The 56,671-nt window shown below is 67.6% G+C and carries 48 protein-coding genes (1 of these 48 cut by a window edge); 21 read left to right on the forward strand and 27 right to left on the reverse strand.

Annotated elements, in window-relative coordinates; all coding sequences use genetic code 11:
* From PLC66_RS11025 to PLC66_RS11090, 14 genes are all read right to left on the reverse strand, one after another.
* On the reverse strand, window positions 1-332 hold a 332-nt coding region (locus PLC66_RS11025; RefSeq protein ID WP_503012192.1), incomplete at its 3' end, for a CRISPR-associated endonuclease Cas1.
* Between the two features lie 9 nt (window positions 333-341).
* Window positions 342-896 carry a PIN domain-containing protein gene (locus tag PLC66_RS11030; protein ID WP_503012193.1) on the reverse strand — a complete coding sequence of 185 codons (555 nt, stop codon included), beginning with the start codon at window positions 894-896 and terminating at the stop codon, window positions 342-344.
* On the reverse strand, window positions 826-1,149 hold the full coding sequence (locus PLC66_RS11035) for a type II toxin-antitoxin system prevent-host-death family antitoxin (protein ID WP_324540304.1): 324 nt from the start codon (window positions 1,147-1,149) through the stop codon (window positions 826-828). The genes PLC66_RS11030 and PLC66_RS11035 overlap by 71 nt, the downstream gene beginning before the upstream one ends.
* 43 nt (window positions 1,150-1,192) lie before the next feature.
* Complete coding sequence (gene cas6e / locus PLC66_RS11040) at window positions 1,193-1,906, reverse strand: type I-E CRISPR-associated protein Cas6/Cse3/CasE (protein WP_324540306.1); 714 nt, start codon at window positions 1,904-1,906, stop codon at window positions 1,193-1,195.
* A 2-nt stretch (window positions 1,907-1,908) separates the two neighbouring features.
* Window positions 1,909-2,667 carry a type I-E CRISPR-associated protein Cas5/CasD gene (gene cas5e, locus PLC66_RS11045; RefSeq protein WP_324540308.1) on the reverse strand — a complete coding sequence of 253 codons (759 nt, stop codon included), beginning with the start codon at window positions 2,665-2,667 and terminating at the stop codon, window positions 1,909-1,911.
* Between the two features lie 4 nt (window positions 2,668-2,671).
* Window positions 2,672-3,736 (reverse strand): type I-E CRISPR-associated protein Cas7/Cse4/CasC, encoded by a 1,065-nt coding sequence (gene cas7e / locus PLC66_RS11050; RefSeq protein WP_324540310.1) that lies wholly within the window; start codon window positions 3,734-3,736, stop codon window positions 2,672-2,674.
* A 54-nt stretch (window positions 3,737-3,790) separates the two neighbouring features.
* The gene (casB, locus tag PLC66_RS11055) at window positions 3,791-4,300 is read right to left on the reverse strand and encodes a type I-E CRISPR-associated protein Cse2/CasB (protein ID WP_324540312.1); all 510 of its coding nucleotides are present in this window, start codon (window positions 4,298-4,300) and stop codon (window positions 3,791-3,793) included.
* Between the two features lie 9 nt (window positions 4,301-4,309).
* Complete coding sequence (gene casA / locus PLC66_RS11060) at window positions 4,310-5,935, reverse strand: type I-E CRISPR-associated protein Cse1/CasA (RefSeq protein ID WP_324540314.1); 1,626 nt, start codon at window positions 5,933-5,935, stop codon at window positions 4,310-4,312.
* Complete coding sequence (gene cas3 / locus PLC66_RS11065; RefSeq protein ID WP_324540316.1) at window positions 5,932-8,706, reverse strand: CRISPR-associated helicase Cas3'; 2,775 nt, start codon at window positions 8,704-8,706, stop codon at window positions 5,932-5,934. Before cas3 ends, casA begins: the two co-directional genes overlap by 4 nt.
* Window positions 8,706-9,755: a helix-turn-helix transcriptional regulator gene (locus PLC66_RS11070; RefSeq protein WP_324540318.1), complete on the reverse strand. Its 1,050-nt coding sequence runs from the start codon at window positions 9,753-9,755 to the stop codon at window positions 8,706-8,708. Before PLC66_RS11070 ends, cas3 begins: the two co-directional genes overlap by 1 nt.
* Window positions 9,756-9,931: 176 nt before the next feature.
* Complete coding sequence (locus PLC66_RS11075) at window positions 9,932-13,159, reverse strand: efflux RND transporter permease subunit (protein WP_324540320.1); 3,228 nt, start codon at window positions 13,157-13,159, stop codon at window positions 9,932-9,934.
* A complete protein-coding gene (locus PLC66_RS11080; protein WP_503012194.1) occupies window positions 13,146-14,465 on the reverse strand; it encodes an efflux RND transporter periplasmic adaptor subunit in 1,320 nt (439 codons plus the stop codon). Before PLC66_RS11080 ends, PLC66_RS11075 begins: the two co-directional genes overlap by 14 nt.
* Window positions 14,466-14,734: 269 nt before the next feature.
* Window positions 14,735-15,997 (reverse strand): TolC family protein, encoded by a 1,263-nt coding sequence (locus PLC66_RS11085; RefSeq protein ID WP_324540322.1) that lies wholly within the window; start codon window positions 15,995-15,997, stop codon window positions 14,735-14,737.
* A 22-nt stretch (window positions 15,998-16,019) separates the two neighbouring features.
* Window positions 16,020-16,496, reverse strand: coding sequence for a copper-binding protein (locus PLC66_RS11090; RefSeq protein WP_324540324.1), 477 nt, complete (start codon window positions 16,494-16,496; stop codon window positions 16,020-16,022).
* Window positions 16,497-16,715: 219 nt separating this feature from the next.
* Here PLC66_RS11090 and PLC66_RS11095 point away from each other — a divergent pair, with 219 nt between their 5' ends.
* Genes PLC66_RS11095 through PLC66_RS11105 form a run of 3 tightly spaced genes read left to right on the forward strand, consistent with a single transcriptional unit; the run spans window position 16,716 to window position 19,326 of the window.
* The gene (locus PLC66_RS11095; protein WP_324540326.1) at window positions 16,716-17,396 is read left to right on the forward strand and encodes a heavy metal response regulator transcription factor; all 681 of its coding nucleotides are present in this window, start codon (window positions 16,716-16,718) and stop codon (window positions 17,394-17,396) included.
* Window positions 17,393-18,862, forward strand: a complete 1,470-nt coding sequence (locus tag PLC66_RS11100) for a heavy metal sensor histidine kinase (protein WP_324540328.1) — start codon at window positions 17,393-17,395, stop codon at window positions 18,860-18,862. The genes PLC66_RS11095 and PLC66_RS11100 overlap by 4 nt, the downstream gene beginning before the upstream one ends.
* Window positions 18,859-19,326, forward strand: a complete 468-nt coding sequence (locus PLC66_RS11105) for a DUF411 domain-containing protein (RefSeq protein WP_324540330.1) — start codon at window positions 18,859-18,861, stop codon at window positions 19,324-19,326. Before PLC66_RS11100 ends, PLC66_RS11105 begins: the two co-directional genes overlap by 4 nt.
* A 29-nt stretch (window positions 19,327-19,355) precedes the next feature.
* On the opposite strand, the gene PLC66_RS11110 is transcribed toward PLC66_RS11105, so the two are convergent.
* Window positions 19,356-20,402: an RNA methyltransferase gene (locus PLC66_RS11110; RefSeq protein ID WP_324540332.1), complete on the reverse strand. Its 1,047-nt coding sequence runs from the start codon at window positions 20,400-20,402 to the stop codon at window positions 19,356-19,358.
* A 149-nt stretch (window positions 20,403-20,551) separates the two neighbouring features.
* On the opposite strand from PLC66_RS11110, the gene PLC66_RS11115 reads away from it, so the two are divergent.
* Genes PLC66_RS11115 through PLC66_RS11125 form a run of 3 tightly spaced genes read left to right on the forward strand, consistent with a single transcriptional unit; the run spans window position 20,552 to window position 24,000 of the window.
* Window positions 20,552-21,403 carry an AAA family ATPase gene (locus PLC66_RS11115; protein ID WP_324540334.1) on the forward strand — a complete coding sequence of 284 codons (852 nt, stop codon included), beginning with the start codon at window positions 20,552-20,554 and terminating at the stop codon, window positions 21,401-21,403.
* 13 nt (window positions 21,404-21,416) lie between these two features.
* Window positions 21,417-22,790, forward strand: a complete 1,374-nt coding sequence (locus tag PLC66_RS11120; protein ID WP_324540336.1) for an EAL and HDOD domain-containing protein — start codon at window positions 21,417-21,419, stop codon at window positions 22,788-22,790.
* Window positions 22,791-22,821: 31 nt separating this feature from the next.
* Window positions 22,822-24,000 carry a vWA domain-containing protein gene (locus PLC66_RS11125; RefSeq protein ID WP_324540338.1) on the forward strand — a complete coding sequence of 393 codons (1,179 nt, stop codon included), beginning with the start codon at window positions 22,822-22,824 and terminating at the stop codon, window positions 23,998-24,000.
* Between the two features lie 112 nt (window positions 24,001-24,112).
* Here PLC66_RS11125 and PLC66_RS11130 read toward each other — a convergent pair whose 3' ends face one another.
* Entirely contained in the window at window positions 24,113-24,616 is a 504-nt protein-coding gene (locus tag PLC66_RS11130; RefSeq protein WP_324540339.1) for a MarR family winged helix-turn-helix transcriptional regulator, read from the reverse strand.
* 181 nt (window positions 24,617-24,797) lie between these two features.
* On the opposite strand from PLC66_RS11130, the gene PLC66_RS11135 reads away from it, so the two are divergent.
* A complete protein-coding gene (locus PLC66_RS11135; protein ID WP_324540340.1) occupies window positions 24,798-26,297 on the forward strand; it encodes a chloride channel protein in 1,500 nt (499 codons plus the stop codon).
* A gap of 4 nt (window positions 26,298-26,301) precedes the next feature.
* Here the strand turns inward: PLC66_RS11135 and PLC66_RS11140 are convergent, their stop codons facing one another.
* The 8 genes from PLC66_RS11140 to greB form a co-directional block, all read right to left on the reverse strand.
* Window positions 26,302-27,252 carry a branched-chain amino acid ABC transporter permease gene (locus PLC66_RS11140; protein ID WP_324540341.1) on the reverse strand — a complete coding sequence of 317 codons (951 nt, stop codon included), beginning with the start codon at window positions 27,250-27,252 and terminating at the stop codon, window positions 26,302-26,304.
* 24 nt (window positions 27,253-27,276) lie between these two features.
* On the reverse strand, window positions 27,277-28,158 hold the full coding sequence (locus tag PLC66_RS11145; RefSeq protein ID WP_324540343.1) for a branched-chain amino acid ABC transporter permease: 882 nt from the start codon (window positions 28,156-28,158) through the stop codon (window positions 27,277-27,279).
* A gap of 69 nt (window positions 28,159-28,227) precedes the next feature.
* Window positions 28,228-29,442: an ABC transporter substrate-binding protein gene (locus tag PLC66_RS11150; RefSeq protein ID WP_324540345.1), complete on the reverse strand. Its 1,215-nt coding sequence runs from the start codon at window positions 29,440-29,442 to the stop codon at window positions 28,228-28,230.
* A gap of 60 nt (window positions 29,443-29,502) precedes the next feature.
* Complete coding sequence (locus PLC66_RS11155) at window positions 29,503-30,225, reverse strand: ABC transporter ATP-binding protein (RefSeq protein WP_324540347.1); 723 nt, start codon at window positions 30,223-30,225, stop codon at window positions 29,503-29,505.
* 18 nt (window positions 30,226-30,243) lie between these two features.
* A complete protein-coding gene (locus tag PLC66_RS11160; protein WP_324540349.1) occupies window positions 30,244-31,011 on the reverse strand; it encodes an ABC transporter ATP-binding protein in 768 nt (255 codons plus the stop codon).
* Window positions 31,012-31,338: 327 nt separating this feature from the next.
* Entirely contained in the window at window positions 31,339-33,276 is a 1,938-nt protein-coding gene (gene htpG / locus PLC66_RS11165; protein WP_324540351.1) for a molecular chaperone HtpG, read from the reverse strand.
* A gap of 91 nt (window positions 33,277-33,367) precedes the next feature.
* Window positions 33,368-34,999, reverse strand: coding sequence for a methyl-accepting chemotaxis protein (locus PLC66_RS11170; RefSeq protein ID WP_324540353.1), 1,632 nt, complete (start codon window positions 34,997-34,999; stop codon window positions 33,368-33,370).
* Between the two features lie 155 nt (window positions 35,000-35,154).
* The gene (gene greB, locus PLC66_RS11175; RefSeq protein ID WP_324540355.1) at window positions 35,155-35,718 is read right to left on the reverse strand and encodes a transcription elongation factor GreB; all 564 of its coding nucleotides are present in this window, start codon (window positions 35,716-35,718) and stop codon (window positions 35,155-35,157) included.
* 185 nt (window positions 35,719-35,903) lie between these two features.
* Here greB and PLC66_RS11180 point away from each other — a divergent pair, with 185 nt between their 5' ends.
* From PLC66_RS11180 to PLC66_RS11190, 3 genes are all read left to right on the forward strand, one after another.
* Window positions 35,904-36,116 (forward strand): YdcH family protein, encoded by a 213-nt coding sequence (locus PLC66_RS11180; protein ID WP_416164157.1) that lies wholly within the window; start codon window positions 35,904-35,906, stop codon window positions 36,114-36,116.
* A gap of 106 nt (window positions 36,117-36,222) precedes the next feature.
* A complete protein-coding gene (locus PLC66_RS11185; RefSeq protein WP_324540357.1) occupies window positions 36,223-37,017 on the forward strand; it encodes an alpha/beta fold hydrolase in 795 nt (264 codons plus the stop codon).
* Between the two features lie 56 nt (window positions 37,018-37,073).
* Window positions 37,074-37,886, forward strand: a complete 813-nt coding sequence (locus PLC66_RS11190) for a DUF2189 domain-containing protein (RefSeq protein WP_324540359.1) — start codon at window positions 37,074-37,076, stop codon at window positions 37,884-37,886.
* A gap of 45 nt (window positions 37,887-37,931) precedes the next feature.
* On the opposite strand, the gene PLC66_RS11195 is transcribed toward PLC66_RS11190, so the two are convergent.
* Window positions 37,932-38,783, reverse strand: coding sequence for an endonuclease/exonuclease/phosphatase family protein (locus PLC66_RS11195; protein ID WP_324540361.1), 852 nt, complete (start codon window positions 38,781-38,783; stop codon window positions 37,932-37,934).
* A gap of 205 nt (window positions 38,784-38,988) precedes the next feature.
* Here PLC66_RS11195 and PLC66_RS11200 point away from each other — a divergent pair, with 205 nt between their 5' ends.
* From PLC66_RS11200 to PLC66_RS11220, 5 genes are all read left to right on the forward strand, one after another.
* Window positions 38,989-39,990 carry a cation diffusion facilitator family transporter gene (locus tag PLC66_RS11200; protein WP_324540363.1) on the forward strand — a complete coding sequence of 334 codons (1,002 nt, stop codon included), beginning with the start codon at window positions 38,989-38,991 and terminating at the stop codon, window positions 39,988-39,990.
* 30 nt (window positions 39,991-40,020) lie between these two features.
* Window positions 40,021-40,902 (forward strand): HDOD domain-containing protein, encoded by an 882-nt coding sequence (locus tag PLC66_RS11205; RefSeq protein ID WP_324540365.1) that lies wholly within the window; start codon window positions 40,021-40,023, stop codon window positions 40,900-40,902.
* A 186-nt stretch (window positions 40,903-41,088) separates the two neighbouring features.
* Window positions 41,089-43,962: an adenosylcobalamin-dependent ribonucleoside-diphosphate reductase gene (locus tag PLC66_RS11210; protein WP_324540367.1), complete on the forward strand. Its 2,874-nt coding sequence runs from the start codon at window positions 41,089-41,091 to the stop codon at window positions 43,960-43,962.
* A 75-nt stretch (window positions 43,963-44,037) separates the two neighbouring features.
* Window positions 44,038-44,328 carry a hypothetical protein gene (locus tag PLC66_RS11215; protein ID WP_324540369.1) on the forward strand — a complete coding sequence of 97 codons (291 nt, stop codon included), beginning with the start codon at window positions 44,038-44,040 and terminating at the stop codon, window positions 44,326-44,328.
* A gap of 16 nt (window positions 44,329-44,344) precedes the next feature.
* A complete protein-coding gene (locus PLC66_RS11220) occupies window positions 44,345-45,196 on the forward strand; it encodes a sel1 repeat family protein (protein WP_324540371.1) in 852 nt (283 codons plus the stop codon).
* Window positions 45,197-45,224: 28 nt separating this feature from the next.
* On the opposite strand, the gene PLC66_RS11225 is transcribed toward PLC66_RS11220, so the two are convergent.
* On the reverse strand, window positions 45,225-45,608 hold the full coding sequence (locus PLC66_RS11225) for a hypothetical protein (RefSeq protein ID WP_324540373.1): 384 nt from the start codon (window positions 45,606-45,608) through the stop codon (window positions 45,225-45,227).
* Window positions 45,609-45,793: 185 nt separating this feature from the next.
* On the opposite strand from PLC66_RS11225, the gene PLC66_RS11230 reads away from it, so the two are divergent.
* The 6 genes from PLC66_RS11230 to PLC66_RS11255 all read left to right on the forward strand — a co-directional run bounded on the left by PLC66_RS11230 (window position 45,794) and on the right by PLC66_RS11255 (window position 56,322).
* Window positions 45,794-47,380, forward strand: coding sequence for an ABC transporter ATP-binding protein (locus PLC66_RS11230; protein ID WP_324540375.1), 1,587 nt, complete (start codon window positions 45,794-45,796; stop codon window positions 47,378-47,380).
* Window positions 47,373-48,437: an ABC transporter permease gene (locus PLC66_RS11235; protein ID WP_324540377.1), complete on the forward strand. Its 1,065-nt coding sequence runs from the start codon at window positions 47,373-47,375 to the stop codon at window positions 48,435-48,437. The genes PLC66_RS11230 and PLC66_RS11235 overlap by 8 nt, the downstream gene beginning before the upstream one ends.
* Window positions 48,438-48,449: 12 nt before the next feature.
* Complete coding sequence (locus tag PLC66_RS11240; protein ID WP_324540379.1) at window positions 48,450-49,382, forward strand: ABC transporter permease; 933 nt, start codon at window positions 48,450-48,452, stop codon at window positions 49,380-49,382.
* A 151-nt stretch (window positions 49,383-49,533) separates the two neighbouring features.
* The gene (locus tag PLC66_RS11245; protein ID WP_324540381.1) at window positions 49,534-52,254 is read left to right on the forward strand and encodes an EAL domain-containing protein; all 2,721 of its coding nucleotides are present in this window, start codon (window positions 49,534-49,536) and stop codon (window positions 52,252-52,254) included.
* A complete protein-coding gene (locus PLC66_RS11250; protein WP_324540383.1) occupies window positions 52,251-55,091 on the forward strand; it encodes a PAS domain S-box protein in 2,841 nt (946 codons plus the stop codon). Before PLC66_RS11245 ends, PLC66_RS11250 begins: the two co-directional genes overlap by 4 nt.
* Before the next feature lie 37 nt (window positions 55,092-55,128).
* On the forward strand, window positions 55,129-56,322 hold the full coding sequence (locus tag PLC66_RS11255; RefSeq protein WP_324540385.1) for a response regulator: 1,194 nt from the start codon (window positions 55,129-55,131) through the stop codon (window positions 56,320-56,322).
* Between the two features lie 4 nt (window positions 56,323-56,326).
* Here PLC66_RS11255 and PLC66_RS11260 read toward each other — a convergent pair whose 3' ends face one another.
* Window positions 56,327-56,671 carry the 3' portion of a glutathione S-transferase family protein gene (locus PLC66_RS11260; protein ID WP_324540387.1) on the reverse strand. It continues 276 nt past the right edge of the window, so 345 of the gene's 621 nt are visible here — the last part of the coding sequence; its start codon lies beyond the right edge, outside the window — the gene reads right to left on this strand; the stop codon is at window positions 56,327-56,329.

Raw genomic sequence — 56,671 nt, forward strand, 5'->3', positions numbered from 1 at the left:
AGTGCCAGGCGAGCCTGATAGAGCAATCGGTCGGCGCGAGCCCCGCCCGGCTGACCGGCCGAATACAGGCGAACACCCGCCTCGCCCACCCATACCAGCAAGGTACCCACGCGCGCTGCGAGCGCCGCTGCCATGTGCGAAACGCGCGTCCCCGGTTCGAGCATGATGCAGGCCACACCGCCGACCGGGATATGGGTGAGCACCGGCCTCACCCGAAACCCCTGCTGATCCACCACTACGAAGGCACCATCGACAACATCGATCTCGCCTTTCTCGACGAAGACGATCGACATGCGTTCCTTGATCGGAATGGGCTTGAGCGGCGGTAGCATGGAAATGTCTCAGACCTCCCCGGCGGCATCGAGCGCAGCTCGAATTGCCGCTTCGCTCAGGTAATGCCCGCCGTCACGCATCTGGTGGACCAATGGGCGGATCTCCTTCAGAAGCCCACGGCGCTTCGCGAGGACCAAGATGCCGAGCGTCCCGAGGACCTTCAACCCGATTGCACGCGCATGGGCTACTGCCGCGCGATCATCCACGAGAAGGCCAGCACCGATCTCACGCGCGCGTGCGATCGCACTGGCTTCTCCTGGATCGAGCAACCCAGCGTCGAGACCTTCGGCATCTGGACAGCAACGGATGTGGCCAGCGGCGAGGGAAGCCGCGATCCGCTGCGCATCCGGGCGCTCCGGTTGTGCAAGACACTCGTCCAGCACCGTGGCCGTGACCTGCACATCTGCAAAAAGGCGAGGCAGCAAATCCAGCAAGCACAAGCGCCCAAGCGCAATAAGTGGTCCAGCGTCGGCGACTACGATCGACGCGCGTTCACTCGAAATCGGCAAGCTCCCGCTCCAGTTCGGCCGCAGTGGTTCGGATGACCGGAATACCGTAGGCACCAAGCAAATCAATCATCTCGCTCACCGAGCGCCCCGCCATACGCGCCGCTCGACTCAACGAGATACGCTCCTCGTCAAACAGGTGAATGGCCAGCGCGACACCCACACCCTCTCTCAGCAAGGCGTCGTCGAAGGGCACGGCAACGAAGACCGGCGTGCCGTGCTTGGTGACGACCGACAGCTTGCCGGCCTCCGCGCCCCGGATCAGCTCACCGGTGCGCTCGCGAAGGTCTCGTACGGTAAAGGTTTCCATGGCGGTGCTCGGGTTGATTTGTGCTATCAAATGATAGAACAAATCACATCACAGGACGAACGAGCAACAAGCCACAACCAAACGCCTTGGCGCGCCCGATGCCGTTTGCAAGCGCGCTTGCGAACCGCTCCGCGTCGGTCACGACCAGCTCGCCCGACAGGTCGACCGTGCTGAAACGCAACTGACCAAACTTGCCGCCATGTTGCTCGTAGGCCGCCACTGAGACTGTCGATTTTTCGAGTTCGAATCCGTACTGTTCGGCACGGCTAGTGAGCCAGTCGGTGCATGCGGCATGAGCCAGGTCGTAAAGCGGTGGAGGCGGGTCTGGCTGGCCATCGGCCGTGGTCCGGTCCGGCTTCCATGCTTTCCAGTTGGGCAGGTCGCGAGCCGCAAGCAAGCGTTTCTTCGCATCCATGACAACATCGTGACGCACTGCGCCCTTGTCGCCCATGCGCGAAACCACCGGGTTGGCGCGCAATTCGAAACTCAGCCGCGCGCCGTTTGGCACCTGCGGCCGATACTCGCGGCACTGAATCTGCCACGCGTCTGAGTCAGGCTGGGGTTCGCGCTGCGACACGACGTAGAAGCGGGGCAGGCCATCGGCATCGCACCGACGGAACAGAAAGTCCCGATCCGTTCCCGCTGGCGAGGGGAAGAAGCGCCACAACCATTGGTGTTCGCCATAGGCGCCGCTCAACCGCTCGTGCGCGGCCCTGCGCTCGAAGCCGGGGCGAGGGGTGATCAAGCTGAAATACACGTTCAGGCCTCCTTGCGGATCAGCGCCACATGCTCGCTGCGATCGCCGAACTGCCACCCCTTGCGACGAAGCGGGCGATCCTTGCGAGTCACGGTAAGGTCGGGCGCAAGGCCGACGGCAATGCCTTGTCCCCATGCGATGCGCTCGATCGGAGGCGGCAGTTCAAGCGATTTACTGCGCGCTACGCCGTTGAGCCTGGTGATTGCTTCAATCAAGCGCTCCAGGTAGGTGTCGAAAGCCTGGTCCGCGCTGTCCGCCTCGATGATCTGCGGATGCAGCGGGGCGCCGGGTGGGCATGCCTTGCGCCCGAGGTATAGGACGAAGCGTGGCGTGCGCAGTGCATCGGCGAGCATTTCCAGCGGATAGGGGCTGCCCTCGCTTGCCTGAATGGCGATCAGAAAACCGGCATCCTGCCGATAGTCACGGATGGACAGGATGGTGTTGAGGTCGTGCCGGGGAAAGGCCAGTTCGTCGCGCCGCGAGGCATGCGGGCGCTTCTTCAGGCTGGCCTGACTGGGCACCTGGGCGGTGTGATAGTCGCGCAGCAGCTTGCCGGAAGATTGCACCCCTACCGCGTAGCCGTAGGCATCCCGCAGCCTGGCGTGGGCGGCATCATCCTCTCGCCGCAGGCCGAGCGCCGCGCCCAGCAACCCGACCAGAGCGGAGATGCCCGGATAATCGTGGCTCGGCCGGTATTCTCCAACCGCGGTATCACCCCACGCCGATAGCGGCGCCTGGAGTTGAAAGACGAGTAGTGACATGGCTTCACTCCTGGGTGAAGCGGATCAGCTCATCCAGACTACCCTCGCCGGTTTCCGCGTTGATCGCGTAGCGTGCATCCGCGCAGGCACCGTACACCTTGTCGAAGTTGGCGCGACGCGCCTCGATGGCTTTCACCGCCTTCTCCAGCATGTCCTCGCCCTCGAAGGGTTTGACCGGCTTGAGAAAGGCCTGGGCGAGCGAGCGCGGTTGCTGATCGCCCTTCTCGGCGAGCACGTAGCTGGCGTAGGCGCGCGACGCGTGGCTGTTCTGCATGCCGGTGGGGCTGACCTTGGTGACGGCATGGACGAAGGCCTGGAGCGCTTTGTCCGCCAGCGTCTTGTCGCCGCCGAGGTTGTCCACGAGCAAGGCGCGGTCGATGCAGATGTAGAGATAGAACAGACCGGCGCCGTAGCTGCGCTCGCCAATGTGTGCAGCACCCTTGTCGGTGAGACCATTGTTGAGATCGTCGACCGCGCTGAAGTAGTCGTCCTCGACCGCGCTCTTGTGCACGGTGATGGCGTGTGCGACCTGGATGGCCGCCTCCATGTTGAAGGCCGGGCTGTCTGCGAGCATGCGACCGAACATGGCGATGTCCGCCGCCTTGCGGGGGGTGCGCAGCAGCTTGAGTTCTTCCTCGGTCGGCCCGGCGTTACGGGTCGCGCAAGTCTGCGCGAGTTGCTCGACGGCCTCGACTTCTTCGGGGCTGAAGTGCGCGAGCTGCTCGATCTGCAGGTCCTCGTCCTTTTCTGCCTTTTTTTCGGACTTCAGCTTGCCGAACTTGCCGACGATCTGGCGCGCCCACTCACGGGCGTTCTTATCGGACACGCCCGCCGCGATCAGCACATCGTGCACGCGCTTGCCCATATCCTTGGTGCGGGTGCCGACATGGCCGGCCAACGCGGTCTCGAAGATGTCCGACGTCCGCCACGCGCGCTTCTGGCTCTGCGACGAGATACGCAGTCGCAGCGCATCGCCCATCAGGGCCGTCTTGGGGCGGCCGGTGTCGTCGCGATTGAGGTTGGAGGGCGGGTAGCTGGTCAGCACGTGCAGTTGAACAAAACGGGACATGGGGTGTTCTCCTTGAGCGGAAATGGTGAGGGAGTCGTGACCGAATCTGGGGAGTCAGTCGGCGCTGCGGGCGGGCCAGTCATAGGCGTAGGCCCATCGCTTCTTGCGGTCGTCACCCCAGAACAGGATGTCGTCGGCCAGTGCAATCACGTCCACGCGGTGCTCCATGATTGGCAGCACGCGCCGCAAACCCGCGAACAGGCTGTCGACATCGGGCGACTCCAGCAGACGCGTAAAGCGCAACTCGCTGACCAGCGGCCTATCCTCGCCGGGCGCCTTGTAGCTCATTGCCTTGGCGGGTGATCCCGGTTGATCCTGGGTGACATGCGCGAGCAGGCCGACAATGGCGGCGAGGCGGTCGTCGCGCGCGGAGACGCTGTCCGCGTTCCATCCGGCTGCCTGAAAGCGACGGTACAGGCGCTGATAGGGCGCACTCAGGGCGACGGCGGTGACAGTGGGTGCGCGGCGCAGGATTGCGCGGCTGGCGCGGTCGTCTTCGAGCTTCTGCCACCAGTTGAGCAGAATCGTGCCGTAGGCGTTGTCGCGTGAGAATCGGTCGGACATGGGATCTCCTCAGACGTCTGCCGTCGCGGGTTTGCCGCGGCTGGCTGCGGGTTTGTCGGCGGCAGGCAGGCGCAGCACTTCGCGCATTTTCTTGCCGTTCAGGCTGTTCACCAGTTGCCGCTGGGCTTCGGCCACGCGCCGTGGCTTCTGTCGCTCGATGGGGCCAGCGCCGACGAAGGTGGTGTCGAACAAGTCCAGGGCGGCGCTGCGCAGGGCGTGGTGCCAGGCTTGCCGCCTTTCCAGCGTATCGGGGTCGGCACTTTCGTCCTGCCGGACTGTCTCGATGCACTGCCGGAGTTGTGTGTAGAACGCCGTTTCCGTTCGCTGCCAGAATTCGGCGTCGATGGCGCTGAAGTCACCGCGCGCATCGCCGCCGAACCACGCGGCCTTGACCGCACTGCGCAGGTAGAACACCGACTGCTGCGCGCCCGCGAGCCACGTTTCCACGGTGGCTGACACGGACTTCAACGCTTCCTTGCTAGCGCATTCGCCCAATCCGTACAGGGGCAGACTGGATTCGTACCAGCAACGCGCCTTCATGTTGTCCATGTCGTAGCCAAAGGCCCACAGGCGCAACGCGCCGCCCAGTTGGCGGCGGCGCCACTCCAGAGCGTGGGTGACGATGCGGGCCGGCCGTTGCTTGTTCTTGGCGTCCGCCTGGCCCAGCACCCACGCCAGCCAGTGCCGGTATCCCATGCCACCCGGCTGCGGGTGCAGCGGTAGCCACTCGCCCTTGACCTCGTAGTAGGGAGAAAGCGGGTGATCCCAGGCACCCTTGTAATTGAGTCCGTAGTTCTTGGCGGTGAACTGGCGTATCAGCGTGTCGGACTCACGTCCGCACATATCACAAGCGCCGTGCGCGACGTTGTCGAGGTCGAGGCGAATCCGGCGCGGTGTCGCCCAGAAGGTGTGGTCCGGGTGCACCTGCGCCGGGGCGAGTTCGCCGCCCGGTTGAAGGCTCGCGACATCGGTCAGCCAAGGAAAGCGGAACTGAGCGCCTTTGCGGTTTGCATCACCGCAACGTTCGAGATGCTGAGGGCGTTCAATCACGTTGAGCCACATGTCCGGCCACAGACTGGTAGGGGACTGGTGCAGCAACAGGGTCGTCAGCGGCCCGCCGCCACGTAACCCAGTGCGGTAGCCAACGCCACCGGCAGGTGCATTGGTCTGCAGCGTGAAGAGCGCTGCGGCGGCGCAGTCCGGGCATATGCCATCGAGCCGCCCTCGCTTGACGAAATGGTCGCTGTTGTTGCGCAGCGCGTTCTCGCCCGGCGATTCGATCAACAGTGCTGAAACCGGGTTGAGTGCCGATGCCTCCGCAGCCAAAGTCGCGTCCTGCATGAAGCGCGGGCCGTCACCATCCAGTTCGAACGCTTCGGCAACGGGGGCGAACCAGTTGCGCAAAGCCTGTGCATCAGGCGGGGAAGTGAGGAACTGCCTCCAATCAGTTCGGCTCTCTATTGGCGCCGTCGTCTGCAGCAGACCGATGGCGAACTGCATCAGCGCACCATTGAAATCCGCGCGGTCGGCATCGAATGCAACGATGTCGGGATCCGAAAGCTGCGTCGGTGCAATCCAGTCACGTGAGCCGTCCGCGCGGCGCACGGGCATCCAATGGACTTCGATGAGGTTCATTCCTGCTCCTGTTCGAAACGTTCGGCGTCTTTTATCTGCTCCAGCCCACGGACATGGTCATAGCGCCAGCGCAGTGGCCTCGAAGGCTTGTTTTCCTGTTCCATCGACAAGGTTGTGCCCGTCCAGCCTTCGGCGGTTTCCTGCAGCGCCAGCACGACCGACCATTTCCCCTTGTCTGGCAGCAGCGCTTCTGCGTCCTTTATCAATTGTTCCTTGGCGCCATCTGCTTCCGGCACGCGCTGCGCAATCAGCCGTTCGGCGACTTTCACGCTGCTGTAGGCCCAGGCGTGGCACAGGTTCTCATGCTCAGCCCAGGGCCGCAGCCGGTCGCCATCCCAGCGGGCCAGCAAGACGGTCATGCTCGCCTCGCCGAGGCGGGTGGGTGTCTTGGCTTCGCTCCACCAGTCGATGCCGCCGCGTATGTATCCGTCAGCGCGCTTGATGGTGTTCTGCTGCGCGACGCTGAGGTCGCTGAAGTAGGCGCCGTCGGCCTGGTTGGCGTTGGCCTGCAGGCCGGCAGGCAGCTCGACGTCTTCGCCAAACACGCCTTCGATGAGAGCGCGGGCATCCCGAGGCATGGCGATGCGGGCTTGCTGAAGCGCTCTGGCGGTCAACCACAGGCGACCGTGGTGGGGATAGACGGCAGCAGCCCTGGGGAAGGCCTGCTTGTACCAGTTTGCGGCGGGGGATTCGCTCCAGGCCGGGCCGAGCACCCACAGGCAGGGTTGGCCGCGCTGGTCGGCAGCCTGTGGGTCGGTGAGCCGTGCGCCATCCCTGTCTCGCGGGTGGCGTTGCAGTCGGCCGGCGCGTTGGATCAGGCGGTCTATGGGGGCGAGATCGGAGATCACCATGTCCCAATCCGCATCCAGCGATTGTTCGGCGACTTGCGAAGCGATCACCAGCCGGCCGGCGCGCTGAGCGGAGATACTCGATTTTCCGAAGTGCGTGAGAATGCGCTCCTCAGTGGCGAGGCGGTCCTGAAGGGCGAAGCGGGCGTGGAACACAATGAGGTGATCCGCGTCGAGTTCGTCCGCGAAGTGCGCGTGGGCGGCGAGGACGTCGGAGACCGTGTTGCGCATCCAACACACGCATTTGCCTTGGGCGAGCGCCTGGCGGATGGCACTCAGCACTTCGTGCTCGTCGGCGACGTAGCGAATGGCCACATCCCGGCACACCGCCTCGCGCGCAACGATGGGCTCGAGTACGGCATTCGTTTGCCCCTCATGCCAGGACGTTACCAGCGGAAAGTCTGGCGAAGAGGCGCGGGGCAAAACGTCGGCGGCGCGCCCGCGTGCAAAGGCATCGAACAAGCCATGCTTCATGTGTTCGGGCAGGGTTGCCGACAGGAGCATCACGCTGCCACCGGCCAGCGCGTGGAAAGTCAGTACGGTTTCGAGCACACGCTGCATGTAGGCATCGCAGGCGTGCACCTCGTCGACGATCAGCACCTTGCGGAACAAACCCAGCAGACGCAGGGACTGGTGTTTGCTGTAAAGGGTGGCGAGCAAGACCTGATCGATGGTGCCGACGCCAGCCGGGGCAAGCAGCGCACGCTTGGCGTGATCGGCGAGCCACGCATTGCAGCGTGCCGTGGCAGTGTCGTCTTGCTGTGCCGTGTCGTCTTCCTCCTGCCCGACTGGCAGGACGGAATCGGCGAAGGCCTCGACCAGAGCACGCTGTCCGTGTGCCAGCACGAGGCTGGGATTGCCTTCGAACAGCTTGCGATAGACCTCCGCGATACGCCCGTACATCGCGTTCGCCGTGGCCATGGTCGGCAGGGCGATGAAGAAGCCGTCAGCGCAGCCGCTAGTCATCAGCCTGTGAGCGAGCATGGCGGCCGCTTCGGTTTTGCCGGCACCGGTGACATCCTCCAGCAGATGGATCTGCGGTACGGATGCGAGGGGCGTGTCGATCGCCCACGCCTGCAGGGGGGAAGGCTTAGCGATCTCGGCGAACAGTTCGGCGAAGCTGCGTTCGCGACATTGCACCGGCAACACGCCGACCGCTTCCAGTGCCGTTTCTGCGTGCTCTTGCGCTTCCTGCCAGTATTCCCGGAGTGGAATCGCCTCCGCACGGTAGGGGAAGAACAAAGTGTTCGAACCAATCCAGTCTGCAAGCACGGTGACTCCTGCGCACCACCACGCAAGATCGCGACTCCGCTCTTCAAACCCCTCATTCCCGAGTGCTCCATGCGCGTTCTTGATTCCGTCCAGCGGGAAGAGAGCGCGAAGCTCCTCCAGAAAGCCCTCGATCGATAAGGTGTCCTCCGGGCAAAAATGGTGTCGCCAGTGCCCCCGAGAGTCAGGGGGTAACCCATGGTGCCCTGTGCAGGCCCGCACCCACCAACCGATACCCTCAAGCACATCTTCGCTGTCGGGCCCAAACCAACATTGATCGACCGCGCGGCCATTGAGGTGCTGATCCCAGACCAGCCAGCCCAGGGTGTCATGGCGGACGCTATACGGCTTGCCGGGGTCGACCTCGCGCGCCCGTAGAGCCTTCACCAGATCAGCGCGCTGCCCCTGAAACGACTCAGCGAACTTGCCAAGGTCGTGCGTGGCGAGGATGAATGCGAACCACGAGTAAAGCGGTTGATCGGCACCCAAGCCGAGCGCTCTGGCGAAGAAGGCGCGCAACGCGGGCGAGCGCTTGAGAAAGGTGACGCCCACGGCAGCCACATCGAGACAGTGATAGGGCAGAAGGTGATACCCGTCACTGTCCGTTCCCGATGGCTGCGCTTTGCCCCAATAGCCGAAATGAGGAGCTGACATCAATTCTCGTCCTGACCGATTCCTTCACGCATTCTCGACGGACCAAGGCTCACAGGATGAGCCTGCACCGCAAGCTCCGAAAAACGCCTCGCCATGCAGACGACCTCTTCCGCCACCCGCTGCTGCAGGCCCTCCGGCCCCAGCACCTCGCAATGCCGCCCGTGCTTGAGCACATCCATCATCAGCTCCCGGTGGTCCGAGAATGGAACCTCGAGTATGTAGCTGCCGTCGGGCTCGAATGCGCCGCGCTGGTCCGGGTGCCAATGCTCACTGGCGACCCAACGCGCACGCTCTGGCGAGAAGCGCAGCCTTGCGGTCTGCACCGCGCCGCCTGCGAAGATGCCGTAGCCCGGGCCGAGGACGCTGTCGAGCGTCTTGTTGGGCACATCCTTTGCACTGCGCTCCAGCAGTTCGACACGACGCACGCTATCCACTGCAAAGTTGCGCAGGCCGCCGCGCAGATGGCACCAGGCGTCCAGGTACCAGTTCTCGCGGTAGTGAACCAGCCGCTGCGGCGAGATTTCGCGCTCGCTCTCCTCGTCCCTGCCACGGGCGTAGTAGCGGATGCGCAGGCGCTTGCGGCCGAGCAAGGCAGCGCCGATGTTTTCGAAATGGGTGAGTTTCATCACGCGCTTGCCGATCCCGACGATGAGCACGCGGCGGCGGATCTCGTCTGCTGGGTTGTCGGCGGCGCCAAGCAGCTTGTTGAGCCGTTGGATCAGGGGTTCGACATGCGGCGCGAGCAAGCCGCCAGGGTCTAGGTTTGCGAGGAGGTGCTGCATGGTGAGCAGCGCGTGAATCTCCTTGTCGGAGAACCACATACCGGGAAGTTCGATCTGCGCCCCGGTCGTTTGCGACGGGTCGATACGGTAGCCCGCCGCGTCCCGATCCCAGACGATCGGGGTATTCATGCTGTCGCGCAGGAACGCGAGGTCACGCTTCAGCGTCGCGGGCGAGACGCCCAGTTCATCGAGCAACGTGAGGCGCGAAACGATCTTCGAACGGGAGAAGAGACTTCGAATCCTTACAAGGCGATCGGCGGGACTCACGGGCGACTCCACGAAGCATGACAAGGCATATTCCGATGGAGTCTATCGGCTAACCATGACGCATGCACTCGACAGGAGCCGTCGAGGCCTTTGGCATGAAAAGCTCGCGGCTGGCGCCGCTCCCACCATGGAGCCAAGCGCGGCGGGGATTCTGCTGGGGCGGCGCGAGCCGCGAGTCAGGCAGTCGTACCCCGCTCCCGCCGCAGCTCCCACTGCTTCACCAGCGCGTACAGCACTGGAATCACCGCCAGGGTCAGCACGGTGGATGACACCATGCCGCCGACCATCGGGGCGGCGATACGGCTCATGACCTCGCTGCCGGTGCCGGTGCCGAGCATGACCGGCAGCAGGCCGAGGATGATGGTGATCACGGTCATCATCTTGGGGCGCACGCGCTCGACGGCGCCTTCCATCACGGCGCCATAGAGGTCGGCGACGCTGGGCGTTTCACCTTGCGCGGCGCGTTCGGCGCGGATGCGCTGCCAGGCGTGGTCGAGGTAGATGAGCATGATCACGCCGGTCTCGGCGGCGACACCGGCGAGCGCGATGAAGCCCACCGCCACCGCCACGCTCATCTGGTAGCCCAGCCACCACATCAGCCACACCCCGCCGATAAGCGCGAAGGGCACCGACAGCATGACGATGAAGGTCTCGGCCAGGCGGCGGAAGTTGAGGTAGAGCAGCACGAAGATCAGCGCCAGCGTGAGCGGGCCGACCACGGCGAGCTTTTCCTTGGCGCGCTCCATGTTCTCGAACTGCCCGCTCCAGGCAGCGTAGTAGCCGGGCGGGAAGCTCACCTCCCCCGCCACCGCCTGCTGCGCGCGCTGCACGAAACGGCCGAGGTCGGCCTCGCGGGTGTCGACATACACATAGGCCACCAACGCGGCATTCTCGGTGCGGATGGCGGGCGCGCCGCGGGCCAGGCGGACCTCGGCGAGCTGGCCGAGCGGCACCGGGCCGCTGGCAGTGGGCACCAGCACCTGGGCGGCGATGCGCGCCGGGTCCTCGCGCAACGCGCGCGGGTAGCGCACGCTGACGTTGTAGCGCTCCAGGCCTTCGACGGTGGTCGTCACCGTCTCGCCGCCGAGCGCGGTCGCCACCGCCATCTGCACCGTGTCGATGGTGAGCCCGTAACGCGCGAGCTGGTCGCGGCGCGGTTCGATGTCGACGTAGTAGCCCCCGGCGACGCGCTCGGCATAGGCGCTGGAGGTGCCGGGCACGTTACGCACCACGGCCTCGACCTCCTTCGCCACCCGCTCGAGGGTCTCCAGGTCCTGACCGAACACCTTCACCCCCACCGGCGTGCGGATGCCGGTGCTGAGCATGTCGATGCGGGCCTTGATCGGCATGGTCCATGAGTTGGCCAGGCCGGGAAACTTAACCGCCGCATCCATCTCGCCGATCAGCGCATCCACCGTCATGCCCGGCCGCCACTCCGAACGCGGCTTGAGGTTGATGACGGTCTCGAACATCTCCAGCGGCGCCGGGTCGGTCGCGGTGTTGGCACGGCCGGCCTTGCCATACACCGACTCGACCTCGGGGAAGCCCTTGAGGATGCGGTTGGTGGTGGCGAGCAGGCGCCCGGCCTCGGTCACCGACATGCCGGGCAGGCCGGCCGGCATGTAGAAGATCGCGCCTTCGTCGAGGGTGGGCATGAACTCGCTGCCGATCTGGCGCGCCGGGATCAGCGTCACCGCCATCGCCAGCAGGGCCAGCAGCACGGTGGTGAGCTTGAAGCGCATCGCCAGCGCGATCACCGGGCGGTACAGCCACACCAGCAGGCGGTTGATCGGGTTGCGTTGCTCGGGGACGATGCGCCCGCGCACGAAGAACAGCATCAGCACCGGCACCAGGGTCACCGACAGGAAGGCCGCGCCCGCCATGGCGAAGGTCTTGGTCCATGCCAGCGGCGAGAACAGCCGCCCCTCCTGGCCTTCGAGCGTGAACACCGGCAGGAAGGACACGGTGATGATCAGCAGCGAAAAGAACAGCGCCGGCCCCACCTCGCGGCAGGCGCCGATCAGCACCTCGGCGCGCTCGGCGGCAGTGGCGTCGGCGCGCAGGGTCTCGAGCCGCTTGTGCGCGTTTTCGATCATCACGATCGAGGCATCGACCATCGCGCCGATGGCGATCGCGATGCCGCCCAGGCTCATGATGTTCGAGCCGATGCCGAGCGCCTTCATGCCCATGAAGGCGACCAGGATGCCCAGCGGCAGGGTCACGATCGCCACCAGGGCGCTGCGCACATGGAGCAGGAAGACGATGCACACCGCGGCGACGATCAGGCTCTCTTCGAGCAGCGTCCATTTGAGGTTGTCGATCGCGCGCTCGATCAGCGTGGAGCGGTCATACACGGGCACGATCTCGGCGCCTGCGGGCAGGCCGGGGGCGATCTCGGCCAGGCGCTCGCGCACGTTCCTGATGACCTCGAGCGCGTTCTCGCCGAAGCGTGCCATGACGATGCCCGAGGCCACCTCGCCCTCGCCGTTGAGCTCGGCGATACCACGCCGCTCGGCCGGCACCAGCTCGACGCGGCCGATGTCGGCCACGCGCACCGGCGTGCCGCGCCCGCCGCCATCGACCTTGAGCACGATGTCCTCGATATCGGCCACGCTCCTCAGGTAGCCGCGGCCGCGCACCATGAACTCGCGCTCGGCCAGTTCGATGACGCGCCCGCCGACGTCGCGGTTGGATTCGCGGATCGCGCGTCCCACCTCCTCCAGGCCGATGCCGAAACCGGCCAGGCGATAGGGGTCGACGGTCACCTGATACTCGCGCACGAAGCCGCCCAGGCTGGCTACTTCGGCCACGCCGCGGGCCTGGGTGAGCGGGTAGCGCACATACCAGTCCTGCAGGCTGCGCGTCTCGGCCAGCGACAGGTCCTTGCCGGTGATCGCGTACTGGTACACCCAGCCGACGCCGGTGGCGTCCGGCCCGATCTGCGGCGCCACGCCGGCGGGCAGGCGGGCGGCGGCGGTGCTCAGGTACTCGAGCACGCGCGAGCGCGCCCAGTAGATGTCGGTGCCGTCCTCGAAGATCACATACACATAGGACGCACCGAACATCGAGAAGCCGCGCACCACCCGCGCCTGCGGCACGGCCAGCATCGCGGTGGTGAGCGGATAGGTGACCTGGTCCTCCACCACCTGCGGCGCCTGGCCCGGGTAGTCGGTGTAGATGATGACCTGCACGTCCGACAGGTCGGGCAGCGCATCGAGCGGCGTCTTCTTGATCGCGTACAGGCCGGCGCCGATCAGGAACACGGTGCCAAGCAGCACCAGGAAGACGTTGCGTGCCGACCACTCGATCAGGCGGTCGAGCCAGCCACCCGCAGGCGCCACGTCAACGGCGCCCGCGCCCTGCCCTGGCGCGCGCTGCGCCTCTGCCACCTCAATGTCCCGCATGCTGGCCTTCCACCTGCTCGATGTGCGTCACCACATACTCGCCCGGGCCGCGATCCTCGAAGCTGAAGCGGATCGGCGTGCCCGGCTGCAGGCCCTCGACCAGCCCCGGGTCGGCCAGGCCGAAGTCCATCGTCATGGCCGGCCAGCCCAGCGCCGGGATGGCCTCGTGGCTGAGGCTGACGCCGCCCTCGAAGACCTCCTCGAACACGCCATGGGTGTCGTGGCTCGGGTAGTCCGGCGGCGCATCGCCCATGCCGGTGAGCGCGGCGCGCAGCTGGCTCTCCGAGTCGATCAGGAAGTTGGCCGAGACGACGACGCGGTCGCCCTCGGCGACGCCCTCCAGCACCTCGACCTGCTCGCGGCCGCGCTCACCGATGCGCACCGGCTGCGGCTGGAAGCGGCCTTCGCCAAGGGCGCGCAACACCACCTGGCGCTCGCCGTCCTCGATCAATGCCGAGGCCGGCAGCAGCAGGCGCTCGCGCGCGGCGCCGGGCGCCAGGTCCACGGTCGCGAACATGCCCGGGCGCAGCAGGCGCGCGCGGTTGTCGAGCTCGATGCGCACCGGGGTGCTGCGGGTGCCGGCGTCCAGGGTCGGATAGACGTAGCCGATACGGCCCTCCAGGCGCTGACCGGGCAGCGCATCCACGCTCACCGCCACCCGGTCGCCCACCTGCACGCGGCCGAGGTCGCGCTCGAAGACGTCGGCGATCACCCATACCCGCGACAGGTCGGCGATGCGGAACAGCGCCTCGCCCGCCATGAAGCGCGCGCCCTGGATCGCCATGCGCTCGAGCACGATGCCGTCGGCCGGCGCATGCAGGGTCTGGCGCGGTGCGGCCTGGCCGGCGACCTGCAGGCTGGCCAGGCGCGCGCGTGCGGCCTCGGCCAGGCGCGCGGCGGCGGCGCGGGCCTCGGGGTCGGCAGCGCTGTCGGTCACCAGGCGCTCGGCGATGCGGACTTCCTCGCCCGCCGACTGCAGCGCCGGACTCCAGGCCGTCAGCAGCGGCTGGCCGCGACGTACGACGTCGCCCACCGCGCTCACATGCAGGCGCTCGATCCAGCCCTCGAAGCGCGGCGCCACCACCACCTGCGCGCGCTCGTCGATCTCCACCCTGCCGCTGGCACGCAGCACCGTGTCGAGCGTGCCGCGCGCCACCGTTGCCGTGCGCACGCCCAAAGTCTGCATGCGCGCGGCGCTCACCCGCACCGCACCCGTGTCGTCGTTGGCCTCGTCGGCATAGACCGGGATGTAGTCCATGCCCATGGAGTCCTTCTTGGGCACCGGGGAGGTGTCGGGCAGGCCCATCGGGTTGCGGTAGTAAAGGATCTGGCGCTCGCCAGTGGCAGGGGCGCCGCCATTCGTCGCCGCAGCCGCGGCGCCGCTGCCCGCCTCCGCACCGGCCGGCGCAGCGCTGCCATGGACCGGGCCCGCACCGCGGCTGCCCGCCCAGTAGCCCGCAGCCCCCACTGCCACCACCAGCGCCAGCAAGGCAAGGACGCGCAGCGCGCCACGGCCTTTCTTCGCCTCGCCTGCATCTGCCGCAGGTCGTCCTGCAGCGGGCTTCGTGTGATCGGTCACTCAAGCTCTCCAGACAGTCGCTGCAGCTCGATCAGCGCCATGCGCGCCTCGATCTCCGCCTGCAGCAGGGCCAGCCGGGTGTCGAGCACCTGGCCTTCGGCCATCAATACCTCGCCAATACCGACCTGGTTGCCGGCCAGGCCCGCGCGCGCCGCGTCACGCCCGGCCTCGGCCTGGGGCAGCAGGGTGGTGCGCAACATTTGCAGGCTGTCGCTGGCCGCCCGCCAGGATGACCACGCCGCCCCCAGCTCGCCGGCGATACGCGTCTCGGCCGCGCGCCGGCGGGCCTCGGCGGCCAGGCCGAGCGCCGCGGTCTCGCGCTCGCGCGCGTCGCGCACCCCCTGCTGCAGCGGGATCATCATCTCGAACATCAGGTCCCAGGACTCGCGGCCGTCGCGCGGGCGGTTGTAGGTGACGCCGACTGCGTAGTCGGGCTGGCGCTCGCGGCGCGCGCGTTCGCGCTCGATGCGCGCGGCGTCCACGCCGATCGCCTCGGCGCGCACCTCGGGGTGGGCCAAACGCGCACGCTCGACCAGGGTGGCGAACTCGAGCCTGGCGGGCAGCGGCGCCGGCGCCAGCGGCGCGGCCAACGGCGCGTCGGGCGCACGCCCGAGCAGGGCATTGAGCTGGGCGACCGCAGCCTGACGGCGCTGCTCGATGGCGAGCACGCCCAGGCGCTGCGCGCTCGCCTCGCGCTGGGCCTGCAGCACATCCTGCTGGCTGCCCTCGCCGCTGCGGTAGCGCGCGAGGGCCGCCGCCTCGATGCCGCGCAGCAAGGTCTGCTGCTCACGGCTGAACTGCAGTTCGCGCTCGGCCTGGTAATAGCGCAACCAGGCCGAGCGCACGGCGGCTTCCAGCGTGCGCCAGGCGCCATCGCGCGCGGCCTCGGCCTGCGCGGCGCTGGCCACGGCGGCCTCGGTCTCGAGCGCGCGCTTGCCCCAGCCCGGCACGGGCTGGACGATGCGGTAGCGGGTCTCGCCGACCTGGCCCGGCAGCACCGAGGTCGAGCCCCCGCTCATGGTATTGGTGACGTCCATCAGCTCGAGTTCGAAACGGGGATCGGGCAGGGCGCCCGCCGCGCCCACCCGCTCGCGTGCTGCATCGGTCTCGAAGCCCTCGGCAGCGAAGGCCGGGTTGTCCTGGCGGGCGAGCGCGAGCAGGCTGTCGACGTCCGCGCCCGGCACCGCCGGTTGCGCAAGCGTGAAGCTGCTGGCGGCGAGGCCGACGAACAAGCTCGCCAGGCGCGTGAGGGTGCTCATGGGATCTTCCTGGGCCGCGTACTTACTGCACGACCTCGACGTCGCGCGCGGTGTAGCGGCGCCCTTCCTTGCCGGCGATGAAGCGGATGCGGTCGCCGACCTTGAGCGCATCGACGACGGCGGCGTCCTCGACCTCGAAAGCCATCGTCATCGGCGGCATGCCGAGGTTCTCGAGCGGGCCATGGGCGATGGTCACCCGCTTGCCCGCCTTGTCCAGGCGCTTGACCTCGCCCTCCGAGGGTGCGAACTGGGCCGCGCCTGCCTCTGCCGCTGCGGGCACTGCCGGGGCGCCCTGACCGTGATGGCCGTCGTGCCCCTGCTGGGCCTGCACTGGCGCGGCGGCGATCCACAGCGCGAGCGCACCGGCGCAGGCCAGGGTCAGCGCCCCCACACGCAGGCGGCCCGCGGCGTTCGCGGCAGCGCCGGCGGTCATGGCGGAAGCGGTATTGCGATCCCGATGGGCGGGGTGGGTCGTGGTGATCCTGGGGCTGTTCTGCATCGTCCTTCTCCTTGTTGAAGCCTCGGGCTGGCGCCGTGAATGCGTGTCCGGGCAAGGCCTGCGGCCGCCTCGCGGGGACGACGGCACCCGCGACAAACCGAAGCCCATGACCGCTCAGCGATCGCAGTATGGGTAGCGCCCGCCTACACCAAGCTGACGCCCGCATTACATTCCTGTCAGTTTCATCCGCATCCGGCGCTGCGAGGCACAATGCCGGCCATGAAGATCCTCATCGTCGAAGACGAACCGAAGACCGGAGACTACCTGCGCCAGGGCCTGGCCGAGGCCGGCTTCGTCGTCGATCTTGCCCGCGACGGGCTGGACGGCCTGCACCTGGGGCTTAACGGCGACTACGGCCTGGTCGTGCTCGACGTGATGCTGCCCACGCTGGACGGCTGGGGGGTGCTGCAGGCCCTGCGCCGCAACGGGCGCGAGATGCCGGTACTGTTCCTGACCGCGCGCGACCAGGTGGAAGACCGCGTGCGCGGGCTCGAACTCGGCGCCGACGACTACCTGGTCAAGCCCTTCGCCTTCTCCGAACTGCTCGCCCGCGTGCGCACCCTGCTGCGCCGCAGCCGCAGCAAGGAACCCGAGCTGCTGCGCGCCGCCGACCTCGAGCTCGACCTGCTGCGCCGCCGCGCCACCCGCGCCGGCCAGCGCATCGAGCTCACCGCCAAGGAGTTCGCCCTGCTCGAGCTGCTGCTGCGCCGCCAGGGCGAGGTGCTGCCGCGCTCGCTGATCGCGTCACAGGTGTGGGACATGAACTTCGACAGCGACACCAACGTCATCGAGGTCGCGGTGCGCCGGCTGCGCGCCAAGGTGGATGAGCCCTTCGAGCCCAAGCTGATCCGCACCGTGCGCGGCATGGGCTATGTGCTGGAGGCGGCGGAGGAGGCATGAGGCTACCGCCCGGCCTGTCGCTGACCGCCCGCCTCGCGCTGCTGTTCGCGGCGCTGACGGCGAGCCTGCTGATCACGGTCGGCGTCGTCATCGGCCGTGCGGTGGAGCATCACTTCCAGGAACTGGACGATCATGAGCTGGTGGGCAAGCTCACCCTGGTCGCCAACCTCGTGCAGGGCGCGGACCCAGGGCTGCCGCTGGCCGAGCGCCTGCTGCGCCTGGACGACGCCTTCGCCGGCCACGACATGGTGGCGGTGCTGTTGCGTGGCGCGGACGGACGCGTGCTGCATGCGATCCATCCCGGCTTCTTCACGCCCGCCCAGCTTGCCGGCGCCCAGATGCCGATCGGCAACACGGAGTGGGCGCAGGACGGCCATCAGGTGATCGGCCGCGCGGCGCGCATCGAGCTGCCCGCCGGCACAGGCGCGGCAGGCGAGGCGCTGACTGCGCTGGTGGCGCTCGACATCTCGCACCACATCCACTTTCTCGACGAGCTGCGGCGCGGCCTGTGGCTGGGGATCTCCGCCGCCGCCATCGCCGCCGCCCTGCTCGGCTGGCTCGCCGCCCACCGCGGCCTGGCGCCGCTGCGACGGGTCACGGCCACCGCCCGCCATCTGTCGGCCGAGCGTCTCGGCGAGCGCCTGGTCGAGGACGCCGCACCGGCCGAGGTGCGCGAGCTGGTCGAGGCCTTCAACGGCATGCTGGCACGGCTGGAGGCGTCCTTCCGGCGCCTGTCCGACTTCTCCGCCGACATCGCGCATGAGCTGCGCACGCCCGTGTCCAACCTGATGACACAGACCCAGGTCGCGCTGGCGCGCAGCCGCAGCGCGGACGAGTACCGCGAGGTGCTGGCCTCCAACATGGAAGAGTACGAGCGCATCGCGCGCATGGTCGCCGACATGCTGTTCCTCGCCCAGGCCGAAGACGGCCGCCTGCCGCGCGCAAGCGAAACCGTGGTCCTCGCAGACGAGGCCGCAGCGCTGATCGAGTTCTACGACGCGCTCGCCGAGGCGCAGGAGGTGCGCATCACGGTCGAGGGTGCGGCCAGCGTACGCGGCGACCGCCTGATGTTGCGCCGCGCGCTTTCCAACCTGCTGTCGAATGCGCTGCGCCACACGCCCGCCGGCGGCGGCATCCGCATCCGGCTGCGGCACGACGGCGGCGAGGCCGAAGTCAGGATCGACAACGACGGCGAGCCGATCCCGCCCGAACAGCTCGAGCGCATCTTCGACCGCTTCCACCGCGGCAGCGCCGACCGCCGGCGTCACGGCGAAGGCGCGGGCCTCGGCCTGGCGATCACGCGCTCGATCGTGCACGCGCACGGCGGACGGATCTGGGCGAGCAGCGCCGCCGCGTCCGCGCCGCACACCGGCACCACCACCTTCACCTTGCGCCTGCCCGTCGATGGCGGCGCATCGCGGCAGCTTGCCGCGCCTCATGGATCCCTTCAGGAGTCTGCAACATGAAGCTTCCCACCCGATCAGATCGGCCCAGCCTGCGCGGCCTCGTCGCGGCAGCGCTGCTCGGCCTCGCCACCCTCGCCCCAGCCTTCGCCGCCGAGGACGAAGTCGTCATGTACAAGGATCCCAACTGCGGCTGCTGCGGCAAGTGGGCCGAGCACATGCGCGAGCACGGCTTCAAGGTCAAGGAAGTCGCCACCACCCAGATGGGCGTGATCAAGCGCGACGCCGGGGTGCCGCAGGCGCTCGGCTCCTGCCACACGGCCAAGGTCGGCGGCTACGTGGTCGAGGGGCATGTCCCCGCCGCCGACGTCAGGCGCATGCTGACCGACAAACCCGCCGTCAGCGGCATCTCGGCACCCGGCATGCCGCTCGGCTCGCCCGGCATGGAAGGCCCCTATCCGGCCGAACGCTACGACGTGGTGAGCTTCGACGGCGAGGGCAACACGGCGGTGTTCGCCAGCCACTGAGCGGGCGCACGCGAGCGACAACGCGACGATCAGTCGATCGCGCCGCGTGCCGCGCGCTTGTCTTCGCGGCGCACGAAGGCCAGTCGGGTCTCACGGGCGCGCAATTGGCCGCAGCCGGCATCGACGTCCTGCCCGGCGGACTGGCGCAGCTTGGTGAGGATGCCGCGGCGGTGCAGGCTGCGCGCGATCGCGGCCGCGCGCTCGGCGTCCGGGCGGCGATAGTCCAGCCCATCGACGGTGTTGAACGGGATCATGTTCATCACCGCGTACTTGCCGGCGAGCAGGCGCGCGATGCCGTCGATCTCGTCCTCGCCATCGTTGATGCCCTGGATCAGCGTCCACTGGTACTGGATTGGATAGCCGCTGGCGCGCGCCCAGGCCTCGCCAAGTTCGACCAGTTCCGCGGGGTCGATGCGCGGCGCGCGAGGCAGCAGCTGCGCACGCAGCTCCGACTTCGTGGTGTGCAGCGAGAGCGCGAGCGCGGGCTTCACCTGCATCTGCGGCAGACGCTCGAACACGCGCATGTCCCCGACCGTCGACAGCACCAGGTTCTTGTGCGGGATCGCGCCCTCGGTGCCGAGCAGCTCGATTGCCTCGAGCACCGCGTCAAGGTTGTGCGCCGGCTCGCCCATGCCCATGAACACCACCTTGTGCACCCGGCGCAGCCGGCGCGCCAGCGCCACCTGGGCGACGATCTCGGCGCTGCCGAGCTGGCGCAGCAGCCCATCCTTGCCGGTCATGCAGAACACGCAGCCCACCGCACAGCCGAGCTGGGTGGACACGCACAGCCCGTCGCGCGGCAGCAGCACGCTCTCCACCGTCTGACCGTCGGCGAGCTCGACCAGCAGCCGGGTGCCATCCTCGCCCGGGTGTTCGGAGCGCACACGGGCAAGCGCGCGCAGTCCGGACTCGAGCTCGGGCAGCGCGGCCTGCAGGACCTTGGGCAGGCGGTTGGATTCGGTGCGCGGGCCGGCGTCCAGCTCCAAACCCTGCAGCCAGGCACGAAGCAGGCGCGCCTCGTGGCTGGGGCGGGCGCCGAGTGCGCGCAGGCGCTGGCGGATGGCATCGATGTTCATGGCGCGCGATGCTAGCACCTCGGCAGCCGCGAATCACGGCCCGGGCCGCCCGAGGCCCGCGCGCAGCAGGCAGGCATGTTGCCGATCCGGGCGCATGGCAGTGGCCCTGACGGCCCTATAATCGAGCCGTTCGATACGAGGATCACCGCATGTCCGCTTTGCGCTTCGAAGGCTCCCAGGATTACGTCGCCACCCCCGACCTGATGCTCGCGGTCAACGCCGCGATCCGCCTGCAGCGGCCGCTGCTGATCAAGGGCGAACCCGGCACCGGCAAGACCATGCTCGCCGAAGAGGTCGCCGCCGCGCTCGGGCTGCCCTTGCTGCAGTGGCACATCAAGTCCACCACCAAGGCGCAGCAAGGCCTCTACGAGTACGACGCGGTGTTGCGCCTGCGCGATTCGCAGCTCGGCGACGACCGTGTCAAGGACATCGGCAACTACATTGTCAAGGGTGTGCTGTGGCAGGCTTTCGAGGCCGAGCGCCCGACCGTGGTGCTGATCGACGAGATCGACAAGGCCGACATCGAGTTTCCCAACGACCTGCTGCGCGAGCTCGACCGCATGGAGTTCCATGTGTACGAGACGCGCCAGACCATCCAGGCCCGCCACCGCCCCATCGTCTTCATCACCTCGAACAACGAGAAGGAACTGCCCGACGCCTTCCTGCGGCGCTGCTTCTTCCACTACATCCGCTTCCCCGACCGCGACACCATGCAGCGCATCGTGGATGTCCATTTCCCCGCGATCCGCAAGGATCTCCTGACCGAGGCGCTCGAGGTCTTCTTCGGCCTGCGCGACATCCCCGGGCTGAAGAAGAAGCCCTCGACCTCCGAGCTGCTCGACTGGCTCAAGCTGCTGGTCGCCGAGGACATTCCGGCCGAGGCGTTGCGCAGCACGGACAACAAGACCGTGATTCCGCCCCTGCATGGCGCGCTGCTGAAGAACGAGCAGGACATGCACCTTTTCGAGCGCCTGGTGTTCATGGCGCGCCACAACCGGTGAGGGAAGGCGCCTGATGTTCAAAGCCTTCCTCGCCTGGCTGTTCGGTCGCACGCGCACGGCACCGGCCGCGCCGACGGCGGACGCCGAGGGCTTCGCGCAGCTCAACCGCAACGCCCCCCTGCGCGCCGAAGCCTCGCCCGACCTAAGGCCGGACAGGCTCGTCACCTTCCTGTGCCGCGAGGCCGTGCTCGGGCGCAACCAGCGCATCGCCGGCTACCAGTTCATGCTGCAGGAGGGCACGCGTGCACGCATCCGCCACAGCAGCCGCAAGGTGCACCACGTCTATGCCGAGGTGCTGGTGCGCAGCCTGGTCAATGCCGATATCGGCGAACTGCTCGGCCATCGTCTCGCCTTCATCGACGTCCCGGACTCCTTCCTGTCCGACCCCTGCCTGTCACTCCTGCCGGCAAAGAACCTGGTCCTGGTGCCCACCGCACATGCCGACCCCGGCGCCCCCGACGGCGACGGCCTGCGCGCCACGATCGAGGCGCTGCGCGCCCGCGGATTCCGGCTCGGCGTGCTTGATCCGGATGTGGTCAGCGAATTCGCCCCCCTGCTGCCGTTTGCCGATTTCATCATCGCCCACGCCCAGGGGCTGGATGCCCGCCACGGCCTGCGCCTGAGCAACATCGCACTAGAGGTGGCGCCCAATGCGCGCCTGCTCGTCCGCGGCCTGCCCTCGATCGAGGAGTTCCGCTTCTGCTACAAGCTTGGCGCCAACCTGTTCCAGGGCCCCTTCATCACCAGTCGCGAGGACTGGCGCGAACGCGAACTCGGCCCCAACACGGTGCGCATCGGCACCCTGATCGCCCGCCTGCGCGGCGATGCCGACTCGCGCGAGCTGGCCGAGCTGCTCAAGCAGGACGCCGCGCTGTCGCTGCGCCTGCTGCGCTACATCAACTCGGCCGCCAATGCCTTGCCGCAGCGCGTGTCGTCGATCGAGAACGCCATCACCCTGCTCGGCCGCGAGAAGCTCTACCGCTGGCTGATCCTGCTCGTCTGCAGTGCCGAGAGCCACAACGAGCGCGGCGGCGCGGCCCTCGAGACGGCGCTCGTGCGTGGCCGCCTGATGGAACTGCTCGGCGAACAGCGGCCGGCCGGCGAGCGCGATTCGCTGTTCCTGGTCGGGCTGCTGTCGCTGATCGACGTGATCCTGCAGGTCCCGCTCGACAAGGCGCTCGCCCCGCTGGCGCTGAGTCCGGACATCGATGCCGCACTGCGCAGCAACCGCGGCCCGCTCTTCCCCCTGCTCGAGCTCGCCATCGCCTGCGAGCGCGCGGACGGCGAGACCATCCGCAGCGCGGCCGAGCGCGCCGGCATCGAGCCCGGGCAGGCTTCCGAATGCCACATGCAGGCGCTGTCGTGGGCCGTGCAGGTGCAGGACTAGTCATGGACCGCGACCACGGCGAGGACCGACGATGCTGATCGACTTCTTCCTGCATCTCAAGGCGCGCAAGCTGCCGGTGTCGACACGCGAGTTCCTGACCGTGCTCGAGGGCCTGCGCGCACACGTTTGCGGCCCCTCGATCGACGAGTTCTACTATTACGCGCGCACCTGCCTGGTCAAGGACGAGTCGCTCTACGACCGCTTCGACCAGGCCTTCGGCGAGTACTTCAAGGGGGTCAGCGAGCTGCCCGGGCTCGACGTCGAGCTGCCCGAGGAGTGGTTGCGGGCAATGGCGAGAAAGCACCTCAGCCCCGAGGAGCAGGCCAAGCTCGAGAAGCTCGGCTGGGACAAGCTGATGGAGACGTTTCGCAAGCGCCTCGAGGAGCAGAAAGGTCGCCACCAGGGGGGCAGCAAGTGGATCGGCACCGGTGGCAGCTCGCCCTTCGGCAACAACGGCACCCACCCCGAGGGCATCCGCGTGGGCGGCGATTCGGCAGGCAATCGCACGGCGGTCAAGGTGTGGGACAAGCGCGAGTTCCGCAACCTCGACGATGCGGTCGAGCTGGGTACGCGCAACATCAAGGTCGCGCTGCGCCGGCTGCGTCGTTTCGCACGCCAGGGTGCGGCCGAGGAGCTGGACCTCGACGGCACGATCGCTGCAACGGCGCGCAATGCCGGCTGGCTCGACCTGATGATGCGCCCCGAGCGCCACAATGCGGTCAAGGTCCTGCTCTTCCTCGACGTCGGCGGCTCGATGGACGACCACATCAAGGTGTGCGAGGAACTGTTCTCGGCATGCAGGCTGGAGTTCAAGCACCTCGAGTACTTCTACTTCCACAACTGCGTGTACGAAGGGGTGTGGCGCGACAACCGCCGCCGCCACACCGAGCGCACGCCGGTGCTGGACGTGATCCACAAGTATGGTGCCGACTACAAGCTGATCTTTGTCGGCGATGCGACCATGAGCCCCTACGAGATCCTTCATCCGCACGGTTCGGTCGAGCACATGAACGCCGAGCAGGGTGCCACCTGGCTGCGCCGGCTGCTCGACGCCTATCCGGCCGCAGCCTGGCTCAACCCCGAGCCCGAGCGCCTGTGGGCCTACCGCAAGTCGATCGAGCTCATCCACCAGATCGTCGGCGGACGCATGTACCCGATGACGCTGGACGGCCTGTCGCGTGCCATGCAGGGCCTGTCGCGCCGGCACTGAGCGCACGAAAAAAGAGCGGCCTCCTGGGCCGCTCAAGCTGCTGTCCGCACAAATGCAAGGCACTGTGTAGAACACGGTCGGGACACTCCGCCCGTGCTCGGCGGCGCGTCGCTTATTCGGTAAACGGCAGGGGCTGCATGCCGAAGCCCTCGTCGAGGTTCTTGATCTGGCGCAGCAGCTTGTCGAGTTCGCTCTGCAGGCTTTGCAGGCCTTCCTCGTCCATCAGGCGCAGCGCCTCGGGAAGCACGCCGCGCGCCGGCGAGGGTGCGCGTGCAAGCAGTGCCGAGCCTTCCTCGGTGAGATACAGGCGCACCACCCGCTGGTCGGCGCTGGTGCGCTCCTTGCGCAGCAGGCCCGCCGTCTCCAGTCGGTCGACCATGTTGGAGGTGGTCGACTGGTGCAATGCCATGCGGTTGGCAAGCTCGCCCACCCGCAGACCCGCGCTCTCGCTCAGTTCCTGCAGGGCCCACAGCTGGGCGCCGGTGACGCCGCTCTGGCGCTCGATCCACTGCGAATGCCGCTGGGCGGTACGGATCAGGATTCTGAAGCGCTGAAGTACGGACAAGGGGGTCACCGGGGCTGCCGGCTTCTTCGGTTTCTGTTGCGTTTCTGCCATTCGAATCTCGCCGGAACTATATTTGCTCAAAGCATCATTGTCAAAAGAACATCACTCGCTGCCGCTGCGCGTATGGTAGCGATATCGTTCACTTTTCGCATGTGCAGCACGGCACAATATTGGCGCCGCGACCGCGCAAATGCAGGTAGGCAGCGTCCCACGCGTCGCAACAGAGAGCCCGATGAGCGCCGAGCAAAGCCCCGAATCCCCTTCGTCCTCGCGCTGGAGTTTGCGCCGCCTGGCGCGCGGAGGCCGGCGCTACGCCCTGCCGTGGCTGTCGCTGCGGCGCTGGCGGGTGCGCCTGTTGCTGGTGGGTGCGGCATTGCTGGCCGGACTGATCGCGATCGCCTTCGCGATCGGCGCCGAACTGGCGATCGCGACCCACGCCGGCCTGATGCGCGAGCGTCCCTGGCTGAGCCTGATCATCGCGCCGGCCGGCTTCGCCGCACTGGCCTGGGTATCGCGGCGCCTGTTCCCGGGCACCGAGGGCAGCGGCATCCCGCAGGCGATCGCGGCCTCGATGTCGGACGACGGCCGCGTGCGCAAGCAGTTGCTGTCCTTCCGCATCGCCATCGCCAAGGTCTTCCTGACCCTCGGTGGTCTGCTGTCGGGCGCCTCCATCGGCCGTGAGGGGCCATCGGTGCAGATCGGCGCCTCGATCATGCACATGCTGGCGAGCCGCAAGCGCCGTCGTCGGATCGCCTCGAGCCGCGACCTCATCATCGCCGGCAGTGGCGCGGGCGTGGCGGCGGCCTTCAACACCCCGCTCGGCGGCATCATGTTCGCAATCGAGGAGATGTGCCGCTATCGCGCCTTCCGCGCCAACAGCACCACCCTCACGGCGGTCATCTTCGCCGGCCTGATCTCGCTTGCGGTCTTGGGTAACTACACCTACTTCGGCCGCACCCTGGCCAGCATCAGCTGGCCCGACGGCATCTGGCCGGTGCTGGCCTGCGGGGTGGCGGGCGGACTGCTCGGAGGCGGATTCTCGCGTCTGCTGATCGCCTCCTCGCGCGGCCTGCCCGGGCGCGTCGGCGTCTTTGCCCTGGAGCGTCCGGTGGCCTTCGCCGCTGCCTGTGGCCTGGCGACCGGCATCATCGGCCTGGCAAGTGGCGGGCTCACCTACGGCACGGGTTATGCCGAGTCCAAGGCCGCGCTCGAAGGCAGCACGGCGCTGCCCGCAGCCTTCATGGTGATGAAGATGGCGGTGATCTGGCTCGCCTTCATCTCGCGCATCCCCGGCGGTATCTTCGCCCCCGCGCTGGCGGTGGGGGCCGGGCTGGGCTCGGACATCGCGCTGCTGCTGCCCGGCGAGTCCGATCCCGCCATCCTGGTGCTGGGCATGGTCGCCTTCCTGGCGGCAATGACGCAGACGCCAATCACCTCCTTCGTCATCGTCATGGAGATGACCGCCAACCACCAGATGCTGCTACCGCTGATGGCGACTGCGGTGGTCGCACACGGCGTGTCGCGCTCGGTCGCGCCGGTACCGCTCTATCACGCCCTCGCCCATCCTTGGCTGCGGCGTGCCGAAAAGCGGCTGAAGCCCGCCAGCGCGCCGCCCGTGCCACAGGCCGCAGCACTCGAGAATGCGTCGGCTCCGGCGACAGAGCCGGCGCCCGAAGTCAGACCGGATGCGCCCGGCCCGACCACCACGGAACAGCGACCGCCGCCGAGCTAAGGCCTCAGCGAATACCCGCGCGCTCGATCAAGGCCTGCAACTCGCCGACGATGCCGCGCCGGAACAGCAGCACGCACACGACGAAGATCACGCCCATGATCACCGTCACCCAGGAGCCGACGCGGTCGGCGAGCTCGCTCTGCAGCGACACGATGGTGGCCGCGCCGACGAGCGGCCCGAGCACCGTGCCGAGCCCACCGAGGAGGGTCATCAGCACGACCTCGCCCGACATGTGCCAATGCACGTCGGTGAGCGAGGCGAGCTGGAACACCAGCGTCTTGGTCGCCCCCGCCATGCCGGCGAGCGAGGCCGACAGCACGAAGGCCAGCAGCTTGAACCGGGCGACGTCGTAGCCGAGCGAGATCGCGCGCGGCTCGTTCTCGCGGATCGCCTTCAGGATCTGGCCGAAGGGCGAGTTGATGGCGCGGTAGATGATGAAGAAGCCGATGCAGAACACGGCGAACACCAGGTAGTACATGGCGATGTTGTTCGACAGGTCGATGATGCCGAACAGATGGCCGCGGGGCACACCCTGCAGGCCGTCTTCGCCGCCGGTGGCCTTCACCTGCAGCACGATGAAATACACCATCTGCGACAGCGCGAGCGTGATCATCGCGAAGTAGATGCCGGTGCGCCGGATCGCCAGCACGCCGAACACCCAGCCCAGCGCCGCCGCGGCCAGGGTGCCGCCGATGATGCCGATTTCCGGCGTCACGCCCACGTCGCGCACCAGCATGCCACACACGTAGCCCGCGCTGCCGAGGAAGGCGGCGTGACCGAAGGACAGCAAGCCGGCAAAGCCCAGCAGCAGGTTGAACGCACAGGCGAACAGCCCGAAGCACAGGATCTTCATCAGGAAGGTCGGGTACATCGTGAACGGCGCGATCAGCCCGATCACGAACAGGGCCGCGAACAGGTAGGGCGTGGCGCGGGAGAACATCGAATTGTTGGTCATGAACGATTCACCTCTTTCGCAGCGTCAGGCCTTGCCGAACAGGCCGGCGGGTCGCACCAGCAGCACGATCACCATGATCACGAACACGACCACGGCGGAAGCCTCGGGATAGAACACCCTGGTGAGCCCCTCGATCAGGCCGAGACCGAGGCCGGTGAGGATGGAGCCCATGATCGAGCCCATGCCGCCGATGACGACGACCGCGAACACGACGATGATCAGGTTGGAGCCCATCAGCGGGCTGACCTGGTAGATCGGCGCCGCGAGCACGCCGGCGAAGGCCGCCAGCGCAACGCCGAAGCCATAGGTGAAGGTGATCAGCAGCGGCACGTTGATGCCCAGCGCCTGCACGATCTGCGGGTTCTCGGTGCCTGCGCGCAGGTAGGCCCCGAGCTTGGTCCTCTCGATGATGAACCAGGTCGCAAAGCACACGGTGAGCGCGGCGACCACCACCCAGCCCCGGTAGATGGGCAGGAACATGAAGCCGAGATTCACCCCGCCCTGCAGCAGCTCCGGCACCGGGTAGGACTGCCCCGAGATGCCGTACTGGTCGCGGAACACACCCTCGAAGATGAGCGCCAGGCCGAAGGTGAGCAGCAGCCCATACAGGTGATCGAGCTTGTAGAGCTTGCGCAGCATGGTGCGCTCGATCACGACGCCGAGCGCGCCGATCACCACCGGCGCGAGCAGCAGCGCGACCCAGTAGTTGATGCCGAACTTGTTGAGCGCGATCCACGCCACGAAGGCGCCCATCATGTACTGCGCGCCATGGGTGAAGTTGATGATGTTGAGCAGGCCGAAGATGATCGCCAGGCCAAGGCTCAGGATGGCGTAGAACGAACCGTTGATCAGGCCGATCAGCAGCTGGCTGCCAAGCAGCGCGCTGGGGACACCGAAGATTTCCATGTGCGACTCCCGCTCCGGGACGGCCAGCGCCCCGGAGCGACACGATTACCGGACCGAAAGGCGATCAGCTCACTTCTTGACCAGCGGGCAGCGCGACTCGGACAGCGGCTGGAAGGCCTCTTCCGCGGGGATGGTCTGGCGGATGTGGTAGTAGTCCCACGGGTACTTTGACTCGTCCGGGCTCTTCACCTGGGCCAGATACATGTCGTGCACCATGCGGCCATCCTCGCGGATGCGGCCGTTCTTGGCGAAGAAGTCGTTGATCGGCGTCGCCTTCATCTGTGCCATCACCTTGCCCGCCTCGTCCGTGCCGGCGGCCTTCACCGCACGCAGGTAGTGCAGCACCGACGAATACTGGCCCGCCTGGACCATGGTCGGCATGCGCTTCTGCTTGTCGAAGAAGCGCTTCGACCAGGCCCGGGTGTCGTCATCGAAGTCCCAGTAGAAACCGGTGGTCAGATACATGCCCTGGGTGTTGTTCAGGCCCAGCGAATGGACGTCGGAAATGAACATCAGCAGGCCGGCCAGCGACTGCTTGGGCGTGACGCCGAACTCGGCCGCCTGCTTGATGGCGTTGGTGGTATCCGCGCCGGCATTGGCGAGGCCGATGATCTTGGCCCCCGAAGCCTGCGCCTGCAGCAGGAAGGACGAGAAGTCCGAAGCCGGGAAGGGATGGCGCACCGAGCCCAGCACCTTGCCGCCGTTGGCCGTCACGACCGCCGACGAATCCTTCTCCAGCGCCTGGCCGAAGGCATAGTCGGCGGTGAGGAAGAACCAGGTGTCGCCGCCTTGCTGCGTCACCGCCTTGGCGGTGCCGTTGGCAAGCGCATAGGTATCGTAGGTGTAATGCACGGTGACGTCGTTGCACTGCTCGTTGGTGATTGGCGTCGAGGCCGGGCCACTCATCAGCGCGACGCGGTTCATCTCCTTGGCGATCTTCATCACCGCCAGTGCGGTCGAGGTCGTGACCAGCTCGGTCGCAGTGTCGACGCCCTCGCGCTCGAACCACTCGCGCGCCTTGTTGGAGGCGATGTCGGCCTTGTTCTGGTGGTCGGCGGACACCATCTCGACCTTGAAGTCGGGCTTGGCCTCGGCGATAAAGTCCTCGATCGCCATCTGGGTCGCCAGCACCGCGCCGGCGCCGGCCAGGTCGGAGTAGGTGCCCGACATGTCGGTCAGTACGCCGATCTTCACGGTGCCCCCGGAGATCTGCGCCTGGGCAGCACCGGAAAGGGTTGCGAACGCCGCTGCGCAAGCCAGCGTGGTCAGTTTCTTCATCGCCATCGTGTGTCTCCGTCCTGAGTTTGGTATTGATGAAATTACGCGTGGGGTCGTCGCGTCGGCTCAGACCCCGAGCGTCTGGTGTAGCCAGTCCATCTTCCCGGGCAGTTCGGCCGCGGTGATGGTGGCAATGATTTCGCCGTGCTCGAGCACGTAGTGGCGGTCGGCGAGCGGCGCGGCAAAGCGGAAGTTCTGCTCGACCATGACGATGGTGAAGCCGCGTGACTTGAGCTCGACGATGACCTCGCCGAGCTTCTTGACGATCACCGGCGCCAGTCCCTCGGTGATCTCGTCGAGCAGCAGCAGCTTGGCCCCGGTGCGCAGCACGCGCGCCATCGCCAGCATCTGCTGCTCGCCGCCCGACAGCTTCGAGCCCGGGCTGCTGCGGCGCTCGAGCAGATTGGGGAACATGCGGTAGATCTCTTCGACCGACATGCCGCCGCTCGCCACCTGGGGCGGCAGCGTGAGGTTCTCCTCGGCGCTGAGCGAGGCGAAGATCGCGCGCTCCTCGGGCACGTAGCCGATGCCGTAGCGCGCCATGCGGTGGGTGGGCTCGTCGATGACCTCGCGGCCGTTGACCATGATCGAGCCGCTGCGGCGGCCGACCAGGCCGAGCACCGACTTGAGGGTGGTCGAGCGCCCCGAGCCGTTGCGCCCGAGCAGGGTCACGCATTCGCCGCGCGCCACCTGCAGGTCGATGCCGTGCAGGATGTGCGATTCGCCGTAAAAGGCGTGCAGGTCGTGGATCCGGAGCATCTCCGGATGAGGATTGAAGGCACTGGTCATGGCTGTCCGGGAGGGGGATCAGTGGTGAGCGTCGCTCATGTCGTCCGAACCGACGTAGGCCTCGAGCACCTTCGGGTTCTTCGACACTTCGGCATAGGTGCCCTCGGCAAGCACGCTGCCGCGGGTCAGCACGGTGATGCGGTCGCACAGGTCGGCGACCACCGACAGGTTGTGCTCGACCATCAGGATGGTGCGGTTGGCCGACACCTTGCGAATGAGGGCGACGACGCGGCTGATGTCCTCGTTGCCCATGCCCTGGGTCGGCTCGTCGAGCAGCATCATGCGCGGCTCCAGCGCCAGCGTGGTCGCGATCTCGAGCGCGCGCTTGCGCCCATAGGGCATCTCGGCGGTGAGGGTGTCGGCGAACTGGGTCAGGTCCACCGATTCGAGCAGGGCCATGGCCTCGTCGTTGAGCACGTCGAGCGACTTCGCCGAGCGCCAGAAGTGGAACTCGGTGCCGAGCTTGCGCTGCAGGCCGATGCGCACGTTCTCGAGCACGGTGAGGTGCGGGAAGGTGGCCGAGATCTGGAACGAGCGCACCATGCCGCGGCGCGCGGTCACCGCCGGCGCCTCGCGCGTGATGTCCTTGCCCTCGAACAGGATCTCGCCCGCGGTGGGCGGCAGGAACTTGGTGAGCAGGTTGAAGACGGTGGTCTTGCCGGCACCGTTGGGGCCGATCAGGGCGTGGATGTGGCCCTTCTGCACCTTCAGATTGACGTCCGCGACGGCGACGAAGCCCTTGAACTCCTTCGTCAGGCCACGGGTTTCGAGAATGTAGTCGCTCATCGCTCACGGCCTCCGTTCGGCAGGCGACAGGATCGGCCAGAAAGATGACAGGACGGCTACGGCAGGATGCTGCGTGGATGCTGGCAAATGGGCATGCGGGCGCACGCGTGTCTCCCCACAGGAACTTGTGCTTGTTCTGCCCCGAGTCTTGCGGCACCCGCGAGTAGCGTCAACCTGCGGTTTGCCCCGATATGAGTGCGGCCTGATATGTGACGCGGATCAAGCCGCAGGCAGCCCTGTGCGCGCACGAAAATGGGGCGCCCGCATGCACTGCGGGCGCCCCATGCCGGTGACCGCGGCGCCTGCCAACGGGCAGGCGCCGGATGCTCAGTGATTGCCGCTCATCGCCATCATCAACTGGTTGATGCGCTTGACAAAGGTGGCCGGATCATCGAGCGTGCCGCCCTCGGCGAGCAGGGCCTGATCGAACAGCACCGCGGCCCAGTCGTCGAAATGCTTGTCCTCGTACTTCAGGCGCAGCACCGCCGGGTGGCTGGGGTTGATCTCGAGGATGGGCTTGGAGACCGGTGCGTTCTGGCCCGCCGCCTTCAGGATGCGCGCCAGGTTCATGCCGAGGTCGTGCTCGTCGGCCACCAGGCAGGCGGGCGAGTCGGTCAGGCGCAGGGTCACCTTGACGTCCTTGACGCGCTCGCCCAGGCTCGCCTTCATCCTGTCGAGCAGTTCCTTGTACTCGTCGGCGGCCTTCTCGGCTTCCTGCTTCTCGGCCTCGTCCTCGAGCGCACCCAGATCCAGGCCGCCCTTGGCGACCGACACCAGCGGCTTGCCATCGAACTCGGTCAGGTTGCCAGTCACCCACTCATCGACGCGGTCGGAGAGCAACAGCACCTCGATGCCCTTCTTGCGGAACACCTCGAGATGCGGACTGTTCTTCGCCGCGTTGAAGGTCTCGGCGGTGACGAAGTAGATCTTGTCCTGGCCTTCCTTCATGCGCGCGATGTAGTCGGCCAGCGACACCACCTCGTCCGCGGTATCGAGCTTGGTCGAGGCGAAGCGCAGCAGGCCGGCGATCTTCTCCTTGTTGGCGAAGTCCTCGCCGACGCCTTCCTTGAGCACCTTGCCGAAGGCCTTCCAGAACTCGGCGTACCTGTCCTTGTCGGCGGCCTCATCGCTGTTCGCGAGGCTCTCGAGCAGGGTCAGCACCTTCTTCGTGCAGCCCGAGCGGATGGACTCGATGTCCTTGCTTTCCTGCAGGATCTCGCGCGACACGTTGAGCGGCAGGTCGGCCGAATCGACCACGCCGCGCACGAAGCGCAGGTAGGTCGGCGTCAGCTTCTCGGCGTCATCCATGATGAAGACGCGCTTCACGTAGAGCTTGATGCCGTGCCGGGCGTTGCGGTCCCACAGGTCGAAGGGCGCGTTCTTCGGGATGTAGAGCAGGTTGGTGTATTCGTGGCGGCCCTCGACGCGCGAGTGGGTCCACGCCAGCGGGTCCTCGAAGTCGTGGGCGACGTGCTTGTAGAAGCCCTTGTACTCGTCTTCCGTGATGTCGTTCTTCGACCGCGTCCACAGCGCATTGGCCTGGTTGACGGTCTCGTCCTCGTCGGTCAGCACCTGGGCCTTCTGCTCCTCGTTCCATTCCTCCTTCTTCATCACGATGGGCTGCACGATGTGGTCGGAGTACTTGCGGATCAGGCTCTTCAGCTTCCACGACGACAGCAGGTCTTCCTGGCCGTCGCGCAGGTGCAGGGTGATCTCGGTGCCACGGTCGGCCTTGTCGACCTGCGCCACGGTGTAGGCGCCGGCCTCGTCGCCCGCCATCGAGCATTCCCACTTCACGCCCTCGCCCGCGGCCAGGCCGGCGCGGCGGGTGAGCACGGTGACGCGGTCGGCGACGAGGAAGGCGGAGTAGAAGCCCACACCGAACTGGCCGATCAGGTTGGCGTCCTTCTTCTGGTCGCCGGTGAGCTGGCCGAAGAACTCGCGCGTGCCCGACTTGGCGATGGTACCGAGATGGGCAATGGCCTCGTCGCGGCTCATGCCGATGCCGTTATCGGCGATGGTGATGGTCTTCGCCTCGGCGTCGAAGCCGATGCGGATCTTCAGCTCGGGATCGCCTTCGTACAGCGCGCCGTTGTCGAGCGCCTCGAAGCGCAGCTTGTCGCAGGCATCGGAAGCGTTGGAGACCAGTTCGCGCAGGAAGATCTCGCGGTTCGAATACAGCGAGTGGATCATCAGGTGAAGCAGCTGCTTCACCTCGGCCTGGAAGTTCAGGGTCTGGGAGGGTGCGGTGTGGGTTTCGGACATGTCGCTGGGGCTCCGTCTAACTGTTGATGCGGACGAAGCTCCAACTGGGGGCGGCCGGGGTGATTTTCAAGCCCGCGCGCCCGCCCCCGACTCAACAGCGAAAGCGCCCGACCGACGCATTGAGCGTGCCCGCCAGCCCCTCGAGCTGCTCGACCGATGCCACCACCGCGCGCATCGCGCCGCTGGTGTCCTCGGCCATGCGCGTGATCTGCTCGACGCGGCGCGCAATCTCGGTGGCAGCGGCGCTCTGTTCGCTGGTCGCGTACGCCACCTCGCGAATCCGGCCCAGCGCCTCCTCGGTGCCGCTGCGAATCTCGCGCAGGGAGTCGGTCGCCTCGATCACCAGGCCGACGCCACTATCGACCCGGTTCGACACCGTCGACATCGCCGCCACCGTCGCCCGCGTCTCGCTCTGGATGCCGGCGATGACCTGCTCGATCTGCACCGTGGCGGACGCGGTGCGCTCGGCCAGGCCTCGCACCTCGTCGGCGACGACGGCGAAACCACGCCCCTGCTCGCCAGCCCGCGCTGCTTCGATCGCCGCGTTGAGGGCGAGCAGATTGGTCTGACCGGCGATCTCCTTGATCACATGGGCAATGGTTCCAACCTCGTCGGCGCGGCTCACCAGGTCATTGATCTTCTGCGCCGCGTCACCCACAGTGGCGGCGATCGACTGCATCTCGCCGGCTGCGCGCTCGGCCTTGCCGGCGCCGTCCTGTGCCAGCTCCGCGCTGCGCGAGGAGTTCGCTTCGGCGCTGCGCGCGCTGTCCGAGATCTGTTCGACACTGACCGTCATCTGCTCGATGGCCGCCGCGATCGAGGCGGTGGCATCGGTCTGCGACAGCGAGGCCTCCGAAACCGAGCGCGACACACTGGCGATCTCCCGCGAACTGTCGGTGACCCGGTCGGCGCTGTGGCCGATGTCGCGCACCATCATGCTGATCTGGCGCAGCATCGAGGCCAGCGCGCCAAGCAGGCTGTCCGCCCCGCCCCGGGCGCGCACGTCCACGTTCAGTTCGCCGCCGGCGGCACGGCTCATGATGTCCGAGGCATAGCCGGGCTCGCCGCCGAGCTGCATCGTGATGCTGCGGATGACTCGCCACACCACCAGCGCGAGCAGCAACAGCGCGCCACCGACCAGGGCCGCGAAGCCGAGCGCCTCGCGTGCATAGCGATCATCGATGTCATCCACATAGACACCGGTACCGACGATCCAGTCCCAGGCCGGGAAATACTTGACGAAGGACAGCTTCGGCTGCGGCTGCTCCGAACCCGGCTTCGGCCACATGTAATCGACGAAACCGGCGCCCTCACCCTGCGCAACACGGACGAACTCGAGGAACAGCGCCTTACCCCTGGGATCACGACTGTCGCCCAGCGACTGGCCTTCCAGCTCGGGACGCACCGGGTGCATGATCATCACCGGACGGCTGTCGTTGACCCAGAAGTACTCGCTGCCCTGGTAGCGCAGGCCGCGCAGCGCTGCCCGCGCCGCCTCCTGCGCCTCGCGACGGCTCATTGCACCGGCGCGCTCGAGCGCTTCGAAGTGCGCGATGAGGCCATGGGCGACCTCCACCTGCCCCTGCACCGCACGCGCAGCGGCTTCTTCCATCTGTGTGCGGCTCCCTTGCAGCGCGGCAAACGCCAGCGCGAGCATCCCAATCAGCGCGATCACCAGGATCAGTGCCAGCCGTTGGCCAACCTTCATTGAATTCAGCTTCATATCCCTCGTTCCTCAATGGGCGATCCGTGCTGACCGCCCTGCCGGGCGCGAGTCGCGGTCTTGCACCGCGCTCCCGCCTCACCCTCTGGCCTTACGGCCGCAGGCTGCCCAGCTTGAGGAATTTCCGCCGCGGCGCGCCGCCGCCGCAGGCGCCGCTAGAGATACTGCACGTCGACGATCTCGATCTCGCGCATCCCGGCCGGGCTCTGGAAACGCACCACGTCGCCCACGCGGGCCTTGAGCACTGCGCGCGCCAGGGGCGAGATCCAGCTGATCCGACCCTGCGTGGCATCGGCCTCATCGACGCCAACGATCTGCCAGGTCTGCTCCTCCTCGGTCTCGAGGTCGCAGAAGCTCAGCGTGGCGCCGAAGAACACCTGCTCCAGCCCCTGCTGGCGCTCCGGGTCGACCACTTCGGCGCTCTCGATGCGCTTGATCAGGAAGCGGATGCGGCGGTCGATCTCGCGCAGGCGCTTCTTGCCGTAGATGTAGTCGCCGTTCTCCGAGCGGTCGCCGTTGCCAGCGGCCCAGGCCACGGTCTCGACCAGCTTGGGGCGCTCGATGCGCACGAGCTGGTCGAGTTCGACGCGCAAGGCGTCATAGCCGCGCCGCGTCATGTAGTTCTTGCTGCCGGCCGGCAGGCGCGGCCCGGCGGCGAGGGCCTCTTCGTCCTCGTCCGCCGCGCTGCCGTCAGCTTCTTTCACGAAAGCCTTGTTCACTTGCTGCACCCCCTGTTCGTGAAGCGCGCATGTTAAGGAATCCGGCCGCTACACGCCACGCCGCGCGGCCCGGCGGGATGGGCGCATGTGAAGTTGTCATTGCCTGCGCCCGCGCATACCATTGCCGGCACGATGAACGGGGCCGCGGCAGGGGATCGCCAGCGTGACTGAGGTAGGGGAGCCTGATGGACGAAACCTTCAACGAAGTGACCAGCCTGCGTTCCCGCCTGGCTGAACTGCGCCTCGAACACCGCGACCTGGACGAGGCCATCGCCCGCCTGGCCGAGGCACCGTCCGAAGACGAGCTGATGCTGCGCCGGCTCAAGAAGCGCAAGCTCGCACTCAAGGACCGCATCACCGCCATCGAGCACATGCTCGAACCCGACGAGCGGGCCTGATCCAGTCCTGCCCGGTCGACCCACGCAGCCCGCGTTGCCGGGCTCGCCCCCCGGCGCCTGCCGCCCCCACCGCCCTCCACTCACGTCACAAGCGACGATGCCTGCAATGAGAGAACTCGAAGTCAATGGACAGCGCGTCAGCGTGCATGAATACGGCGCGCCGTCCGCCTCAGCCACATCCCTGCTGCTGATCCACGGCGCCGGTCACGACCACGGCGTGTGGGACGAAATCGCTGCCGGGCTGGCGGCGGCGGGCGAGCATGTGTTCGCCCCCGACCTGCCGGCGCACGGGGGATCCTCCGGCACGCCGCTGGCGAGCATCGAGGCGATGGCCGACTGGGTCCTCGCGCTGGCCAACGCGCTCGATCTCGAAGCCTTCCGGGTGGGCGGCCACAGCATGGGCTCGCTGGTCGCCCTCGCCATCGCGGCCGCAGCGCCGCAACGTGTGCAAGGACTCTACCTCGTCGGCACCAGCGCACCGATGCCGGTCTCCCCTTTCCTGCTCGAGGCGGCACACACCGAACCCGAGCGCGCCTGGGCCCTGATCAACAAATTCTCCTTTGCCCCCGCCGAAGTCCTCGGCGAGGGGCGCCGCCTCGCCCTCGCCACCGCCAACCTCGCCCGCATGCAGCAGCAGGGCGGGCCGGCGCTCGGCGCCGATCTCGCCGCCTGCAACGACTGGCAGGCGGGCCTCGCCGCCGCCGGCCAGGTACGCTGCCCGACCCTGCTGGTGTGTGGCGAGCTCGATCGCATGACGCCTGCCGAGAGCGCCCAGCCGCTGCTCGCCGCACTTCAGGCCGGCGCCTGCCCGGCGCACCTGATCGTGCTTGCCCGCTGCGGGCACGCCATGATGCAGGAAGCACCCGACGCACTGATCCAGGCCCTGCGGGGACAAGCCTAGCTGGCAGAAAGGCAGACCCCGCTCGGCAGTCCAGCAACACCCCACAGGAGACACGCATGGCGACGCACAACGATGCCCCACCCCGGGTCGACGGCCGCAAGGAGGACGACCCCGGCCCGCCCTTCCCGCGCGTGCGCGAGGTATCGATCGGTGCGCCGCTGCGCTGGATCGGGCGAGGCGCGCGCGACCTCAAGGCCTGCCCGATTCCCAGCCTGTTCTATGGCTTCTGCCTCGCGGGCATGGGCCTGCTGATCACCATGGTGTTTCGCCGCGCCTACGAATACACCTCCGCACTCACGGCCGGATTCCTGCTCATCGGCCCCCTGCTCGCCATGGGCCTGTACGAGATCAGCCGCCGGCGCGAGTGTGGCGAATCGCCGAGGCTGGCGCCGACGCTCACCGTATGGCGGCGCAACGCTGGCAACATCGGCGTATTCGCGGTCGTGCTCGGTGTCGTCTTCCTGGTCTGGGCGCGCGCCTCGATGATCGTGTTCGCACTCTTCTACACCAACGAGCTGCCGACGCTGTCCGACTTCATCGGCCAGGTCGTGAGCCTGCAGAACCTCGAGTTCCTGGCCGCGTATTTCGGTGTCGGCTTCATCTTCGCCTTCGTTGCCTTCGCGGCCAGCGTGGTGTCGATCCCCCTGATGCTCGACCGCAACCAGGATGCGATCAGCGCGATGATCGCCAGCTTCAACGCGCTATTGACCAATCCCGGACCGATGCTGGTGTGGGCCTTCCTGATCGTCAGCCTGACGCTGATCGGCTTCATCAGCTTCCACGTCGGCCTGATCGTGGTCATGCCCCTGCTCGGCCACGCCACCTGGCATGCCTATCGCGACCTCATCGAGCCGCTTGAGCCGGCATGACCGCCGCGGCGCGCCGCCACTGGCGCAGGCCCGCGGCGCAAGCGCTCAGTCGGCCAGTTCCAGCACCACCGGCTGGTGGTCGGAGGCCGGCGTGTCGGCCACCACCCGCAGCGCGCGCAAGCGCGGCGCGAGGTCGGTGCTGACGAAGAAGAAGTCGCAACAGTAGGCGCGATCGGGCCATTCGGCGCCATGCAGGCCGACGCTCGGCGCATGTGGGCGACCGGGGTGCAGCGCGCGCCAGGCGTCCTGCCAGCTCGGCAGGCCACCGTCGAGGGCCACCTGCATGCGGCGGTGCTCATCCGAGTCGGGCTCACAGTTGAAGTCGCCACACAGCACCGCAGCGCCCGGCCGTGGCCACGCTGCAAAAGCCGGATTCGATTCCTTGCCCGCGGACGGCGCCACTGCCTGCCCGGCCGCCTCGCACTGCAAGGCGCGCAAGGCCTCGGCCTGGGCACGGCGCTGGCGCTGCGAGTAGTACTCCAGATGCGTGGTCATGATGCGCAGCGGCCCGAAGGCGGCCGTCACCACCGCCTCGACACACACGCGCTGCATGCTCGGCACCGTCGCGTCTGCCGGCGCGGGCAGCAGGTGGCGGAAAACCTGACCCACCGGCAGGCGCGACAGGATCAGGTTGCCGAAGCGGGCCCGGCCACCGCCACCGTCGGGCACATCCATGCCGGCGCCGAACACCGCCTCGTAAGCGGGAAAAGCGGCCGCGAGCCTCTCCACGCCGTCCTCGCACACCCCGCCGGGCAGGCCGGGAAAGTTCAGGGCGACCTCCTGCAGGCAGATCACGTCGAAGCTGCCCGCGGCGTGGATCGCCGCCACCGTGCGCGCCAGATCGACGCGGCCATCGGCCCCGCGGCCCCACTGAATGTTCCAGCTCAGCACTTTCATGTCGTCTCCCCCGGGAATGCGCGACGTGCGCTCTCCGCGGCCGTCGCGCCAGAAGATGCGATTCTGCCTCGATGCCCGACCTTCGTCTCCCGCCCCTCGCGTGCGCCGGCCTGCTCGACCGAGCCCTGATCGCCGCACCGGGGTTCATCCCTGCCAGCCGGGCGGGGGCATAATCGGAGCCTTGCGATCCACAGGATGCGTTTCGATGCCAAAGGCGTACGGCCAGGAGCACCACGAGGACCATGATCACGACCACGGGCACGGTCATGGCCATCCGCACCGCAGTCACGAGCACGGCCACCAACACCACCACCATGACCACAGCGCCAGCCGCTTCCTGCCGCTAGCGCTGGCGCTGACCCTCGGCTTTGCCGCCGTCGAGGCGATCGCGGGCTGGTGGTCGGGTTCGCTCGCCCTGCTCGGCGACGCCGGCCACATGCTCACCGACGCGATGTCGCTCGGCCTCGCCGCCATCGCCGCGCGCGTCGCCCTGCGTGCGCCCTCGCACCGCCACTCCTACGGCCTGCGCCGCGTCGAGGCGCTGGCGGCGCTGGTCAACAGCCTGCTGATGCTGGCCGTGGTCGGCGGCCTCGTCTGGCACGCCATCGACCGCCTGCTCGAGCCGCGCCCCATTCTCGGCGAGGCCGTGATCGTGGTCGCGCTCGGCGGGCTGGTGCTCAACCTCGTCGTCGCCTGGCTGCTCACCCGCGGCGAGGCCGACCTCAACACGCGCGGCGCCTTGCTGCATGTGATGGGCGACCTGCTCGGCTCGGTGGCCGCGCTCGCCTCCGGCCTGGTGATCCAGTTCAGCGGCTGGACGCCGATCGACCCGCTGCTGACGATGCTGATCTGCGGGCTGATCCTGTTCTCCACGATGAGCCTGCTGCGACGCGTGGTGCACACCCTGCTCGAAGGCGTGCCCGAAGGCGTCTCGCTGCCCGATGTCGGGCGCGCCATGGCGGCGGTGCCCGACGTGCGTTCGGTGCATGATCTGCACATCTGGAGCCTGGACTCGCGCCGTACCGCACTCTCCGCCCATGTGGTGCTCGCCGACGCGCGGCGCTGGCCGACGGTGCTGGCCGCCTTGCGCACGATGCTGCAGGAGCGCTTCGGCATCGAGCATGTGACGCTGCAGCCCGAGCTCCCACCTGCCCAGCCGCTGGTGTTTTCACCGCGCGCGCCGCGCGGGCGCAGTGCTGAGGGATAATCCGCCCCAATCACGCACAGGACGCGCCCCATGCACTCCGCGCAGGAACTGGTCAGCCAGATTGAAGCTCTCACTTCGCTCCCCGATGTCTACGATAGGGTGCGCGAACAGCTCGAATCGCCCACCGGCTCGGTCGCCGAGGTCGCCCGCCTGGTTGCGGCGGACCCGGCCCTCACCGCCAGGCTGTTGAGGCTGGTCAACAGCGCGATGTTCGGCTATCGCGGCCGCATCGATTCCGTCGATCGTGCCGTGCAGTTGCTCGGCCTGCAGCAGGTGCACGACCTGGTGCTGGCGATGTCGCTGCACGCGGTCTTTGCCGGCGTACGCCCGGCGCGGCTCGACATGCGCCGCTTCTGGCACAACAGCGTGCTCAACGGCCTTGCCAGCCGCGCCGCCGCACGCCAGGCGCAGATGGCGAGCAGTGAGCGCCTGTTCGTGATCGGCCTGCTCGCGGACATCGGTCACCTGGTGCTGTACCAGACCGTGCCCGAACTTGCGGCCGAAGCCCTTGCCGCAGCCACACACGACGACGAGGCGCTCGACGCGGCCGAGCGGCGCATCGTTGGCTGCGACTTCGCCGAGATCGGCGCGGCGCTGGCCGACCGCTGGCAGTTGCCGCCCTGCTTCGCCGGCGCGATCGGCACCCAGTTGCGCCCCCGCCTCGGCGGAGAGTTCAGCGTCGATGCCGCCGTGCTCAGCCTGTCACGCTGCATCGTCGGCGCTGAGGCCGCGAACAGCGCCAGCGCCGACGCCGCCGCGCAGCTCGACGCCGGGACCTGGGAACTGCTCGGCCTCGCACCCGAACAGCTCGCAGGCATCCGCGAGGAAGCCGAGCTCAACCTGGCGGCCTACCTTGCGCTGTTCTTCCCGACCACGGCCAGGTCCGCCCGGACACCGCCCAAACCCGCGTAAACACTGGGATTAGGCGCACAAGACCCCACGCTTTTCCCTACTACATCTAGTGCATCACAAAACTTCATAGCACAATCTAAATTTACAAGTTATTGTTTTTATTATATTTTATTTTTTTGCGAAAATGGGGTTTCCGCGCTATTCTTCAGTCCGTTCCAAGACCCACCACGGATGAAGAAAAAGACCATGAGCGAGACCACCAGCGCGTCCACCCAGAGCACCGTAAAGCCCTCCGCGGCCAACCTGCCAATGCAGGAGATCTCCGGCGAGGTGCTCGTCGAGAAATACGCCAAGGGCGACGAGCAAACCGTCGCCGAGGTGCGCCGCCGCGTCGCCCGCGCGCTGGCCGCGATCGAATCCGAAGACAAGCGCACCCACTGGGAAGCAAAGTTCCTCGAAGCGCAGGAAAAGGGCTTCGTGCCCGCCGGCCGCATCAACAGTGCCGCCGGCACCACGCTGGCCGCCACGTTGATCAACTGCTTCGTGCAGCCGGTGGGCGACTCGGTCACCGAAGCCGTTGACGGCCGTCCTGGCATCTACACCGCACTCGCCCAGGCCGCCGAGACCATGCGCCGCGGTGGCGGCGTCGGCTACGACTTCTCGTCGATCCGCCCCAAGGGCGCGCTGGTCAAGGGCACGGCCTCCAACGCCTCCGGCCCGGTGTCCTACATGCGCGTGTTCGACCGCTCGTGCGAGACGGTGGAATCCGCCGGCGCCCGCCGCGGCGCGCAGATGGGCGTGCTGCGCTGCGACCATCCCGACATCGAGGAATTCATCCACGCCAAGGACCACGGCGACCTCACCAACTTCAACATCTCGGTCGGCGTGACCGACCCCTTCATGCAGGCGGTCGAGACCGACGGTAACGTCGAGCTGGTGCACAAGGCCGAACCCACCGAAGAATTGAAGGAAGCCGGCGCCTACCAGCGCGACGATGGCCTGTGGGTGTATCGCAAGGTGCGCGCGCGCGCGCTGTGGGACCAGGTCATGCGCTCGACCTACGACCACGCCGAGCCGGGCATCCTGTTCCTCGACCGCATGAACCAGGACAACAACCTGTACTACTGCGAGACCATCGAGGCCACCAACCCCTGCGCCGAGCAGCCGCTGCCGCCCTATGGCTGCTGCTGCCTGGGCTCGATCAACCTGACGCCCTTCGTCAAGAACCCGTTCACCGACAAGGCCGAGTTCGACTACGCCGGCTTCGGCAAGGTCGTCGACGTCTCCATCCGCATGCTCGACAACGTGCTCGAAGCAACCCACTGGCCGCTCGAGCAGCAGCACGCCGAGGCGCAGTCCAAGCGCCGCGTGGGCCTGGGCTTCACCGGCCTCGGTGACGCCCTGATCATGCTCGGCCAGCGCTACGACACGCCCGAGGCACGTGAGGAAGCGCGCAAGATCTCCGAGTACATGCGCAACCGCGCCTACCTGGCCTCGTCCGACCTGGCCAAGGAGCGTGGCGCCTTCCCGCTGTTCAACGCCGACCTTTACCTGTCGGGTGGCAACTTCGCCTCGCGCCTGCCGGCCGAGGTGAAGGACAGGATACGCAAGCAGGGCATCCGCAACTCGCACCTGCTGTCGATCGCGCCCACCGGCACCATCAGCCTGGCCTTCGCCGACAACGCCTCCAACGGCATCGAGCCGCCGTTCTCGTACACCTACACCCGGCGCAAGCGCATGGCCGACGGCACCTTCAAGGAGTACGCGGTCGAGGACTACGCGTGGCGCCTGTACCGCCACCTCGGCGGCAATGTGGACAAGCTGCCGGAATCCTTCGTCACCGCGCTGGAGATCTCCGCGCAGGCGCACAAGGACATGGTCGCCGCGGTCGCGCCCTACATCGACACCTCCATCTCGAAGACGGTGAACGTCCCCGAGGACTACCCCTACGCGGAGTTCGAGGACCTCTACCTCACCGCCTGGAAGGCCGGCCTAAAGGGCCTGGCCACCTATCGCCCCAACAACGTGCTCGGTTCGGTGCTGTCGGTGACGCCCACCGCCGAACAGAAACAGCCGCACGACGTCGAGATCGCCGACGCCAACAAGCGCCTGTCGATCAAGAACCTGCCCGCCCCGGTGCTCTCCAGCCTGCGCTGGCCGGGCCGCCCGGACCTGCCCGATGGCAACCTGGCGTGGACCTACATGCTCAACACCCCGACCGGCGGCTTCGCGCTCTTCGTCGGCCAGGTCGGCAACAATGGCGGCAGCTTCCCGTTCGAAGTCTGGGTGAACGGCGCCGACCAGCCGCGCGGCCTGGGTGCGGTGGCCAAGACCCTGTCGATGGACATGCGCGCCAACGACCGCGGCTGGCTCAAGTTGAAGCTCGACACCCTGGCCCGCACCGTGGGCGAACGCTCCTTCGAGATGCCCTTCCCGCCGCACGGCGAGAAGAAGCTAGTGCCCGGCGTGGTATCCGCCTTCGCCCAGGTGGTGAACTACCGCTGCGAGAAGCTCGGCGTGTTCGACAAGGAAGACGAGAGCAACGGCGTGCTCGACACCCTGTTCAGCCTGGAAGAACCCAAGACCGGCACCGATGGCACGCTGTCGTGGACGGTGGACATCTACAACCCGGCCACCGGCGAGGACTTTGTCCTCGGCCTCAAGGAGATCACCCTGCCGGACGGCGTCACCCGCCCCTACTCGGTGTGGCTGTCGGGCAACTACCCGCGCGCGCTGGACGGCCTGACCCGCATCCTGTCGCTCGACATGCGTGTCATGGATCCGGCCTGGATCGGCATGAAGCTGAGGAAGCTGCTCGACTACCCCGAGCCGCTGGGTGACTTCATGGCCTTCGTGCCCGGCACCCGCCGCCAGCAGAACTGGCCGAGCACGGTGGCCTACCTGGCGCAGCTCATCATCCACCGCTACGCCATGCTCGGCGTGCTCGACGAAAAGGGCTACCCGACGCGCGAGATGGGCATCCTGGAGTCGCCGCGCGACGACAACGAGCCCAAGCTGATGCAGGGCGCGCTATGCACCGAGTGCGGCAATCACACGGTGATCCGCAAGGACGGCTGCGACTTCTGCACCGCCTGCGGCGCGGTGGGGACCTGCGGCTGAGGTCGTCTGCCGCATCATTCATGGCCGGTGTCGGCGGGTCGCAACTCTGCAATAATGCGACTCGCCGATAACTCCATGAAGCCCTTGCCCGCCCCATCGGTGCCGGCAAGAGGCTTGTTCTGCCCCATGCCGACCTGCCCACGTTGCGACGGTACCGACTGTCGTGAATCCCCCTGGCGCTCCGACGACGAGCAGCGCGACCACAAGGGCGAGCGCGCCTGGCGCTGCATGTCCTGCGTTCACCGCTTCTACGGCCCTGCGCTCAGCCACCTGCTGCAGGTCAAGCCACTGATCGCCGCCATCGGTGGCAGCACCTTGTTCGTGGTGCTGGCCGTGGTCGTGATCATGTGGATCTGGAAAAGCTGAGCGGAGAGGGCCGGCCATGAGTGGATCGAAGCTCCTGAGCTGCCCCAAGTGCGGCTCGACCGATTGCCGCGAATCGCGCTGGCGATCGCACCAGGAGAAGACGGACAACCCGGGCCGCCACCCCTATCGTTGCCTCACTTGCGCCCACCGCTTCGTCGCGGCGCGGGCGGGGGCGCTGGCGAGCCGTCGTGGCTTGACGCTGGCGGCGGCCGTGGTGGTGCTGATCGCGCTGAGCCTGGTCGCCGGCGGCACGGCCTGGATGCTGGCCGACGACGACGGCACCCATCCGCTGGCGGCAAACGGGCCTGACGGCGGCGCGGGCAGTGCCTCGGGCAACGAGACCGGCCCGAGCGTGGAGGCGGCACAAAGTGGAGACCTCGAAGCCCAGTATCGGCTTGGCCGTGCCGCGCTGCTCAACACCGCGCGCGGCAAGGAAGCCACGCTCGAGGCCCTGGGCTGGCTCAAGCGCGCCTCCGAAGGCGGGCACACCGGGGCGATGATCCTGCTCGGCAAGCTCTATCGCAGTGGCGTCGGCATCACGCAGAACTACGAGCTCGCCGCGCGCTGGATCGCCGCCGCCGCCGAGGCGGGGGACCCCGAAGGCATGGTCGAGTACGGCCGCCTGCATCGCAGCGGCATCGGCATGACGCAGGACGCGGTGATGGCCTACGTATGGTTCAACCGCGCCGCCGCCGCCCTGAACATGGAAGGCGTGCACGAGCGAGACAGCGTCGCCATCAAGCTCACGCCGGAAGAGCTCAAGCGCGCCCAGGCGCTGTCACTCGAGCTGGAGGAGGCACTGGCCGAGGGCGCGCAAGCGGGTGAGAAGGACGCTGCCGCCTCGAGCCTTGCATCGGGCGGAAACTGAGACCGGGGCCGCCGTCGCTGAGCGACGATCAGTCCGCCTTGCCGAGCGTGCCGGCGAAGACCCAGCCCTCTTCGACCTTGTAGGTGAACACGAAGCCGGTCGGCTGGTCGATGAACACGCTCACCGGCTGGCCGGCAGCGGCGACCGTGGCGGCTTCGGCCGCATCGGCCTGGCTGCCGGCGAAGGTCCAGCCCTGCTCGGGCAGATAGACGAAGCGCCCGCCGCTGGGCTGGTCGAGCATCACCGCCAGCGGACGCGCGGCCTCGGCACGAACGACCTCATCGGCGGGCGCAGCCAGGGCAAGCTGGACGGGGCCTGCCGACTGGGCGTGGGCGGCGGACAGGGCGCCGGCAAAGGAGACGGCCGCGACGGCGACGAGGGCGAGCGAGCGAGTGCGGATGATCGAGGTCATGGTTTGAGTCCTTGAGAAAGCGTTCGGGGCGGCTGCGTGCGCCCAAAGGGGCACGGCAGAGGCAAAGCAACGGATGTTGCACCGCACCATCAAGGCCGAGAGTCTAGCAGGAAACACTAGAACGTCCATTCGAACATTCCGATAGCCCACATAAGCTCACCTAATCAGATCCATCCAGGCCAACGATGACCCCCGACCTGAACCGCACTGCCGACCCAGGCCCCGGCCCGCGCCTCGTGCTGAAGGGCATCAGCAAGATCTATCCGACGGTAGCCGCCAATGATCAGGTTGATCTGAACGTGCGCCCGGGCGAGATTCGCGCCATCCTCGGCGAGAACGGCGCCGGCAAATCGACGCTGATGAAGATCATCTACGGCGTCACCAAGCCCAGCGCTGGCCAGATCATCTGGGAAGGCCGGGAAGTCCAGGTCGCCAACCCTGCCCATGCGCGCAGCCTCGGCATCGGCATGGTGTTCCAGCACTTCTCGCTGTTCGAGACCCTGACCGTGGTGGAAAACGTGGCGCTCGCCCTGCCCGGCAAGCCGGCGCTGGACGCCCTGGCGCAACGGATCACCGAGGTGTCGGCGCGCTACGGCCTGCCGGTCGATCCGCGCCGCCACATCCACGCGCTGTCGGTGGGCGAGCGCCAGCGCGTCGAGATCATCCGCTGCCTGCTGCAGAACCCGCGCCTGCTGATCATGGACGAGCCCACCTCGGTGCTGACGCCGCAGGCGGTGCGCACCCTGTTCGAGACCCTGCGCCAGTTGTCGGCCGAGGGCTGCGCCATCCTCTACATCAGCCACAAGCTCGACGAGATCCAGGCCTTGTGCCACACCGCCACCGTGCTGCGCGGCGGCAAGGTCAGCGGCGAATGCCTCCCGGCGCAGGAGACGCCCGCCTCGATGGCGCGGCTGATGATCGGCAAGGACCTGCCGCACTGCGAGCATGGCGCGGCGAAGACGGACGGCGAGCTGCGCCTGCGCCTGGCCGGGCTGTCGCACGCCTCGGACGACCCTTTCGGCACCGACCTCAAGGACATCCACCTTGACGTGCGCGCCGGCGAGATCGTCGGCATCGCCGGCGTGTCGGGCAACGGCCAGCAGGAGTTGCTGCGCGCGATCTCCGGCGAGGAAGCGCTGAGCGAGAAATTCCCCGTGCAGGTCTGCGGCGTCGAGGCCGGCCGCCTCAGCCCCGGGCAGCGGCGCAGGCTCGGCCTCGCCTTCGTACCCGAGGAGCGCCTCGGCCGCGGCGCCGTGCCGGGCCTGTCGCTCACCGACAATGCGCTGCTCACGGCGGCACGCACCCAGGGTCTGCTGGCCGGCGGCTTCCTGCGCAGCGGCCGCGCGCGCGCCTTCGCCCAGCGCTGCATCGAGGCCTTCAACGTCAAATGCGGCGGCCCCGGCGCGGCGGCCAAGTCGCTGTCGGGCGGCAACCTGCAGAAGTTCATCGTCGGCCGCGAGATCCTGCAGGCGCCCAGGCTGCTGGTGTGCGCCCAGCCCACCTGGGGCGTGGACGTGGGCGCCGCCAGCTTCATCCGCCAGTCGCTGATCGACCTGCGTGACCGCGGCTGCGCGGTGCTGGTCATCTCGGAGGAGCTCGACGAGCTGTTCGAGATCTGCGACCGCATCGCCGTCATCGCCAAGGGCCGGCTGTCGCCCACGCGCGCTGCCGCCGAGACCACGGTGGAAGACATCGGCGTGTGGATGAGCGGCATGTGGCCAGGCGCCGACCCGGCAAGCTCGCCCGCGCCCACGGAGTCTCCGCATGCTTGAACTCGAAGCCCGCGCCGCACCCTCGCGGCTGATGTCCTGGCTGTCGCCGCTGTTGGCGGTGGTGCTGATGCTCGGCGGCGGCATGCTGGTGTTCGCCGCGCTGGGCAAGGACCCGGTCGAAGGCTTCCGCATCTTCTTCCTCAACCCGGTCAGGGACCTGTACAGCGTCTCGGAGCTGCTGCTCAAGGCCACGCCGCTGATGCTGTGCGCGATCGGTCTGGCGATCGGCTTTCGCGCCAATGTGTGGAATATCGGCGCCGAAGGCCAGTTCATGCTCGGCGCGGTGGCAGCCACCGGCATCGCGCTGTATTTCGACGGCTCGGAGAGCGCCCTGCTGCTGCCGGCGATGATCGTGGCCGGCGCCGTCGGTGGCGCCGCCTGGGCCGGCATTCCGGCGCTGCTGCGCACCCGCTTCAACGCCAACGAGATCCTGGTGTCGCTGATGCTGGTGTATGTGGCGCAGCTTTTCGTGTCCTGGCTGGTGTTCGGGCCGTGGAAGGATCCGGACGGCTTCAACTTCCCGCAGACCAAGATGTTCGGCGACGCCGCGCTGATGCCGGTGCTGCTCGACGGCACCCGCCTGCACATGGGCTTCGCCCTCGCGCTGGCCGTGCTGGTCGCGGGCTACGCCTTCATGAACCGCAGCTACGCGGGTTTCCGCATGCGGGTTGCGGGTGAGGCGCCGGACGCTGCGCGCTACGCCGGCTTCTCGGCCCATCGCATGATCTGGACCGGCCTCCTGCTGGGCGGTGCGGCAGCCGGCCTGGCCGGCATGGGCGAGGTAGCCGGCCCGATGGGCCAGCTCACCGACAAGATCGGCAGCGGCTACGGCTTCGCCGCGATCATCGTAGCCTTCGTCGGCCGGCTCAACGCCTTCGGCATCTTCCTCGCCAGCCTGCTGATGGCGCTGCTCTACATCGGAGGCGAGCAGGCCCAGCAATACCTGAACCTGCCGAGCTCGATCTCGATGGTGTTCCAGGGCATGTTGCTGTTCTTCCTGCTCGGCTCGGACGTGTTCATCCACTACCGCCTGCGGCTGCACCGCCGCACGAGCTGAGGACGCCACAGCATGGACGCGACCTTGCTTACCTCGATGCTGTTCGCCACCGTGGTGGCCGGCACGCCGCTGATCATCGTCGCACTCGGCCTGCTGGTGAGCGAGAAGGCCGGCGTGCTCAACCTCGGTGCCGAGGGCATGATGGCGATGGGCGCGGTCGCCGCCTTCGCCATCACCCACCACAGCGGCAGCCCCTGGCTGGGCGTGCTCGCCGGCATGGGCGCGGGCATGGCGATGGCCTTCATCTTCGGCGTGCTGACGCTGAGCCTGATGGCCAACCAGGTCGCCTCGGGGCTGGCGCTGGCGATCTTCGGCGTGGGGCTGGCGGCTTTCGTCGGCAAGCCCTACGAGGCGGTGGCGCTGCAGGCGGTGCCGCCGATCCGCATCCCCTTCATCGCCGACCTGCCGCTGATCGGCGAGGCGCTCTACAACCAGCAGGCGCTGGTGTATTTCTCCTGGGCGCTGTTCTGGGGCCTGCTGTGGTTCCTTTACCGCAGCCGCGCCGGGCTGGTGCTGCGCGCGGTGGGCGAATCGCCGTCGTCGGCGCACGCGATCGGCTATCCGGTGATCCGCATCCGCTACCTGGCGGTGCTGTTCGGCGGCGCCATGGCCGGCATCGGCGGCGCCTTCCTGTCGGTGTTCTACACGCCGATGTGGGCCGAGGGCATGGTCGCCGGCCGTGGCTGGATCGCGCTCGCGCTGGTGGTGTTCGCCACCTGGCGGCCGCTGCGGGTGATGGTCGGCGCCTATCTGTTCGGCGGCGTGATGATCACCCAGCTCTTCATCCAGGGCTCGGGGCTGCAGATCGACTTTCCGTCGCAGCTGCTGTCGTCCCTGCCTTACTGGGCAACGATCATCGTGCTGGTCGTGATCTCGCGCAACCGGAACACGATCCGGCTCAACTCGCCAGTGTCGCTCGGCAAGCCTTACCGGCCGGACGCGTGAGGACGGCGGCAATCGATTCGGCGCGCAACCGGCGCACGATATTGCACACGGTGTGAATTCCTCAACTTGGGGCGTTCGACCGGATGCATTAAGCTCCGCGGGCCGTAGACGCCCACCGGCCCACCGGCCCACCGGAGCCTTGCGCCCGCTGATGATCCTCGAACTGATCCAAACCGTCGCTCTGCTGCTCGCACTGAGCCTGCTGCATGGCTTCAGCATGCGCGCGCTCGCGGCACGGCCGCGACTCGCCGAGACGGCATCGGGGCTGATCTTCGGCACGGTGTGCGTGGTCGGCATGATGCTCCCGATCACCCTCGCCCCCGGGGTGATCGTGGACGGGCGCTCGGTCCTGCTGTCGATGGCCGCGCTGTTCGGCGGTCCCCTCACGGGCCTGGTCGCGGGCGCGATCGCCGGCGCCTACCGGCTGTGGCTGGGTGGAGGCGGGATGATCGTCGGCACCACGGTGATCGCGCTCGGGGTTGCGCTCGGTCTGGCCTACCGGGCGGCCTGGGCGCGAGGCTGGCTGGCGCGCAAGCCCCTCAGCCTGTTTGCCTTCGGCGTGACGGTGCACGCCCTGTCGATGGTGCTGATCGCGCAGATACCGGAGCAGAGCATCGCCCGCATCTACGCCGTGCTTGGCCTGCCCTATCTGCTGATCATGGGCGCGGCGACAACGCTTCTCGGGCTCCTGCTGCAGGACCTCGCGGCACGCCAGCAGAACGAACGCTCCTTGCGCGAACGCGAGGCCCGTCTGCGCGCGGTCGCCGGCGCAGTCCCCGACATCCTGTTCGTGCTCGACGAGAATGGGCGCTGCCTGGAGGTGATGACCCACGACGAGCGCCTTCTTTATCGTGACGCCGAAAGCGTGCTGGGCCATCGCCTGCAGGACATCCTCCCCGAGGCGGTCGGCAATCTGCTCATGAGCGCCATTCGTCAAGCCATCGTCTCCGGCACCCCGGCCATCACCGAGTACGCCCTCGACACCCCAAGCGGGCACCGCCACTTCGAAGGGCGGATCCAGGCCATCGAAGGCGAGGCGGCGCCGAGGACGGTGGTGCTCATCGTTCAGGACGTCACCCGTCGGATCCTGCTGGAGCAGGAACGCCGCATCGCCGCCATCGCCTTCGAGTCGCAGCAGGGCATGATGGTCACCGACGCGCGCACCCGGATCCTGCGGGTCAACCAGGCCTTCACCGAGGTCACCGGCTACGCCAGCGAGGAGGTCATCGGCAAGCCGGCGCGCATGCTGGCCTCCGGCCGCCATGACGAAGCCTTCTACAACGCGCTGTGGCAGCAACTGCAGGCGCACGACCTGTGGGAGGGCGAGATCTGGAACCGGCGCCGCAATGGCGAGGTGTATCCCGAGCGCCTGACCATCAGCGCGGTGCGCAGTGAAGAGGGTGTCGTCACCCACTACGTGGGCTGCTTCACCGACATCACCCAAAGCAAGATCAATGAGGAAGAGATCCACGCCCTCGCCTACTACGACCACCTGACCGGCCTCGCCAACCGGCGCCTGCTCACCGACCGTCTGCACCAGGCGCTCGGGCATGGTAGTCGCGACGGCTGGCGTGGTGCGCTGATGTTCATCGACCTGGACGACTTCAAGGACATCAATGACCTGCTCGGCCATGATGCGGGCGATGCGCTCCTGACCCAGGCAGCAGCGCGTCTGCGCGGCGCAGTGCGCGAGACCGACACCGTCGCCCGTTTCGGTGGTGACGAGTTCGTGATCCTGGTCGAGCACCTGCCCGCCGAGGAGGTCGCGGCCGCGGCCAGTGCCGAGCGCCTCGCGAACAAACTCCTCGAGACGATGAGCGCGCCGTACGCGCTCGGGAGCCAGGCCAGGGTGTGCACGGCCAGCATCGGCATTGCCATGTTCGCGGGTCACCGCCAGACCGTCGACGAATTGATGCAGAGCGCCGACCTGTCGATGTATGAAGCCAAGCGACAGGGCAAGAACCGGGTCCGCTTCTTCGATCCGGTCATGCAGCAGACCGTCGCCGAACGGCTGCAATTCGAGACCGATCTGCGTGACGCCTTGTCGGGCGAGCAGTTCGAGCTGCACTACCAGGCACAATGCGATGCCGACGGCCGCATCGACGGCGTCGAGGCCCTCGCGCGCTGGCGGCACCCGCGCCGCGGCCTGGTGCCGCCGGGGCTTTTCATCGCCGCTGCCGAGCGTTGCGGCTGCATGCCGGCGCTCGGCCGGAAGCTGCTGGAGATGGCGTGCCTGCAGCTCGGGCGCTGGGCGCGCGACCCCCGCTTCTCTGCTCTGCGCCTCTCGGTCAACGTGAGCGCGAGCCAGCTCTACGCGCCGGACTTCGTCGCCGAGACCTGCGCCGTGCTCGAGCGCACCGGCTGCCCACCCGACAAGCTGGTCTTCGAGCTGACCGAATCGATGCTCATCAGCGACATGGCGGGCGCGGTCCAGACCATGGAGGCCTTGCGCAAGCTGGGGATCCGCTTCTCGATCGACGACTTCGGCACCGGCTACTCCTCGCTGGCCTACCTGCAGCGACTGCCGCTGGACGAACTGAAGATCGACCGCAGCTTCGTGCGCGACCTGCCCGACAACACCAGCAGCCGGGCCATCGTCAGAACCATCGTGGCCCTTGCGCGCACGCTGGGCCTCAGGCTGATTGCCGAGGGCGTCGAGGAAGCTCGCCAGCTGAGGACCCTGATGGACGAGGGCTGCACCAGCTTCCAGGGCTTCATGTTCCACGCCCCCACGACCCTCGACGCCATTGAGGCCAAGATGGGCAGCACGGCTGCCGCCCTTGCTGCGGGCTGCATCACCGAGCCCGCGCAGGCAGCCGCACGGGCCGACAGGGTGGCCGCGGCGGAAACCGCTCAAGAGACACTTCAATGAGTGCCGACTCAGCCAAGCCCGAAGAACCGCAGGCTGTGCGCCCGCCTCAGGCTGACGGCGCGCACCAGGCGGGCGACATGCCCTACCGCAGCATCTTCGACAACAGCCACGCGGTGATGCTGATCCTCGACCCCGACAGCGGCCGGATCGAGGACGCGAATCGGGCCGCAGAAAGCTTCTATGGCTGGTCGCGGGCCACCCTCACCCGGATGCACATCAGCGAGGTGAACACGCTCTCACCGGACGCCTTGCGGGCCGAGATGGACGCTGCGCGGGAAGCACGCCGCACCCACTTCGAGTTCCGCCACCGCCGTGCGGATGGCTCGATCCGTGACGTCGAGGTCTACAGCGGCCCGACCGAAGCGGGCGACAGGACGCTGCTGTTCTCCATCGTGCACGACGTCACCGAGCGCAAGCAGGCCGAGGCGCTGTCACGCCGGTGGGAGCGCTTCTTCCGCGTCTCCAATCTGGGCATCGCCATCCACGATGCCGCGGACGACACGATCATCGACGTCAATGCCACCTACGCCAGGCAGCACGGCTACGACATCGACGAGATGCGGCACATGCCGGTGCGCCAGCTCTACGCACTCGAGGAGCGGCCGCAACTGCCCGCTCGCCTCGCCGAAGCCGATCGCCTCGGCAACATCAGCTTCGAAACCGTGCACCTGCGCAAGGACGGCAGCAAGCTGCCGATGGTGATCGGCATCACCGCGCTGCAGAACGACGACGGCCAGACGGTGGCCCGCTTCGTGTTCGCGCTCGACATCACGGCGCGCAAGGCCGCCGAGGAAAGGCTGCGCAAGCTGTCCCGCGCGGTCGAGGAAAGCCCTGAAAGCATCGTCATCACCAACACCCGCGCCGAGATCGAGTACGTCAACCAGGCCTTCGTGGACAAGACCGGCTATTCGCGCGAGGAGGCCCTCGGCCAGAATCCGAAGGTGCTGCAGTCCGGGCACACGACACCGGAAACCTACCGTAGCCTGTGGGCCACCGTGACCCAGGGCCGGTCCTGGAGCGGCGAGTTCCTGAACCGGCGCAAGGACGGCAGCGAATACCTCGAGCACGCCACGATCACGCCCATCCATGACGACAACGGCGCGATCACGCACTACGTCGCGGTGAAGCAGGACATCACCGAAAAGCGGCGCATGGAAGAGGAGCTGCTGCGCTACCGCGATCACCTTGAAGGCCTGGTCGCCAGCCGCACCACCGAGTTGCAGCATGCGCTCGACCTCGCCAACATCGCCAGTCGCGCCAAGGGCGAGTTCCTGGCCACCATGAGCCACGAGATCCGCACCCCGATGAATGGCGTGATCGGATTGCTCGACGTCCTGGGTCACTCGGCCCTGTCGATCGAGCAGACCCATCTGGTCGAGATCATGCGCGAGTCGGCCACCACGCTGCTGCGCCTGATCGACGACATCCTCGACTTCTCGAAGATCGAGTCGGGCAAGCTCGAGCTCGACATCGGCCCGGTCTCGATCCGGAACCTGATCGCCCGCGTCACCGACATCATGCAGCCGGTTGCAGAGCGCAAGGCAGTCAAGCTGAGCGCACGCGTCCTCGACGATGTGGCCGACCTGGTGAGCTCCGACGCGCTGCGCCTGCAGCAGATCCTGTCCAACCTGGTCAGCAATGCGGTGAAGTTTTCCGCCGGCCTGGAGCGCCCCGGCCGCGTCGAGATCCGTGCCGAGAACGCCGGCCCCGGGGTGATCCGCTTCAGCGTCACCGACAACGGCATCGGCATGGCGCCCGAGGTGCTCGAGAAGATCTTCCGGCCCTTCGCCCAGGCCGAGTCCTCCACCACCCGCCGCTTCGGCGGCACGGGGCTGGGCCTGTCGATTTCCGCCCGCCTGGCACAGCTGCTCAAGGGCCGGATCGACGTCCGCAGCCGGCCGGGACAAGGCACACGCTTCATCGTCACGCTGCCGCTGCCCGCCATCAGCGCACCGGCTGCCGGGCGGCAAGCGGCCCGCATGCCGGATCCGGCACCGCGGTCCACCTTGCAGCCGACCACCTCGAAGCCAGCCACCTTGCGCGTGCCCCAGGCGCCGGTGCGCCATGCCCCGTCGCCACAGGTGCAGATCCTCGTGGCCGAGGACAACGACATCAACCAGCGGGTGATCGAGCGCCAGCTCGCGCTGCTGGGCCTGCAATGCGACATCGCCGAGAACGGCCGCGAAGCACTCGAGCGGTGGCGACATGGCCAGTACACCCTGCTGCTGACCGACCTGCACATGCCCGAAATGGACGGCTACGAACTGACCGTGCGCATTCGCGGCGAAGAGCCGGCGGGACGGCGCATCCCGATCATCGCCGTCACCGCCAACGCCATGCGGGGCGAAGATCGGCGCTGCGTTGACGCCGGCATGGACGACTTCATCACCAAGCCGGTCCAGGTCGAGGTCCTGCGTCAAGCGCTCGGACGCTGGCTGCCGAAGGCCGAGCTCGACCGCTCGCCCCCCATGGCCTCGGCCACGGCCCCTGCCCTTGCGGTGTTCGATCCACAGGTGCTGCCCGCCCTGATCGGTGACGAGGCCGCGCTCATCGAGGAGTTTCTCACCGACTATCGGGCCTCCGCGCGCAGCACGGCAGACGCCTTGCAGAGGGCTTGCGCGGCCGGCGACTGGTCACAGGTGGCCCAGCTCGCCCATCGCCTGAAATCCTCCTCAAGGTCTGTCGGGGCCATGCAGCTCGGCGAAAGCTGCGCGGCCCTCGAGCAGGCCGGGCGCGACGTCGACGGCGGGCGCATCGAACGGGTGATGTGCGATTTCGTCCTCGTGCTCGACGCTACAATCCGGGCGATGGATCCGACCCAGGCCGCTTCAAGATGACGACAAACCTGTACGCTGCACCCCGCAGCCACGAAGGATGGACCGCCGATCGAGCGAGACCGTGGCGATGAAGCCCGAAGACTTGAAGATCCTGGTCGTCACCGAGGTGTCGGCCGACGCGGCGCAGATCGCGCGTCTGCTCGAGGGCCACTTCGAGCACGTCGCCACCTCGACCGTCGAGAGCCGCTTCGTCGCGGACTTCGAACGCGTCAAGCCGGACGTGGTGGTGCTGGCCTTCAACAGCCTCGAGCGCGCCGAGCGCTACTCGCTCGGCCTCTACCGCCAGTGCGAGATCGTACACACCCTGCCCCACCGCAACATCGTGCTGTGCGACAAGGACAGCGTGCACCGCGCCTTCGAGTTGTGCAGCAAGGGCTACTTTGACGACTACGTCATGTACTGGCCGCTCGTCTACGACACCCCCCGGCTGCCCATGTCGATCATCATCGCCGGCCGCTCACTGCAAGCCCAGCGCGACACCGCACCGGCGCGCGAGGTCGCGGCGCACGCGCGCTCGGTGAGCCAGCTCGAGTCCGTGCTCGACGATCGCATCGCGGTCGGCCAGCGCCACGCCGACGCCCTGAGCAAGGCGCTGACCGCGGTTGCGCCAGACGACGCGTTCGAGCCTCCGACCGTCGTCGCCGAAAGCTTCGATCTCGACCTCGACGGCGTTCCCACGGGAGCGGACCTGCAGCCCCCGCTCGCCAGCCCGCAGCGCGAGGACGTGATTCGCGAGGTGCAACTGCGGGTCGATGAGGCGCAGCAGAAGGTGGTCCCGCTCACCGAATGGATCGGCCGCCTGAAGCACGACGTCAAGCCGCAGCTCGATGCTGCCCGCCAGCTGGGCGAGCTCGCGGGCAGGACGCCGCCCCTGGTCGTGGTCGTGGACGACGACAGTTTTCAGTGCAAGCTGCTCGAACGCCTGCTGGGAACCGCGGGCTACCGCTCGACCTTCGCCCATTCCGGCACCGAAGCGCTCGTGCTGCTCGGGCGCCAGCATCCCGACCTGATCCTGATGGACGTCGCATTGCCGGACCTGAACGGGGTCGAGATCACCCGCCGCCTCAAGGCCAGCCCGCAGCTGGCGAACATCCCGATCCTGATGATCACCGGCCACAGCGAGCGCCAGGTGCTGCAGGCGAGCCTGAAGGCAGGCGCGGTCGACTTCCTGGTCAAGCCCTTCGACCGCCAGGTCCTGCTGCAGAAGCTCGCCCGCCACCTGCCGCGCTGAGGCCTCACACCCTGGCGCTGGGCCGTTCGGCGACGCGGTCGCGCCAGGCCTGCAGGTTGACCATGCCCTCGGCGCCGGGCCTGAACTTCATCAGCCCGCGCGCGAACTCGATCGCGCAGAAGGCGGTGATGTCGGCAATGGTGAAGCGCTCGCCGGCCACGAAGGCCCGGGTGGCGAGTTCGGCATCGAGCCAGCGCGCCACCTCGCGCACCTTCTCGCCCTGCGAGCGACCGAAGTCGGGAAACTGCGGCTGCTCCAGCGGCGCCAGGCCGGGGTGGGTGTGGCGGATGCAGTTGGCGATGCTGCCGAACAGGTAGAGCTCCATGCGGCGGTCGGTCATCTCGATGAA

Origin of the sequence: Thauera sp., assembly GCF_035444905.1 — a bacterium.
Classification (GTDB): Bacteria; Pseudomonadota; Gammaproteobacteria; order Burkholderiales; family Rhodocyclaceae; genus Thauera.

What these genes read in the sequence shown, in the direction of transcription:
- PLC66_RS11220 (WP_324540371.1), top strand. Translation starts at nt 44,345, where the DNA reads ATGAGTGGATCGAAGCTCCTGAGCTGCCCCAAGTGCGGCTCGACCGAT.
- PLC66_RS11205 (WP_324540365.1), top strand. Translation starts at nt 40,021, where the DNA reads ATGCACTCCGCGCAGGAACTGGTCAGCCAGATTGAAGCTCTCACTTCG.
- PLC66_RS11230 (WP_324540375.1), top strand. Translation starts at nt 45,794, where the DNA reads ATGACCCCCGACCTGAACCGCACTGCCGACCCAGGCCCCGGCCCGCGC.
- PLC66_RS11210 (WP_324540367.1), top strand. Translation starts at nt 41,089, where the DNA reads ATGAGCGAGACCACCAGCGCGTCCACCCAGAGCACCGTAAAGCCCTCC.
- PLC66_RS11085 (WP_324540322.1), bottom strand. Translation starts at nt 15,997, where the DNA reads ATGAGCACCCTCACGCGCCTGGCGAGCTTGTTCGTCGGCCTCGCCGCC.
- PLC66_RS11250 (WP_324540383.1), top strand. Translation starts at nt 52,251, where the DNA reads ATGAGTGCCGACTCAGCCAAGCCCGAAGAACCGCAGGCTGTGCGCCCG.
- PLC66_RS11145 (WP_324540343.1), bottom strand. Translation starts at nt 28,158, where the DNA reads ATGGAAATCTTCGGTGTCCCCAGCGCGCTGCTTGGCAGCCAGCTGCTG.
- cas7e (WP_324540310.1), bottom strand. Translation starts at nt 3,736, where the DNA reads ATGTCCCGTTTTGTTCAACTGCACGTGCTGACCAGCTACCCGCCCTCC.
- PLC66_RS11170 (WP_324540353.1), bottom strand. Translation starts at nt 34,999, where the DNA reads ATGAAGCTGAATTCAATGAAGGTTGGCCAACGGCTGGCACTGATCCTG.
- PLC66_RS11105 (WP_324540330.1), top strand. Translation starts at nt 18,859, where the DNA reads ATGAAGCTTCCCACCCGATCAGATCGGCCCAGCCTGCGCGGCCTCGTC.
- casB (WP_324540312.1), bottom strand. Translation starts at nt 4,300, where the DNA reads ATGTCCGACCGATTCTCACGCGACAACGCCTACGGCACGATTCTGCTC.
- PLC66_RS11125 (WP_324540338.1), top strand. Translation starts at nt 22,822, where the DNA reads ATGCTGATCGACTTCTTCCTGCATCTCAAGGCGCGCAAGCTGCCGGTG.
- PLC66_RS11080 (WP_503012194.1), bottom strand. Translation starts at nt 14,465, where the DNA reads ATGGGCCTGCCCGACACCTCCCCGGTGCCCAAGAAGGACTCCATGGGC.
- PLC66_RS11190 (WP_324540359.1), top strand. Translation starts at nt 37,074, where the DNA reads ATGGCGACGCACAACGATGCCCCACCCCGGGTCGACGGCCGCAAGGAG.
- PLC66_RS11120 (WP_324540336.1), top strand. Translation starts at nt 21,417, where the DNA reads ATGTTCAAAGCCTTCCTCGCCTGGCTGTTCGGTCGCACGCGCACGGCA.
- PLC66_RS11095 (WP_324540326.1), top strand. Translation starts at nt 16,716, where the DNA reads ATGAAGATCCTCATCGTCGAAGACGAACCGAAGACCGGAGACTACCTG.
- casA (WP_324540314.1), bottom strand. Translation starts at nt 5,935, where the DNA reads ATGAACCTCATCGAAGTCCATTGGATGCCCGTGCGCCGCGCGGACGGC.
- PLC66_RS11185 (WP_324540357.1), top strand. Translation starts at nt 36,223, where the DNA reads ATGAGAGAACTCGAAGTCAATGGACAGCGCGTCAGCGTGCATGAATAC.
- PLC66_RS11115 (WP_324540334.1), top strand. Translation starts at nt 20,552, where the DNA reads ATGTCCGCTTTGCGCTTCGAAGGCTCCCAGGATTACGTCGCCACCCCC.
- PLC66_RS11075 (WP_324540320.1), bottom strand. Translation starts at nt 13,159, where the DNA reads ATGCGGGACATTGAGGTGGCAGAGGCGCAGCGCGCGCCAGGGCAGGGC.
- PLC66_RS11130 (WP_324540339.1), bottom strand. Translation starts at nt 24,616, where the DNA reads ATGGCAGAAACGCAACAGAAACCGAAGAAGCCGGCAGCCCCGGTGACC.
- cas3 (WP_324540316.1), bottom strand. Translation starts at nt 8,706, where the DNA reads ATGTCAGCTCCTCATTTCGGCTATTGGGGCAAAGCGCAGCCATCGGGA.
- PLC66_RS11100 (WP_324540328.1), top strand. Translation starts at nt 17,393, where the DNA reads ATGAGGCTACCGCCCGGCCTGTCGCTGACCGCCCGCCTCGCGCTGCTG.
- PLC66_RS11150 (WP_324540345.1), bottom strand. Translation starts at nt 29,442, where the DNA reads ATGGCGATGAAGAAACTGACCACGCTGGCTTGCGCAGCGGCGTTCGCA.
- PLC66_RS11200 (WP_324540363.1), top strand. Translation starts at nt 38,989, where the DNA reads ATGCCAAAGGCGTACGGCCAGGAGCACCACGAGGACCATGATCACGAC.
- PLC66_RS11215 (WP_324540369.1), top strand. Translation starts at nt 44,038, where the DNA reads ATGAAGCCCTTGCCCGCCCCATCGGTGCCGGCAAGAGGCTTGTTCTGC.
- PLC66_RS11035 (WP_324540304.1), bottom strand. Translation starts at nt 1,149, where the DNA reads ATGGAAACCTTTACCGTACGAGACCTTCGCGAGCGCACCGGTGAGCTG.
- htpG (WP_324540351.1), bottom strand. Translation starts at nt 33,276, where the DNA reads ATGTCCGAAACCCACACCGCACCCTCCCAGACCCTGAACTTCCAGGCC.
- cas5e (WP_324540308.1), bottom strand. Translation starts at nt 2,667, where the DNA reads ATGTCACTACTCGTCTTTCAACTCCAGGCGCCGCTATCGGCGTGGGGT.
- PLC66_RS11225 (WP_324540373.1), bottom strand. Translation starts at nt 45,608, where the DNA reads ATGACCTCGATCATCCGCACTCGCTCGCTCGCCCTCGTCGCCGTCGCG.
- PLC66_RS11110 (WP_324540332.1), bottom strand. Translation starts at nt 20,402, where the DNA reads ATGAACATCGATGCCATCCGCCAGCGCCTGCGCGCACTCGGCGCCCGC.
- PLC66_RS11160 (WP_324540349.1), bottom strand. Translation starts at nt 31,011, where the DNA reads ATGAGCGACTACATTCTCGAAACCCGTGGCCTGACGAAGGAGTTCAAG.
- PLC66_RS11240 (WP_324540379.1), top strand. Translation starts at nt 48,450, where the DNA reads ATGGACGCGACCTTGCTTACCTCGATGCTGTTCGCCACCGTGGTGGCC.
- PLC66_RS11155 (WP_324540347.1), bottom strand. Translation starts at nt 30,225, where the DNA reads ATGACCAGTGCCTTCAATCCTCATCCGGAGATGCTCCGGATCCACGAC.
- PLC66_RS11255 (WP_324540385.1), top strand. Translation starts at nt 55,129, where the DNA reads ATGGACCGCCGATCGAGCGAGACCGTGGCGATGAAGCCCGAAGACTTG.
- PLC66_RS11180 (WP_416164157.1), top strand. Translation starts at nt 35,904, where the DNA reads ATGGACGAAACCTTCAACGAAGTGACCAGCCTGCGTTCCCGCCTGGCT.
- PLC66_RS11090 (WP_324540324.1), bottom strand. Translation starts at nt 16,496, where the DNA reads ATGCAGAACAGCCCCAGGATCACCACGACCCACCCCGCCCATCGGGAT.
- PLC66_RS11245 (WP_324540381.1), top strand. Translation starts at nt 49,534, where the DNA reads ATGATCCTCGAACTGATCCAAACCGTCGCTCTGCTGCTCGCACTGAGC.
- PLC66_RS11140 (WP_324540341.1), bottom strand. Translation starts at nt 27,252, where the DNA reads ATGACCAACAATTCGATGTTCTCCCGCGCCACGCCCTACCTGTTCGCG.
- PLC66_RS11195 (WP_324540361.1), bottom strand. Translation starts at nt 38,783, where the DNA reads ATGAAAGTGCTGAGCTGGAACATTCAGTGGGGCCGCGGGGCCGATGGC.
- PLC66_RS11135 (WP_324540340.1), top strand. Translation starts at nt 24,798, where the DNA reads ATGAGCGCCGAGCAAAGCCCCGAATCCCCTTCGTCCTCGCGCTGGAGT.
- PLC66_RS11235 (WP_324540377.1), top strand. Translation starts at nt 47,373, where the DNA reads ATGCTTGAACTCGAAGCCCGCGCCGCACCCTCGCGGCTGATGTCCTGG.